Source organism: Methylorubrum rhodesianum (assembly GCF_014199985.1).
Taxonomy (GTDB): domain Bacteria; phylum Pseudomonadota; class Alphaproteobacteria; order Rhizobiales; family Beijerinckiaceae; genus Methylobacterium; species Methylobacterium rhodesianum.
The window spans coordinates 1-57,671 of sequence record NZ_JACHOS010000016.1 but is presented as its reverse complement, the minus strand read 5'-3'; the positions used below and the strand labels follow the sequence as shown (position 1 = coordinate 57,671).

The window sequence follows — 57,671 nt, the reverse complement described above, 5'->3', positions numbered from 1 at the left end:
CTTCATCCGGGCCGGTCTGCACTGTCTGCGGGTTGCCTCCCGCCGCAGCCTCGGCCAGTGGGGACCGTTCCTGGGCGCCGCCACCGGTGTGGCCGCCACCACGGCTGCTCGGCTCGACCGGTGAGCTGTTCGACGCTTCGGCCTGAGCCGGTGCGGCTACTTCCCGAGCAACGCCGCTGGCGTGGCCATTGCCACCGCCGGCCGCTGCGGTCTGCGGGGCGTTCCCGCTCGCTCCCTCAGGCGATGAGGCTCGGTCCGGACCGTCGGTGTTCACGGGGTCGTTGGCGGGGCTCGTTTGCTCGACCCGCATTTCATGAGAGGCCGCAGCCGGCGCACCACGATCCTGACCTCGGTCGCCGGCTTGACCCTGACCGCGGCCAGCCGGCTCGGCGCTCGGGCCGTGTCCGGCGGCCGCCATCGCTGACGAGCCGCGATCCTGACCGGTGCTGTCGACGGATCCTTGACCGTGGCGGGCGGATTCAGATTGCGGCGTGTTCCCGGTCGCGATCTCGGCCGGAGCGCCGCGGCCTTGACCGACACCGCCGGATTGGCTGTGACCGGAGGCGGCCTGCTCCCCTGGCGCATGGGTTTCGGCGGCAGCCTTGGCCGGAGATCCTCGATCCCGGCCCACGCCCTCGCCGCGACCGTTGCCAGGACCCGTCGGATCGACCTCAGCACCGTTCCCCAGTGCAGTCTCCGCAGGTCGGCCGTGCCCCCGATCGTCGGCGTCGCGCGACGCTTCGGGGGGCGGCACCCGGCTCGTCACGGTCTGAGGCATGTCTTTGGCCCAGGCCGGCCGGGCAGGTCCGCTTCCGGCGTCGGACGATGCGGCAGGACGGGAGTAGGAAGCAGGCTCGACAATCGAAGTCGATGCAGAACCGGCACGCTGATCGCTCGCCTCCGGTCCGAGCCCATCCGATGCGGGCGCTGCACTCTCGCTGGGTCCCAGCGTCGACGCCTGTTGACCGCTGGACTTGGCGGCGGACGCCTCGGCCGATGTGCCGGTCAGCGCGATATCGCTGCCGAATCCCGGCGCCAGCGGATGGTTCTGGGAGGCAGGGGACTTCGGTGCGTCGCCCGTGAATTCGGCCCGCGCCGGTGGAGCCGGATCGGCCCGGCTCGCCGCCGAGATCGCGTCGGATGCGGGCTGAGGACGAGCGTCGGGATTCGCGCCGCTTCCCTGCGCCGTCAGAACGGCCGGCTGAACCGAGACGCTCCCGCTCCCAGAACCGAGCGCGACGTTCGACGCCTGGGCCGCGTCACCCTGCGGCGTTGGGCCCGAGGCGTTGCGCACTCCATCCGCGAAGTCGAGATTCAGCTCTGCGCTCACGGCGCGGTGATCGACCGCCATCGCCTCGGCTGCGAAGATCATCGCCGAGAGGATGATGGCTTCCAGCTGATTGCGATCGGTGTTCCGATCGCCGGACCCGCTGCCGACCTTCGATTGCGGCAGGCCCTGCGCCGGCTCGCTCCCCTGGGAGGTAGGTGGCGAGGATACGCCTTCGCCGCCCGGCACGAGCGGCCCCGCATGGGCATCCTCGGACGACAGGCTCAGGGCGACCGCGGCCACCAGAGCCGCGAGCAGCGCGGCCGGATGAACCACGAGGGTCGTCCCGGTCGCCGGGATCGGGAGCAGGTGCGGGTGCAAGCGGGCGATCTGGTCGATCAGCGTACGGAAATCCGTTCCGCGCACGGGTCGGTCCAGAGCCTCCGAGGCGATGAGATAGCTGCCGTCGATCTTGGCGAAGTGGATGAGCGCATCGCCGTCCGGCCGGCAGAAGACGAACCACGGCTCCCCCTCGTCGCTGAGACCGTGCTCGCTCGCGATGCTGAACCCGGCCCGGAGGAGGGCCGCCTCGACGCGGTAGAATTCGGCCAGCTCCTGCTGCGACCAGTTGCCTTGTCGCGCCGATGCCGGACGGAAGAGCGGAATGACCGTGCTCATCGTCATTTCACCGTGTCGGCTCGTTGCGTCCCTTGGCGGACGGTGTCGCCTTCCGTGACGGCGCGACCGGGCGTGGCGCTAGCGTTCATGGAAAGCGCGTCCCATCGCATCGAAGAAGGGGGCGAACAGATATTCCAGGGCCGTGCGCTCCCCGGCCGAGACCACCACCTCGGCCGGCAGGCCCGCGAGAAGACGCTGTCTGACGTCGGCCGGGAGCTGGTGTTCGTCGATCTCTACGGTGCCGGCGAAGTAGGCCTTCTTCGTGCCCTCGTCCACAAGACGGTCCCGCGATACCACCGTGAGCGTTCCGAAGACCGCGGGCGTCCGGCGCGCCTGGAAGGTCGGAAACTTGATCTCCGCCCGCATGCCGGCATGAACGGCGTCGAGGTCGTTGGGCGAGAATTGCACGTTGACCACGAGCCGGTCCGCCGTCGGGACGATCTCCATCAGCGGCTCGCCCGAGCGGACGACCTGCCCGATCGCCACGACCTTGAGCGCCTGAATGACGCCGTCGTGGGAGGCGCGGATCTCGTGGCGCCGGAACACGTCCTGCGCGACGACGAGCTTTTCGCGAAGCTCGCCGATCCTCTGCCGCGTTTCGAGAAGCTGGCCCGTGACCGCCTCCTGAAGCTTCTGCTTCAATTGGGTGATCTGCAGCCCAGCCTCGCTGATGGCGTTCTCGGCCTTCGCCCTCTCGGCCACCGAGCGCCCGATCACGCCCTCCAGCCGCGTGCGCTCGCGCTCCATCACGAGAAGGCGCGACAGGGGGATCAGATTCCGCTCATGCAGGCTGCGCAGGCCCTCCAGCTCCTGCCGGATGAAGCCGACCTGCTGTTCGACCGAGGATTTCTCGACGGCAAGGCCGGAAATCTCCGTCCTCAGCTGGGCGACCTTGGCTTCGATGAGGGCAAGCTGACCCTTGAGCGTCGTCCTCCGTTCCACCAACTGGCCGGTCTGGTCGCCGATCATGCGAGCGAGGGCGGGTTCGTCGCGCCGCGCGGCGATCTCGGCGGGTAAGTGCAGGCCGTCGGACTGTGCCTGCTCCGCCCGCAGTCGCGCCTCCAGGACGAGAGCGGCGTCGAGCTGATTTCGGAACAGGTCCGCGCTCGCCTGGGACTGGACAGGATCGATGCGCAGGAGGACGTCACCCGCGCGGACTGTCTGTCCATCCCGCACCAGCACCGCCTGGACCATACCGCCCTCGAAGTGCTGGACGATCTTGCGGCTGCTCTCCGCGACGATGACGCCGGTGCTGATGACGGCACGATCCAGGCGCACGGTGGCCGCCCAGAGACCGGCGACACCGAAGGTTGCCAGGATGAGGGCGTAGCCGGCGATCGCGTAGTGCTGCCACGCGATCGGAGGGACGGCGCCGTCCTTGCTGCCCGCGCCGCCCCGAGCCCGTGATGGCGAGGGGGCGGCGGGCGACTTGATGGGAATCGGGGCAGAAGGGGTGCTCATGGCTCAGCCCGCGCTGCGTTGGACGTCGGGCACCCTCTCGGTCTCGGGGATTGCCCGGCCGCCGGTCGCGACCAGCGCCGGAACCGGGCGGGGACCGGAGATCTGGGCGAGGATCTGGTCCGCTGGGCCCGAGGCACGAAGCGTTCCGCCGTCGAGCATCAGGATCAGGTCGGCGCCTGCCAGCAGGCTCACCTTGTGCGTGACGATGACGACCGTCGTCCCGCGCTCTCGAAGGTCGGCCACCGCCCGCATCAGTGCGGCCTCGCCGGCCTGGTCGAGGCTGGCATTCGGCTCGTCGAGGACGACCAGGCTCGGATCCCCGTACATCGCGCGCGCCAGGGCGATGCGCTGACGCTGGCCGCCGGAGAGGCCGTGCCCGCCCGGCCCGATCCGGGTGTTGTAGCCGTCGGGTAGAGCCTGGATCAGGTCGTGGCAGCCCGCACGTTGCGCGACCGAGACGACCGCGGCGTCGTCCTGGACGTCGAAGCGCGCGATGTTCTGCGCCACGGTGCCGTCGAACAATTCGACATCCTGCGGCAGGTAGCCGAGATGCCGCCCGAGCGCCTGAGGATCCCAGTGCCGGAGGTCGGCTCCATCGATGCGCACGGCGCCGGAGACGACAGGCCAGACGCCCGTGATCGCACGGACCAGAGTCGATTTTCCGGCCGCACTGGGACCGATGATCCCGGCGACGCTGCCGGGCTCCAGCCGCACGCTGACGTCGTGGAGGATGGTCCGCGACGAGCCCGGAGCCGCCACGACCAAGTTCTCGGTCTCGATCTGACCGCGCGGGCGCGGCAGCATCACGCGCTCCGGCTCGAGCCCGATGCGCGCCACGATATCCTTCAGCCGGGCATGGCTGCTCCGGGCCGCCGTGAAGCTCTTCCAATGTCCCACGACCGCCTCGATGGGCGCCAGCGTTCGGCCCATGATGATCGAGGCCGCGATCATCGAGCCGGCCGAGATCTCGCCGTGGATGGCGAGATAGGCGCCGACACCGAGGACCATCGTCTGCAGAAACATGCGCGTGAACTTCGTCGCCGCGCCGATGAGGCCGGCGCGGTCGCTCGCCCGGGCCTGAAGCAGGATCGCCTCGTCGTGACGCCGACGCCAGCGGGACCGCAGGGCGCCGAGCATGCCCATGGCCCGCAGGACCTCGCCCCCTCGGACGGTCGCGCGGGCCTGCTCGCCCGCCTCTCTCGCGGCTTGGCTCGCCACGTCGAGGGGCCGCCGGGTCGTGAGATCGGCAAGGAGCGTCAGCCCCAGCAACGTGCCGCCCCCGAGCAGCGCCATCCAGCCGAACCACGGATGGAGGATGAAGCAGGCGATCAGGAACAGAGAGGCCCAGGGCAGATCGCAAAACGCCAGAATCGCGCCGCCCGTGAGGAACTCGCGCAGGACATCGACGTCGCGCAGGGCTGCGTCATGCCCCGCCCGCGGCTTGAGGAGCGCAGCCCTGTGCACGATCTCGAAGACCGGTCCGGCGACCTTCTGATCGAAGATCACCCCGCCCCGCACCAGCAGGCGCGAACGCAGCATCTCGAGGGCGGCATAGACGGCGAGCGCGAAGGCCGCGATCGCCGTGATCCCGAACAGGGTCGCTTCGTTCCGGCTCAGAAGGACGCGGTCGTAGACCTGCAGCATGTAGAGCGGGCCGGCGAACAGAAGGAGGTTGGTGAAGAAGGCGAAGACGAACACCGTCACCAGAACGGGGCGGATCGAGCGCAGCCCCTCCTTCAAGACGGACTCGGCCACGGGGGGGCTCATGGCACCTCCCGGTGCGCCGGGATGCCTGACGCGGATTGTGCGTCCAGGCAGGCCGCCTTCGGGCTCCGGTCACATCCCACCCATCCCCGGATCGGCTTCGGGAGAACCGAGACAGCGGCCCGGGACACCCCCTCGGAAAAATGTGACCCGTGCCGCTGCATAGCGTCCGCTTCCCCGACCCGCGTCATCGCGGGCCGACCCATGAATCTTAGCGCGGGCTTACTGTATTCCAAGCCGCGCCGCCGTCGGTGTCGAAATTCAGCGCGTCGCAAACTGGACGTCGGCTTAGGGAGCGACATATAGGAATTACTGTACCATTCGGCGCTGACGCGTTCGAGCGCTGGCGGGAGCCTTTCATTTGTATGTCCACCAGCAACGCGTCGGCTCCGAGGAGGTGCAGGAACTGCGCCGCGAAGGTGGCCGATTCCTGAAGGAGCTTCGAGAGAAGCGCGGTCTCTCGCAGAGGCAGCTGGCCGCGCAGGTCGGCGCGGAATACTATACCTTCATCTCGCAACTGGAGACCGGGCGCGGTCGTGTCCCCCCGGACCGATACCGGGTCTGGGCCGAGGCCCTCGGGATCGATGCGAAGGATTTCGTGAAAAGCCTGATGCGCTTCTACGATCCGCTGACCTTCGAGATCCTGTTTGGAGACTGACGGGCGCGCTTAGGGGCTTGTATTCCGCCATGAGCGGCGCAGGAAGACGGCTCTCGGCTCCTATTCCGCAGGGTGGCTGAGCGCCTCAGCCTCAACAAGGACGGCGCCGCAGGCCGTCATCAAGTCGCGGAGCAGGGCCAGATCGGTTTCCACCTCCGCCGCACTTGCCAAGCCCTCTCGGAAATGCGTGCCGCCCCCGGCCAACGTCACGGCGATGTCGAACCGTCCATCAGGACGTTCGATGATCCGATACGAGGCGCGGCGAGGCATGAGCACGAATAAGGAGCGAGGGCTGAGGGCGGAAAGACCGTCCCTGTCATGCGTCGCCGCTTCATGCAGTTCAAGCTATGAACTTCACTGTATCAAGCCGCCCAATCACGATGCTCGGCCGGCATCGATCTGCAAGAAGCCTGGTCTTGCCTCGGATTACGGACGAACTCATCCGATGCTTGCGGCAGAGCTGCTTCCCTGCCGTGGTTGAAACAACTCATCTCGATTTAAAGGGAGGCTCAAGCCGGCATCTTGGCAGACGGTGTGCCCAGCCGCTCGATCAAGAAGGAGCGGGCACGGCTCACTCGGCTCTTCACCGTGCCGGTCTGACAACCCATCACTTCCGCGGCCGCTTCGTAAGTCAGGCCCCGCGCACCGACGAGAAGCAGCGCGTCCCGCTGGGGGGCAGGCAGTTGCTGGATGTGAGACATGACGAGCTGAAGGTCGGAACCGTGTTCCTGCGCCGCCAAGGCAACCAGACGGCCCGCCATGACGCCGTCCACGTCCTCCACCTCACGCCTGTGCTTGCGTTTCTCGGTGTAGAAGTGATTGCGGAGGATGGTGAACAGCCACGCCTTCAGATTCGTGCCCGGAACGAATCGATCCTGATTGGCCCACGCTTTCAGCACCGTCTCCTGCACGAGGTCGTCGGCTCGTGCCGGACTTCCCGCAAGTGACTGGGCGAAGACGTGCAGGGCGGGGAGCGCCGCCGTGAGTCCCTCGCGAAATGCCGTGTTGTGCTCCTTGGCCAAAACCGCGAGCGTTCTCTCCAGGGCCCGGGTGAGATCGAGCAGGTGCTGCGGTGAGTCCGAGGCGACGATCTCGAAATAGGTCGTCTGCAACTGCGCTCCGAGATGCTTCTGCACGGCGAAGGGCAGTTTGGCAGCGCCTGCCTCCCTGTTCTGGTCCGAGCAAACCGGACCGAGTCCGCCTGCAATCAACATGTCGACCAACCCACGTCCTTTGTCAGCGCGATCGGCAGAGGCGTGCCTGAGCCGGCTCGCCTCGCCGTACAGTGAACATCTAACTCACAGCCTCGGAGGATCGATCCATTTCGCGGCTGCGTTTGGGAGCGTCCTGAACAATTGCGCTGGCGAGGAGATGACGCGTCCGGTGACATACAGAATCGTCGACTGCCCGGATGGTCGGTTTGCGGTTGTCGCCCTGGCAGCGTCCGGTACCGCGTACCGGCGCGGCGGGCTGCTCACGCTCGCGGAGGCGGATGCCTGCGTGGAGGATCTGCGTGCCATGCTGTCGCTCTGCGGCGCGGCCCTCGCCTGCGCCGAGCCTGCGTCTGATCCCCACACGCCGAGTTGGCTGCGTCCGCCGAGGTAACGGCCAAATGTCCCTGCGGAGACGCGTGCCGGTCTCCTGCGAAGCAATCTGACGACTGTCCTCATAGCGCGGGACCATCGGCTCGGCGGTGCCGGCCGGCTTCGACTTCCGGCCGCTGCCCTCGACCATCGTGCCCGACAACGCGCGCCTGACGGGCGACGGCTACTTCTGGTCCGCCGGCGGCCTCTGCATCGTCAGCTCCGCCCCGCGCCGCGTCATCATCGCCGTCGACTGAGGTGATAATGCCGCGGCCCCGTTTTCATCCGAAGGGCGATGCCCGATGGCCATGAAGGCGTGGAGCGCACCTCTGGTGATCGCGACCACGCTTGCGCCGGGCACGGCCGATGCCGGCGAGGTCGACCGGTGAAGGGAGTGCCGCAGGGAGGGGGCGCTCTTTAGGGAGCGCGGCAAGCGCGGGTCTTCATCACTCGGCTGCGGCTATGACGACTTCAACGCTTCAGCTGGTGCCCTCAGCAGCCGCTGGCATCAGACCCGTTGTACCCGAGGCCACGATCGGGCGACGCGCGCAGGTCTTTGGGTTCCGGGACTGGTCCAAGCGCTGGTGGCGCTAAGAGAACGGAGAGCGCCGCTTTGGCTCCGCGGCCATGACCACCAGGACGGCGAGGCTTGCGGCAACCGCGTCCTCGGCAAGTCCCCGTGAGCGGCCGCTTGCCGTGCGGGAATCTCCGCCCCTCGCGCTCCGCCCAACGAGCGTGCCGGCAACTGCTCCCGCAACACCGGCCAGGGCACCGTACTCGGGCACGGCGCGTCGCCCAGCCAGGGCCCAGCCTCCGACAGCGCCGACGACGAGACGGAACGCGAGGGATGGCAGGATGCGGCGGTCCGGCGCGAATGGCATCTTGTCTCCGGCCATCTCGGCCGCCGCGGCCGTTGTGACGAGAGCCCGAGCACCCGCCCCGGCCGGTATGAAATTGTCACGCGTCCGGCCCTGCGAGGCGGCCCAACTCAGCGCGGCGCAGGCGGACATGCTGCGCATCCCTGCGACGAACCCGATGCCAAATGAGGGACCATATTCCCGCATGCTCACCACCCATCGGCCGACAAACCCGAACAGATGGCAAAGCGACCGTGTCGGCCCGTGTTCCCCGCGGGACGACGCCAAGCGTCGAGTTCGACGGATGCAGATCGGCAATGTGCCTGAACCTGCCGAAACCCGCCGATGCCGTGGCCGCCGCGATCAGGTCAGTTTCGCCTTCCGAGCGAACATCCGCATAGGCAGACGAAGGGTCCGCAGCGGCTCATTCGGATCCCTGGGAGGCGACAATCGTACTGGCCCACCGCGACCCATTCGATTGCGGTGCCCAGTTCAGCGGTGGCTCTGTTTCGAAAGGATCCGCGCGTTATCGATTGCGATGCCGAGGTAGTGAGGCCGTTGGGAAGGAGAGTGATCTGCTGCCGATCTTCGCCTGCGATGAAGCGCTTCACCCGGACCTTCCCGGAGCGGTGTTCACGCTATCGAATCAGCTTGTTTTCACACAGCCCGGACCTGTTCCGGACCTCGGAAAACTGCACATCGAATGGGTTCTGAGATTGTCGAGCGGACAACGCCTGGAAACAAGAAAACGAACGTAATGCTGCGGATCGTCAGAAAGATTGCGAAGCGAATTGGCTGTGCTCGAAATTTTCCAATGAAATATATGACCGTTCGATTCATTCGAGGTGCGTGATGTTGCGCCTGAACACGATTCGCTAGATATGTTTGTTGCAATACGTGTATTCGATTCATCACTTATCGGCCGAATAAAATATTAATACTCGCCTCGTAGTGACTAGATGATTTAATGATAAGATTTTAATCATTTAAAAAATATGCAGAAATACTAAGGTTTCGTACATCGGATATTTTCGATTTTAGAGGCGATTCATAAATTAGATAAGCCATGGTCAGAGAAATCTTTCTGGATCTAGTAGTTTTGCGAAACACAAGTAATTTGTCTATCGGAAATGTTCAGAAACCATTTTGTATACACTGATTTTCCTAATATTGCGGTGGGAAAAGACAAGATTTTCCTCTTGGCCGTAGCCCGGTGCGCCGGGCAGAACATACCGCGCGCCTGGCTGGGGATGCTCGAGACGCTGGCGGGGTATGCCGTACACGCAATTTGCTATAATGTCAGTTCGACATATGACCTGCATTATAACGCAGGGGTGTCGAGTGGTGGCATGATCGGGTTCAAAGTGCGTAGCTTCCTCTTCCCGGTTTTCGGTTAGGCATGACCATGGATGCCGACCGACTGGCACATGCTGCCGCGGCCGCCTACGCCGCGGAAACCAAGCCGCCGCTCACGGACGAGTTGGTCGCTCAGGTTCGTGAGGCTCTGCGGGCCGCTCTCGATGTCGGGACGGGGCCTCTCTCGGAGGCCGACCGGGTGGAGCGCATGAACGCCGCGCTCGATGCGTTTGAGGTGGAACTGGGTGCCGTTGCCGGGCCCCGGATCGCGTCGCTCGACGAAACCTCGGCTGCGGTCACGACCCGGCACCGGTCGGAAGCCGGGCAGCCGTTGCGCGCGTTCGGTGGCCAGTAGGCCCTGTCCCCCCGCACCATCACGCCCCTTCGCCCCATCACGCTGAAAACAGGTCACGCCATGAGTGAGGATACGGGGACTGTTCGGCGCTTCGCGCATCCGGGCCGTGGCCGCAACGTCGCCCGCGCGGTGCCGAAGGGCCGTCAGGTCGATCCGCAGGCCAAGGTCGAGATCGAGGAGTTGCTCGGCGCCCGCTCGCGCCAGCGCGACCTGCTGATCGAGCACCTGCACCTGATCCAGGACACCTACGGCCAGATCAGCGCCGACCATCTCGCCGCGCTCGCCGACGAGATGAGCCTCGCCTTCGCCGAGGTGTTTGAGACCGCGACCTTCTACGCGCATTTCGACGTGGTGAAGGAGGGCGAGGCCGATATCCCGCGCCTGACCGTGCGGGTCTGCGACAGCATCACCTGCGCGATGTTCGGCGCCGACGAGTTGGTCGAGACGCTGCAGCGCGAACTCGCCTCCGACGCGGTGCGCGTCGTGCGTGCGCCCTGCGTCGGCCTATGCGACCACGCACCGGCGGTCGAGGTCGGTCACAACTTCCTGCACAAGGCCGATCTGGCCTCCGTTCGCGCTGCGGTCGAGGCCGAGGACACGCACGCCCACATCCCGGATTACGTCGATTACGACGCCTACCGGGCCGGCGGCGGCTACGCCGTGCTGGAGCGGCTGCGCAGCGGTGAACTCGCGGTCGAGGACGTCCTGAAGGTGCTTGACGACGGCGGCCTGCGGGGCCTCGGCGGCGCCGGCTTTCCCACCGGCCGCAAGTGGCGCTCCGTGCGCGGCGAGCCCGGCCCGCGGCTGATGGCGGTTAACGGCGACGAGGGCGAGCCCGGCACCTTCAAGGACCAACTCTACCTCAACACCGATCCGCATCGCTTCCTTGAGGGCATGCTGATCGGCGCCCATGTGGTCGAGGCAACGGACGTCTACATCTACCTGCGCGATGAGTACCCGATCTCACGCGAGATCCTGACCCGAGAGATCGCCAAGCTGCCCGAGGGCGGCACGCGCATCCACCTGCGCCGGGGCGCGGGTGCCTATATCTGCGGCGAGGAATCGTCGCTGATCGAATCGCTGGAGGGCAAGCGCGGCCTGCCGCGGCACAAGCCGCCGTTCCCGTTCCAGGTCGGCCTGTTCAACCGCCCGACCCTGATCAACAACATCGAGACCCTGTTCTGGGTGCGCGACCTGGTCGAGCGCGGCGCCGAGTGGTGGAAGGGTCACGGTCGCAATGGCCGCGTCGGCCTGCGCTCCTACTCGGTCTCGGGCCGGGTGAAGGAGCCCGGCGTCAAGCTCGCGCCCGCCGGCCTGACCATCCAGGAGCTGATCGACGAGTATTGCGGCGGCATGTCCGAGGGCCACACCTTCGCGGCCTACCTGCCGGGCGGCGCCTCGGGCGGCATCCTGCCGGCTTCCATGAACGACATCCCGCTCGATTTCGGCACGCTTGAGAAATACGGCTGCTTCATCGGCTCGGCGGCGGTCGTGGTCCTGTCCGACCAGGACGATGTGCGCGGCGCCGCGTTGAACCTGATGCGGTTCTTCGAGGACGAATCCTGCGGCCAATGCACCCCCTGCCGCTCAGGCACCCAGAAGGCCCGCATGCTGATGGAGAACGGCGTGTGGGACACCGAGCTTCTCGGTGAGTTGGCGCAGTGCATGCGCGACGCCTCGATCTGCGGTCTCGGACAGGCGGCCTCGAACCCCGTCAGCTCCGTGATCAAGTACTTCCCCGACCTGTTCCCGGAGCCGCGGGCCGTGGCGGCCGAGTGATGCCTGACCCGACGCCTATCCCGATACTGACGCCCCCGACGAAGCCAGAGCCTGGAGCGGACGCATGAGCAACGGCCCCGAACCGCGCGGCGACAAGACCGACCGGCCCGAGATCCGCGCCAACGGCCGGCAGGATGCCGGCGGCCCGACGAACGGTGCGCAAGCCGCCTCCGGCGGCGCCTACTCGCAGGGCGCCAAGTCCGGCGGCCAGGCCGCGCCCGAGCCCTCGGGCACCTTCGGCCTCAAGGACGGCCCGGTCGCGCCCGCTACGATCACGTTCGAGCTCGATGGCCGACAGGTCGAGGCTCAGCCCGGCGAGACGATTTGGGCGGTCTCCAAGCGCCTCGGCACGCATATCCCGCATCTCTGCCACAAGCCGGAGCCCGGCTACCGCCCGGACGGGAATTGCCGCGCTTGCATGGTCGAGATCGAGGGCGAGCGCGTGCTCGCCGCCTCGTGCAAGCGCACGCCCGCCATCGGCATGAAGGTGAAGACCGCGACCGAGCGCGCCACCAAAGCCCGTGCCATGGTCCTCGAACTGCTCGTGGCCGATCAGCCCGAACGCGCGACCTCGCACGACCCATCCTCGCATTTCTGGGTCCAGGCCGACTATCTCGACGTGTCCGAGAGCCGCTTCCCGGCGGCGGAGCGCTGGACCCGCGACGTCAGCCACCCGGCCATGAGCGTCAACCTCGACGCCTGCATCCAGTGCAATCTCTGCGTCCGCGCCTGCCGCGAAGTGCAGGTCAACGACGTGATCGGCATGGCCTACCGCGCGGCGGACGCCAAGGTCGTGTTCGATTTCGACGATCCGATGGGGGCCTCGACCTGCGTCGCCTGCGGCGAGTGCGTTCAGGCCTGCCCGACTGGCGCGCTGATGCCTTCGGCCTATCTCGACGAGAACCAGACCCGGACGGTCTATCCCGACCGTGAGGTCAAGTCGCTCTGCCCCTATTGCGGTGTCGGCTGTCAGGTCTCCTACAAGGTCAAGGACGAGAAGATCGTCTACGCCGAGGGCGTCAACGGCCCGGCCAACCACAACCGGCTGTGCGTGAAGGGCCGCTTCGGCTTCGACTACGTCCACCATCCCCATCGGCTGACGGTGCCGCTGATCCGCCTGGAGAACGTCCCTAAGGACGCCAATGATCAGGTCGATCCGGCCAACCCCTGGACCCATTTCCGCGAGGCGACCTGGGAGGAAGCGCTCGACCGCGCCGCGGGCGGCCTCAAGCGGATCCGCGATACGAACGGGCGCAAGGCGCTCGCGGGCTTCGGCTCGGCGAAGGGCTCGAACGAGGAGGCCTACCTCTTCCAGAAGCTCGTGCGCCTCGGCTTCGGCACCAACAACGTCGATCACTGCACCCGGCTGTGCCACGCCTCGTCGGTCGCAGCCCTGATGGAGGGCCTGAACTCCGGCGCCGTCACCGCCCCCTTCTCGGCGGCGCTCGATGCCGAGGTGATCGTCGTGATCGGCGCCAACCCGACCGTGAATCACCCGGTCGCCGCGACCTTCCTCAAGAACGCGGTCAAGCAGCGCGGCGCCAAGCTCATCATCATGGACCCGCGGCGCCAGTCGCTATCGCGCCACGCCTACCGGCACCTCGCGTTCCGCAACGGAACCGACGTGGCGATGCTCAACGCGATGCTGAACGTCATCGTCGAGGAAAAGCTTTACGACGAGCAGTACATCGCCGGTTACACCGAGAACTTCGAGGCGCTGAAGGAAAAGATCGTCGACTTCACCCCGGAGAAGATGGCACCGGTCTGCGGTATCGACGCCGAGACCCTGCGTGAGGTCGCGCGCCTCTACGCTCGGGCCAAGTCCTCGATCATCTTCTGGGGCATGGGCGTCAGCCAGCATGTCCACGGCACCGACAACTCACGCTGTCTGATCGCGCTCGCCCTGATCACCGGCCAGATCGGCCGTCCGGGCACCGGGCTGCACCCCTTGCGCGGCCAGAACAACGTCCAAGGCGCCTCCGACGCCGGGCTGATCCCGATGGTCTATCCAGACTATCAGTCGGTGGAGAAGGACGCGGTGCGCGAGCTGTTCGAGGAGTTCTGGGGCCAGTCCCTCGATCCGCAGAAGGGCCTCACCGTCGTCGAGATCATGCGCGCGATCCACGCGGGCGAGATCAAGGGCATGTTCGTTGAGGGCGAGAACCCGGCGATGTCGGACCCCGATCTCAACCATGCCCGCCATGCGCTCGCGATGCTCGACCATCTCGTGGTGCAAGACCTGTTCCTGACCGAGACCGCTTTCCACGCCGACGTGGTGTTGCCCGCCTCGGCGTTTGCCGAGAAGGCCGGCAGCTTCACCAACACCGACCGGCGCGTGCAGATCGCCCAGCCGGTGGTCGCGCCCCCCGGCGACGCGCGCCAGGATTGGTGGATCATCCAGGAACTGGCCAGGCGGCTGGACCTCGACTGGAACTACGGCGGCCCGGCGGACATCTTCGCCGAGATGGCCCAGGTGATGCCGTCCTTGAACAACATCACCTGGGAGCGCCTGGAGCGCGAGGGGGCGGTGACCTACCCCGTCGATGCCCCGGACCAGCCCGGCAACGAGATCATCTTCTACGCCGGCTTCCCGACCGAGAGCGGCCGCGCCAAGATCGTCCCCGCGGCGATCGTGCCGCCGGACGAGGTTCCGGACGCCGAGTTCCCGATGGTGCTCTCCACCGGCCGCGTGCTGGAGCACTGGCACACCGGCTCGATGACCCGTCGCGCGGGCGTGCTCGACGCGCTGGAGCCCGAGGCGGTGGCCTTCATGGCGCCGAAGGAGCTCTATCGCCTCGGCCTGCGCCCCGGCGGCTCGATGCGGCTGGAGACGCGGCGCGGCGCCGTCGAGTTGAAGGTGCGCTCCGACCGCGACGTGCCGGCGGGCATGATCTTCATGCCGTTCTGCTACGCCGAGGCCGCGGCCAACCTCCTCACCAACCCGGCCCTCGACCCACTCGGTAAGATCCCCGAGTTCAAGTTCTGCGCGGCTCGCGTTGTGCCCGTGGAGGCCGCACCGATGGCGGCCGAGTGATCGAACGCTGAACGGGCGGTGCGTTGGGGCGCACCGCCACGGACGTCACGCGCGACGTGCCTCAACGATCAAAGGTGCCGCAGTGCGTATCGAGAACAGCTGAGCGAAGAGGGGCGGCTGTCGGACGCACGCGCGCAAAGCGCGCGTGCGTCGTCGCTTCTGTTCGATCGAACCGCTCTGAAGCAGATCCCCATCGGTCCATACCGGGCCGTCGGCCGTCCGAATCTGAGTATCTGCCTTAGCGTGGGGCCGGTCGCTCGGCGCTCACAAGCCGGCTGACTGCTTTCGGTCGACAGGGGTCCGTCGATCCTTTAGCACCGGATGTCCGCGACCCGGCATCGAATAGACGTCCGCTCCTGGCGCGATCCTGATGCTCGGCAATCCACCGGCCAGTCGCCGTCTTCCATTTTGATTGAAAGCTCTTCCGTCGATGGGGGCATTCGGATCCGAGTATCGTCGGAGCATGGCCTAGTCGCCGCCTTGGGTCCTCTCGGCCCTGCTACTGGTTCTTCTCTTCTCGCATGGCCGTCCTGAAGCGCGTCTTCCTGCCGTTTCACTTCCTGCGGGGGATACGGTGCCGACCCATGGCCGGCGATTCTTCCTGTCCGTGGTGCGACAGTCCCGGAACGGAAAAGTCGAACTTTGAGTTAAGGGGGCGCCAATCCGGGGGCCATCCTTGAGACCACCTTTCCTCGCACTGCTTGCGCTGCTGCTCGTGGCCTGCCCGCACGCTTCCGTGGCGCAAGGCGTCCAGGAAGTGCCTGGCGAATCCGTCGAGGGAGACGAACCTCGGCAAGGGCCGCCCCCGCCACTACCGGACATTTCGGACCCGAATGGCCGAGCTGGGGAGGCCCTGAACGAACCCGGTGAGCGCTCGGGTATCCCGAAGGCCTTGCGCGCCTCTGGCTCCAAGGCTGGCGGACCGGCCAACGATCTGAACCCGAGCGGCCAAGCCGAGGCGCCGGCACCGCCGAAAGGCGACCTCGGCCGGGTCGTCGCCGGTAAGGAACTGTTTCATGGGAACTACTGCGGCAAGGGTCAGCGCGGCGAGGGGCTGCCGCCAACCGACGACCTCGACGCCGCGTGCATGCGCCACGACGTCTGCTACGATGCGGCCGGTTACAGCTCTTGCGCCTGCGACGCCGCCCTGAAGCGCGAGACATCCGCCCTTTCGGATAGCACGAGCGCGTCCCTCGAAGTTCGACGCAGGGCGCTCAGCGTCTTCGAGGCGGCAACAGCGATGGAGTGCCGCGCGCCGTGACGGCGGTACAGTGGCGAGCGCTGCTGATGCGTATCCCCACAGACACGCCTGCCGCGCCCGCCAAAAGGTTTTCGAAGAGGTTTTCCGGGCCTCAGCAGGGATCTGCAGGCAGGCCGGCAACCCGGCCGACAGCGGCCAGCGATGTCGCCGACGTGGCGAGAGTTGCCGGATACTGGCCTTCCGAACCCTGACCGGGGGGCGAACTGCCCCTCATGGCGCGGACCGCCGAGACATAGACCGTTCCTGCCAGCGCAGCCGAGTCGATGTCCTTCATGGTCTCGAGCTCACCTCCAGGCGCTTCCACACCGGCGGGACCGCGTTCGGCTAGCCGACCCGCTCCGCCGCCGCCTTCGCCCGGTCCCGTGCTCTGGCCTCGGCTTCGTCGGCCGCTTCGCGAGCGTTGTCCAGGCGCTCGGCCTGAGCCCGAGTTTCGCAGCGCCGTCGCAACTCGTCGAGTTCCTCCTCGGTGAGGTTCTCGATGCCGATGTAGCGGTTCTGGGCCGCGCTCGCCCGGATGAGCTCGTCGAGCTTGGCTTGGATGGCCGCCCCGTCCCGGTTCTGCGAGTTCTGGATCAGGAACACCATCAGGAAGGTCACGATGGTGGTGCCCGTGTTGATGACGAGCTGCCAGGTCTCCGAGTAACCGAAGAACGGCCCGCTGACGGCCCAGCCGACGACGGTAGCGCTCCCCAAAGCAAAGGCGAGGGGATGGCCGGCCCACTTGGCCACCTTGCCCGCGAAGGTGGTGAAGGCGCGCGACGCCGACGCCTTGGAATGTGTGGGCTCTCCTGCTGTCGGCGGCGTCATGGTCTCACCCTGAGAATGGGTCTCGACGAAAGTGTAGAGGCGGTCCACCGCGTTCCAGAAGGCCGAGCGCTCCGCAGGACTTCGCCGTTCGAGCGCCCGGTCAAGCTCGGCTCGGCCCGCTGCCGCGGATGCGTGCCGGCCTGCGTCGGTCGCGAGGTCGCCCTGTTCCTGGCGAGGCGCTGTCATGGGGGCAGCAGCGCGGTGGCAGGTGGCGGCGCCTCGGCCTCGCCGGGTCCGGCGGTCCAGCTCCGCACCCACCGGTTCAGCTCATCTCGCAGCAGGAGCGCCTGTTCCTCCGAAGGAAGGCCGCCCGCCACGTCGAACAGCACCTGCGCCCCGTGCACGAAGCCACGGCGGAACGCCGGCGTCCGGCATTCGCCGGGTTCGTGGTCCAGAAGGGACGCCATGGTCCTCCTCCTTTCGCAGCGGCCGCTTGCCGGGCGGCCTGAGGGACAGGCGATGGGAGGAGACTGCAACGGTCGAAGCACGAAAACCGTTCTCGTCGAATGCAATGCATTCGACGCATGGCTTGGAGGCCGGGCCCAATAAGATCCGGGGCCCAAGAAGCTTCCGGGCGCAAGCGCCATCCGGTGCTCGGCGTCAGGCGGGCTTCAGGCTGGCGGCCAGGCGTTCGCGCCGCCGGGTTCGGCGGCCGGGTTCAGAGGTCGCATCGAGCCAGACGACGAGGGCCAGCGCGATCAGGGCAGGTGCCCCGAGCGCCAGGAACGAGCCACTCCAGCCGAGAACGGACTGGGCGAGGCCGCCGTACCAAGCCGAGAGCGCGCCGCCGATGCCCTGTACCGCGTTGACAGTGCCGAGCGCCGTCTGGGTTCGGCCTGAGCCCCAGGTGAGATCGGCCACCACCACCGGCACGGCCACGCCTACGATGCCGGACGCCACTCCGTCGAGGATCTCGGCCGAGATCAGCCACACCGGGTCGTCGATGAAGGCGGACAGGGCTGCGCGCACGGGCAACACCGCCAGGGCGACCAACAGGAGCTTGCGACGACCGCGCTTGTCGGCGAGCGAGCCCGCGAACAGCGCCACCGGGATCATCACCAATTGCGCCACCATGACGTAGCGGGCGGTCCAGGCCGTTGCGTCGGTGCCGGCGGCGACGAGCTTCTGGCCGAGCAGGGTCAGCATCCCGCCGTTGCCGAGGTTGAACAGGGCGAGCGCTACCGCCAGCACCAACAGCTTGCGGTTCGAGAGCACGCTGCGGGTCGTGGCGCGCTCCGGTTTGTCGTCCGGGTCGTCTTCCTTCCAGCCGACGGCGCGGCGCCCGTTGTAGCAGTGGCCCGGCGTCGTCAGTGTGGCAACGATGGCGAGCACGGCCATGGCCCCGAGCACCCAAAAAGCCACGGCAGCACCGAAATAAGCGGTTCCGAAGCTGATCAAGCCGGCCGCGATCAGGATACCAAGGTGGTTGTAGGCTTGGTTACGGCCCTGCTGCTTAGGAAAACGGTCCTTTCCAACAATGCCGAGGGTCAGTTCGGTGATGGCAGGCAACAGCAGCACGCCGCCGGCGGCGGCTACCATCTGGGCGGCGAACACGGCCGCGAAGGATTTGGCTGGCAGGATGAGCAACGTGCCCGCGAGGATGGCAGCACAGGCGGCCGCGATGAGCAAGCGGGGCCGCCCGATCCGGTCGACGACGGCTCCGGCAGGCCCGCTCAGGAACAGGGCGCCGACCCCTACCAGCGTCGTGACGAACCCGACGCGCGCAGGCGACCAGCCTCCGGACTCCGCGAGCCAAGTGCCCAGGAACGGGCCGAGGCCTCCTTGGATGTCGCCGGTGAAGACGTTGATGAGGGCGAGGTGAGTGGTGGCGAGCATGCTCTCGAACCGGTACGCCGCGTGGCGCGAGGACAGGTCACGAGAGACGTTTGTACGACCTAAACCGTTCCTCGGCGTCGCCAGCCTCCTGCAGCCTGACCGATTGCAGAGAACACTGGCCTCGCCGTGGGCGCTGTGTGCGCCTTGGAAGAAAACGATTTCGGCCGAGTGAAAAGACCGACCTGTCGTACCCGAACCTGCCAGGAACGCCCCCGCTTTCGGATAGTCGCCCTGATTCGTGACCTGTCGCTTGTGACAAGGCGTGACAGGCATTTCAAAAACGCTAGATGGAGCTTTCACGGGTCTCGTGAAAATGTAAGTAAAAATAATGGTTTATGATTGGCTCACCGGAAACGATTCGAACGTGTAACCTTTGCCTTTGAGGGCTACGCAGCCTTCCGCTTGAGCGATCAGGGCATCCCACCGCCCCGCACAGCGCCGTTGCGTCGGCCGCGCAGTTGGGCTACTCACGGGCCACGGTCAGCACCCGTAGCTCAGCTGGATAGAGCGTTGCCCTCCGAAGGCGGAGGACCCAGCTCTCCAGTCCACTAAGTGCCTCCTGGAACATCAGAAACTTAGCTCGCTGAGCGCAAGCGATCCAACGGCCGCGAGCGCGGCACGGCACAATTGGGCCACGTCCGCGGCCGCTCGAGAGCAGAATCCAAGAGCCCAATCTCGGCACTCCGGAGGCGTATGCGAACGGGGAGGCGTGCGGTGGTATTCGGACCGAACTGCTTCGCATGTCTGGAGCCGGACAGAACGAGGTCCTAGAATAGCTACTCGCACGGCAAGGGAGTGCCTTCTGCGTCCACGAGCTTCGCAGAGCATCCTTGGCGGAGTGGAGGCAGTAGAGGACGGCTTCAAGGTCTCGCACGCCCTAGCCAGGATCGCGGGCCCACACTGCCTTTCGGCACTTACGCCACCGCGCTCCTGTTCAGCGTGTCGATGACCTCGAACAGCCGGCTCGTCTCCGCGTCATCGAAGACCTGCTCCGACACCTGGGGTTCAACGTCCGTGGAGGGGAGCTTTCGGAGCAAGCCCGGCTCCATCACGCCCTGGGCGGTCAGTTGATCGACAACGAGGCTGTCAAATTCGATCTGCTCGCGCGTCACGGTCCACATGCGTGGTGACCACCGTTGCACGGGAAACACTGTGGTCGCGCTTTCGTGAGAAGGTGGCCTCGTCAACCTCGCGAAGGGTCAGTGAGGTTGGTATCCACGACCACAAGGTGCGCGTGCCAAACGCGCCCATGAGGGGACTAGGATCGTGGCGAAGCCATTCTTCGAGCAGCCGATCCTCAACTCGCCCTATGACGCTCCCTCGCTGCACCATGCGCTGGATGGTGAGGGTCAACCTCTGGATCAGCGGCCGATCCAAGGCCGTCGCCGCTCATCGTTGATCACGCCCGTCCCGAAGTCGAAGAAGCAGAGAGGTAAGGGCACGCAGGCCTCTCTCGGTCTCGGCGACGGTGCGGGGCTGTCCTCCGCAGAGCAGGCCTACAACCCGACCCCGATCATCAACGAGATCCGTGGGCACGTCGCGTCCTGGCGCGCGCTGCCCAACCCGGCAGACTGGGGCGTCACGCCTACGACCCAGCGTCTGCTCCAGCACTGGCGCCGGGACATCGGCTGGCACGGGCCCCGGCCGTTCTTCTGTCAGGTCGAGGCAGTGGAGACCGCGATTTGGCTGACCGAGGTCGCCGGACGGCAGCGCCAGTATGCTCACCTGATCCGGCACATCGAAGGCGCCAACGAGGGGGCCAATCCCGGTCTACCGCGGCTCGCGCTGAAGATGGCGACAGGGGCTGGTAAGACGACGGTGATGGCCATGCTCATCGCGTGGCAGACCATCAACGCCGTGCGCAGCCCGAATGCGAAGCATTTCACCCGCGGCTTCCTGCTCGTGACGCCGGGCATCACGATCCGCGACCGCCTGCGCGTCCTGATGCCGGGCGACCCCGACGCCTACTATAGCAAGCGCGAGCTGGTGCCGACCGACATGCTCCACGATCTGGGGCAGGCCAAGATCGTGCTCACGAACTACCATGCTTTCAAGCGCCGCGAGACGCTGGAGATCTCGAAGGTCGGGCGCTCGCTCCTTCAAGGCCGGCACGCCCCGATCGACACGATCGAATCCGAGGGCGCGATGCTTCAGCGCGTCTGCCGGGAGCTGCTGCCGATCAAGAACCTCGTCGTCATCAACGACGAGGCGCACCACTGCTACCGCGAGAAACCGGGTGGGGCCGACGAGGGCGCGATCGCAGCCGAGGATCGCGAGGAGGCCAAGCGCAACGCCGAGGCCGCGCGCCTCTGGATCTCCGGTATCGAGGCCCTCAAGCGCAAGGTCGGCGTGCGCGCAGTCTACGACCTCTCAGCCACACCGTTCTTTCTGCGCGGCTCGGGCTACCTTGAAGGCACGCTGTTCCCCTGGACGGTGAGCGACTTCTCGCTGATCGATGCCATCGAGTGCGGCATCGTCAAGCTGCCCCGCGTGCCGATCGCCGACAACGCCGCGACCGGCGAGGTGCCGCTCTACCGCGAACTGTGGGAGCATATCGGCAAAGCGATGCCGAAGAAGGGCGCGGGCAAGGCCGGCACGCTCGATCCCCTCTCTCATGTCTTCCCGAGCCAGCTGCAGACGGCGCTGCACGCCCTCTACGGCCATTACGAGAAGACCAGTGAGGCCTGGGAGCGCGCCGGGATCGATGTGCCGCCTGTCTTCATTGTGGTCTGCAACAACACCGCCACGTCCAAGCTCGTCTACGAGTGGATCGCCGGCTTCGAGCGGCCGAACGCCGACGGCGAGCCCGAGACGCGCCATGTCGGTCATCTGCGCCTGTTCCGAAACTACGACGACAACCGCCAGCGGCTGGCCAAACCCAACACGCTGCTCATCGACAGCGAGCAGCTCGAATCTGGCGAGGCCCTCGATCCCGCCTTCCGCGAGATGGCTGCGGCCGAGATCGAGCAGTTCCGCCGCGAGCGCATCGAGCGCGGCGTCGATGCGGTCACGGCCGCCGAGACCACGGACGCCGATCTGCTGCGCGAAGTCATGAACACGGTCGGCCGCAAGGGGCGGCTCGGCGAGCGCATCCGCTGCGTCGTCTCGGTCTCGATGCTGACGGAGGGGTGGGACGCCAACACCGTCACCCACATCCTCGGCGTGCGCGCCTTCGGCACCCAGCTCCTGTGCGAGCAGGTGGTGGGGCGCGGCCTGCGCCGCCAATCCTACGAGCTGAACGACAAGGGCCTGTTCAATGTCGAGTATGCCGACATCCTCGGCATCCCGTTCTCGTTCACGGCCGAGCCCGTGGTCTCGGTCCCGGCCGCGCCGCGCAAGCTGACCCGCGTCCAGGCCCTGCGCGAACGGGCCGGACTGGAGATCGGCTTTCCCCGCGTCGAGGGCTACCGGGTCGATTTGCCGAACGAGCGCTTGACCGCCCACTTCACCGACGACAGCCGCCTGACCCTGACGCCGGAGAACGTCGGTCCGGCCAAGGTGCTGATGTCGGGCATCGTCGGAGAGCAGGAGACCTTGGACGCCGAGGAGTCGTTCAAGGCGATGCGGCCGAGCGAGCTCTCGTTCAAGCTCGCCAAGCGCCTGTTGGAGACGCGGCTGCGCGACCCCGACGGCGGCCTGCCAGTCCACCTGTTCGGGCAGGCCCAGCGCATGGTCCGCCAGTGGCTCGACGGTGATTACCTCGTCGCGCAGGGCGTGCCGCGGGCCGCCGTGCTCTACCCGCAACTCGCCGAACAAGCGGTGGAGTTCATCTATCTCGCCTGCCAGCGCTCGGTGTCGGACGCGAAGCGCATCAAGGCAGTGCTCGACCCCTACAACCCCGCGGGCTCGACCCGCTTCGTCAACTTCACCACCTCGAAGCCGGTCTGGGACACCGATCCCCGCAAGTGCCACGTCAGCCACGTGGTGCTCGATTCCGACTGGGAGGCCGAGCTCGCCCGGGTGCTGGAGGCGCATCCACGGGTGCTGGCCTACGTGAAGAATCAGGGCCTCGGCTTCGAGGTGCCCTACCGCGACGGCGCCGTGCCGCGCCGCTACCGCCCGGACTTCATCATCCGCCTCGACACTGGGGCGCCCGAGCCGCTCAACCTTGTCCTCGAGACCAAGGGCTATCGCGGCACCGACGCGCAGCTCAAGGCCGAGACCATGGCGGCCTCCTGGGTGCCGGGCGTCAACGCGCTCGCGGGCCACGGCCGCTGGGCCTTCTTCGAGTTCCGCGAGGTGTTCGTGATCGAGGAGACGTTCGCCGACCTCGTCCACACGCTGATCGATCGTTCCAAGGCCGCCTGATGAGCACCTTCACCACCAACCCCGTCTCGCTTCACACGCTCCTGCAACGCTGTGAGCAGGGCGACATCAAGCTCCCGGATTTCCAGCGCAACTGGGTCTGGGACGAGTATCGCATCCGGAGCCTGATCGCCTCGATCTCACAGTCGTTCCCGGTGGGCGCCCTGATGACGCTGAAGTCTTCCGGGAAGACCTTCACGCCGCGCCCCATCCAGGGCGCACCGGCTCCGGCTGAGTCGGCAACCGAGAGCGAACTGCTCCTCGACGGTCAGCAGCGGATGACTTCACTCTACCAAGCGCTCGTTCGGCAGGCGCCGATCGATAAGATCGACGTGTTCTACTACTTCAACATCGAGAAGGTGCTCGACGACTCTGTCGATCGGGAGGAGTCGATCGAAGCTATTCCGAAGGACCGCGTTCTGCGAACCAACTTCGGCAAGGATGTCGTGCTCGATCTGTCAACGCCCGAAAGGGAATACGAGCATCTGAGATTTCCGGTCAATCAGATCTTCGATTGGGATAAGTGGCAAGAAGGATTCTGGGATTTTTGGGAAGGCAATAAGGCAAAGCGCGATCAATTCAGGGCCTTCAAGGATCGTGTCTTGGAGATTTTCAAAAAATACCAAGTCCCGGTTATTTCGCTCGACAAATCCACCACGAACGAAGCCGTCTGCCTCGTCTTCGAGAAGGTAAACACCGGTGGCAAGGCGCTCGATGCGTTCGAGTTGATCACGGCCATGTTCGCCGGCAAGGGCTTCAAGCTGCGAGAGGACTGGGCCAAACGCGCCGAAGCCCTCAAGAAGTTTCGCGCTCTGGACAAGATCGCCCCAACGGACTTCCTCCAGGGCATCGCGCTCCTCCACTCGAAGGCGCAGCGCGACGCGGCGAGCGGGGACGACCGGCGACCGCCGGTGAGCGCAACCCGCAACGCGCTGCTGGCCCTGCCCGTTGAGGCCTACCAAGCCCATGCCGACCGATTGCAGCTCGGCTTCGAGCGGGCGGCCAAGTTCCTGCATACGCAGCGGATCTATCGCTCGCTTGATCTGCCCTATCAGAGCCAGATTGTGCCGCTCGCCGCGATCCTCGCCTCCCTGGGCGAGAGCTGGGACCACGAGCAGATCAAGCAGCGCGTGCGCACGTGGTATTGGTGCGGCGTGTTCGGCGAACTCTACGGCTCGGCCGTCGAATCTCGCTTCGCCAAGGACCTCGTGGAGGTGCTGGCCTGGATCGACGGTGGCGCCGAGCCCTCGACCCTCAAGGACACGAGCGTGCGTGCGAGCCGCATCCGCGAACTGCGCTCCCGCCAATCCGCCGCCTATAAGGGCGTCAACGCTCTGTTGATGAAGAGCGGGGCAACCGACTTCCGCTCGGGACAGGATTACGATCACGCCGTCTTCTTCGACGAGAGCGTGGACATCCACCACATCTTCCCGCGCGACTGGTGTCAGCAGCAGAAGTTGCCGGCGACGACCTTCGACTCAATCGTCAACAAGACACCCTTGTCCGCCAAGACGAACCGCATGTTGGGCGGGGTCGCGCCGAGCAAGTATCTGCATCGCCTGGAAACGGCGAACCCACCGGTCGATGCGACCAACCTCGACGGCTATCTATGCAGCCACGCCATCGATCCGGCCCGGCTGCGCGCCGACGACTTCCACGGGTTCTTCGCTGCGCGCCTCGACGGCCTCATCGACCTGATCGACGCCGCGACCCAGCGCCCGGCCCTGCGTGACGTGGCGCCGACGGCGAGTGCCGCGCTCGGGCCCGACCCGACGAGCCCGCCCGATCCGGACGACGAGGCCGACGCGACCTCCGAGAACGCCGCCCTCGCGGACGACGCCGCACTCCTCAGCAAGGTTCAGTGATGGCCCGAGGTTCGAAGACATCTGCGACCAAGTCCGTCGAGACGCTCACGCACGACGACGCGGCGCGCAAGAACATCCCCACCGCCGAGTTGCAGAGCTTCGCCGAGGCCGAGGAGGCGATCACCGGCTTCGAGCCCGGTGTCTACCAGCGCACCCGGCCGCTGCCCGAAGGCGAAATCCGCCCGCGCGACTCCGACCTCGATCCGCAGATCGTCTGGAACGGCGCCCGCATCCGCCTCACCCCCGAGCAGGTGCGCGCGCTGGTCGAGACCGGCGAAACCGCGATCGGCGACGCGCAGCTCGTCTGGCGCGGCAAGGACCAGCAGGATTGGTCCGACCTGATCGTCCAGGCGCCGCCCCTCTATATCCAAGAAAAAATCCACCCGAAGGCGATCATCGACGACCTGCATCGGTCCGGCAGTCGCCCGCCGGAAGACGAGACGCCCGACCTGTTCTCGGACTTCAACGGCCTCGACCCGGAGGCGCGCACCGAGTTCTACCAGCACAACCAGCACTGGTCGAACCGCATGATCCTGGGTGACTCGCTTCAGGTCATGGCCTCGCTGGCGCAGCGTGAGGGGATGAAGGGACAGGTGCAGTGCATCTACTTCGACCCACCCTACGGCATCAAGTTCAACTCGAACTGGCAGGTCTCGACACAGTCGCGCGACGTCAAGGACGGCAAGCAGACTGATATTTCTCGTGATCCAGAGCAGGTGAGGGCGTTTCGCGATACGTGGAAGGATGGGATTCACTCGTATCTTACGTATCTACGTGATCGGCTTACCGTGGCGCGTGAGCTGTTAAATGAGAGTGGATCGATTTTCGTTCAAATTGGCGATGAAAATGTGCACCGTGTGAGAGCCGTTCTCGAAGAGGTATTTGGCGAAGACAATCTTATATCAATGATATGCTTGCGCAAAACTGGCGGGCAAGAAGCCAATTTTTTATCGAATGTGTCCGATTATATTTTGTGGTTTGCAAAAAATATCAAAAACACGAAATATAGACAGCTGTATTTCCGAAAAGAAGTTGGAGTCGGAGAAGGTAGTGGAGCGCGCTATGACCGAATTCGTATTTCTGAATACGTCTCCCGTCCTCTAAATAAAGAAGAAAAAAGCGGAAATATAACGCTGCCGCTGATGGCACGGCCCTATCAGCTGACGAGTTTGATATCTAGCGGTGTTAGGGCAAATACGACGGTATCTTGGAATTTTCAGGGTAAGCCATATCATTCAGGAGATAGCTCAAATTGGAAAACATCACTAGAGGGCTTGCGCCGACTTTCGCTCGCGGACCGAATAGAAAAACGCAAAAACACGATCGCGTATGTAAGATTCATCGATGATTTCGCGGCATATCCGATTTCCAATGTGTGGACCGACGTTGCTGGTGCGGCGGGCATAATTTATGTTGTGCAAACTAGCACAACTATTGCGCAGCGCTGCATCCTCATGGCCACCGATCCCGGTGACCTCGTCCTCGACCCCACCTGCGGTTCGGGCACGACCGCCACGGTCGCCGAGCAATGGGGCCGGCGCTGGATTACCATTGACACCAGCCGGGTCGCCCTGGCGCTCGCCCGCACGCGCCTGATGAGCGCGCGCTATCCCTACTATCTGCTCGCCGACAGCCCCGAGGGACGGGCGAAGGAGCAGGCGGTCTCGGGCCGTCCGCAGCCGCAGAGCGCCGCCTACGGCGACCTCCGCCAGGGATTCGTCTACGAGCGCGCGCCGCACGTCACCCTCAAGTCGATTGCCAATAACGCCGAGATCGACGTGATCTGGGAGAAGTTTCAGGACAAGCTGGAGCCCCTGCGCGGCGAACTCAACGCGGCCCTTGGGCAGTCTTGGGAGGAGTGGCAGATTCCGCGGGAGGCCGAGGCCGGCTGGCCGGAGCCGGCGCATGCGGCGCATGCCGCATGGTGGGAGGCGCGGATCGCCCGGCAGCGGGAGATCGACGCCTCGATCGCCCGGGCCGCCGATGTGGAAATGCTCTACGACCGGCCCTACGCCGATGTGTCGAAGGTCCGGGTCGCGGGCCCATTCACGGTCGAGAGCCTCTCACCCCACCGCATCATCCCCTCGGACAGTCTCGATCTCGACGAGGAGTTCGACGCGCTCGGCGGACGCCGGGAGCGGACCAAGGCCGGCACGCCGACCCAGGACTTTTCCGCGATGGTGCTGGAGAACCTCTCGGCCGCCGGCGTGCAGGGCCGCGACCGGGCCGACCGGGTGCGCTTCACGATGCTCCAGCCCTGGCCCGGCCGCTTCATCGGCGCCGAGGGGCGCTTCGTCGAGGGCGGCAGCGCCGACGAGCCCGGCCTTGAGCGCCGCGCCGCCATCCTGATCGGCCCCGAATTCGGCACGCTGTCGCGCCCCGACCTCGTCGCCGCCGCCCGCGAGGCGGCCGACGCCCGCTTCGATGTGTTGGTGGCCTGCGCCTTCGCCTACGACGCGCACGCCAGCGAGTTGACCCGGCTCGGGCCGCTGCCGATCCTGCAGGCCAAGATGAACCCCGACCTGCACATGGCCGACGACCTCAAGACGACGGGCAAGGGCAACCTGTTCGTGGTCTTCGGCGAGCCCGACATCGACATCCGCCGCCTCGACGGCGACCGGATGGAGGTGGAGGTGAGGGGCATCGACGTGTTCGATCCCAACACCGGCGAGGTGCGCTCGGACGACACCTCCGGCATCGCCGCGTGGTTCATCGACACCGACTACGACGAGGAAAGCTTCTTCGTCCGCCACGCCTACTTCCTCGGCGCCAACGACCCCTACAAGTCGCTGAAGACGGCCCTGAAGGCCGAGATCGACGAGGCCGCCTGGGCAACCCTCTACCGGGCGACCAGCCGGCCGTTCGCGCGGCCCGCGACGGGGCGGATTGCCGTGAAGGTGATCAATCACTTCGGGGACGAGGTGATGAAGGTCTATGAAGTTTGAAGTAATGCGTGCTTGATCGCTGATGGCTGGGTTCAATCATCATCCAGGCTGCACCTGCGGCTGGTGCGAGTCCCGTGGTTTTGGCTCCTGGAGCGATACCGTTCGCATCCAGGAAATGACAACAATAAGAGATGCTGGAGCCATTCAGTTTTTACGGCGCAAAGCTCCTGTTCAGTCGATCACAACATGCTACCTAAATCCAAACGCACGCTGCCCTAAATGCAGAGAGCTTGTATTTTTCTATGCAAATGAACGCGGAAGCCGGGTTTACTTTGACGAAGTGGGTCCTCTATGGACTAAGCATCCTTGCACGACGCTTTCACCTCAGACCAAGCAACGGATCAAGCCCTCGCCTCGGCAGTTTGCTTTAGGTAGATTGATTGCCACAGAGATAGCCGCTGGCTGGCAGAAAATTGACGACACCGAAGCGTGCAATTTTAATCAATGGAAGCCGTTTCTTGTTTTGAGTGAGTCTCAAAGTGGAAACGTCTATTCGTTAAAAGCACGGCCGCTGGCCGAAGCTTCTGGGCATATAATCGAGTTTAGATATGTAAATAAGAGAAGCATAATAGAGGCGGGAGATATTATTAGCATCAACGGTAATAGGATTTCGGCGTTAGATCAAGTTGACCTCTGTCCGATTGAATTAGAAAACAATCAAACTTTAAGATCAATACAGCCAAGGACTGATGAATGTCAAAACCTTAAAAACCAGCGAAATGCACATAGTCCTAATGAGCCAAAAACAACAAGGTGGGCTTCAGCGAAGCAGCTTGGAGGTCTGACTGCAACGGAGGCTCAGGCACGTCAGCTGGCATTCCAGCGCGCGACAGCGAAAGGGTCAAAGGTCATGCATTTCCATATCGCTGACACCTTCACAGCCGCGCTTGCTCGTCTGCCAGCGCAAGAGCAGAAAGCCGTAAAAACCTCGGCCTTCGACATGCAGCTCGACCCCTCGGGGCCGGGGCTGCAGTTCCACCGTATCGAGGCCTCGAAGGACCCGAACTTCTGGTCGGTGCGGGTCAACCGCGACATCCGCATCATCGTCCACCGGACCGCCGCGAGCCTGCTGCTCGCCTATGTCGATCACCACGACAAGGCCTATGCCTGGGCCGAGCGACGGCGGATCGAGGCACACCCACGCACCGGCGCCGTGCAGATTGTCGAATCCCGCGTCCGCGTCGAGGAGAGCACACCGACCCTGTTCCGGCCGCCGGCGCCCGAGCGGCCGGCCCCTGAGCCGGCCCTGTTCGCGGGTCTCTCGGATGAGGAGCTGCTGTCGATCGGGCTGCCCGAGGACTGGATCGAGCCGGTGCGGGCGGCGACCGAATCCCGCTTCTTCGACCTCGCGCCGCACCTGCCGGCCGAAGCTGCCGAAGGGCTCCTCGAATATGGCGCGACGGGACGCTTGCCGAAGCCGACGCCTAACGAGAGCGCTGACCCCTTCGCGCATCCTGACGCGCAGCGCCGTTTCCGAGTCATCGAAAACCTCGACGCGCTGCGAGCCGCCCTCGATGCACCCTGGGAGCGCTGGTCGGTATTCCTGCATCCCTCGCAAGCCGGGGTGATCGAGCGGACCTATAGCGGGCCGGCCCGCGTTGCAGGCTCCGCCGGGACCGGCAAGACCGTGGTGGCGCTTCACCGCGCCGTGCGTCTCGCCCGCTCCGATCCCCAAGCGCAGGTGCTGCTCACCACCTTCTCGAAGCCGCTGGCGGACGCTCTCCAGCGCAAGATCGATCTTCTCATCGCGGCCGAGCCGGGCGCGCGCGGGCGCATCACTGTCGCGCCATGGGACGGTCTGGCCGAGGAGCTGCACCAACTCGTCCACGCGCGCCGACCCCGCATCGCGACGCTGACGCAGATCCAAGCCACCCTAGTCCAGGCCGCGGGCGGGACGGACATCTGGTCCGAACGTTTCCTGACGAGCGAGTTCCGCCACGTGGTGGATGCGTGGCAGGTCGCCGACGAGGCAGCCTACGCCGACACGCCGCGCCCGGGCCGCCGCAGTCGGCTGGGCGCCAAGCAGCGCGCCGCCCTCTGGCCGATCTTCACCGCGGCCCGCTCCCGCCTCGCGAGCCAGGGGCTCGCCACCTGGGCGCAGGTCTTCGGCAAGCTCGCCGGGCATTACGACACACGAACGGCCAAGCCGTTCAGTCACGTCGTCGTGGACGAGGCCCAGGATCTCGGTGTGCCGGAACTGCGCTTCCTGCGCAGCCTCGTGCCCGATGGTGAGGACCGCCTGTTCTTCGCGGGCGATCTCGGCCAGCGCATCTTCCAGCCGCCTTTCTCCTGGAAGGCACTGGGCATCGACGTGCGCGGCCGTTCGAACACACTGAAGGTGAACTACCGCACCTCTCACCAGATCCGCGAGGCGGCCGACCGCCTCCTGCCCGGAGCCGTCCACGACATGGACGGGCGCGAGGAGGCGCGGAAGGGCACCGTCTCGGTTTTCGACGGACCGCAGCCGCAGGTGCTGAAGCTGGACGACGAGACGAGCGAGCGCGAGGCGATCCTGCGCTTCCTTCAGGCGGCGCGGGCGGACGGCGTCCTGCCCGAGGAGATCGGCTTATTCGTGCGCAGTCGTGCCCAGCTAGATCGCGCCCGGGCCGTTGCCCACGCGGCTGGCCTCGTGCCCGTAGAGCCTGGCGATGCACCGAGCGCGGCCGGGGAGACCGTGATTGTAGGCACGATGCATTTAGCCAAGGGCCTGGAGTTCAAGGTCGTGGTCGTGCTTGCCTGTGACAGCGAGGTTCTGCCTCTGCAGGAGCGCATCGATACGGTGACGGAGGAAGCCGAGCTCGACGAAGTGTTCGAGACGGAGCGCCACCTACTCTACGTGGCCTGCACGCGCGCCCGCGACCGCCTCCTGATCACCGGAGTGCGGCCGACCTCTGAATTTCTCGATGATCTCGGTTGAGCCTTGAGGAGCAAGCGATGATCGGCGGCGCAAACGCGATTTCCTCCCGCAATCACGCGCACATCTTGGCTGCAGCGCTCTCCGCATGGCCGCCATCTCGGACAGAGCATTCGGAAGTCCGAAGAGGCAACGTCTGGCGCGCTCGCCCGGTCTCCTCGGCTACTTCGCCGTGGGCCGACCGTGTGCTCGCCTATCACTGGGATGGCGATGGGTATCAGGAGCTGACACAGCGCCTGGGGCCCATCCTGTCTGACAGCCTCCATCTCGCACAGGCTCTGAACGAGTGCTCATCTTGGACGCTCGATGAGCAGCGTTTGGCCGTCGACCTGACGCATCGTGTGTTCGCCTGGGGGGCGCGTTCGAAGTCGAAGCCCGATCGAAGCTTCCCAAGTCCGATCCGTTTTTGCGGTGGCGCTCCAGGCTGCTGGCGCTCCGTGTGCACGAGCTGTTGCTGAAGCTCCGTGGAGCAGCGGATGGACGAAGGTCGCGGCATTCGCGACGGCGCACCTCGATCATAACGCTCATACCGCAGGCCATCCGCAGGTAATCTGGGACAGCCGTGTCGCCAACGCTGTCCGCAAGCTCGTCGATGCCGCCGAATCGCAGCTTTCAACATCGATGACGGCGCAGCTCAAAGCCGACCTGAGGCAGATCCACGGGCGGGGTGGTGAGCGGCACGGACTGAAACTCTCCGGCGGATGGGCCTTTGCCCACACCCTCACGCAGAAGTGGACGGCGCAGCGCGCCGGATCTCGTCTCGTAGGCGAACTGCGCGACGCGTTGAACGCAGCGCCCGAGCGCTTCGGCCGAATGCCGGGGTCGACCCACCCCGATGGCCGCTGGACTAGCTGGGGTGTCGGGCTGGCGCTCTTCGTAGAAGGCTACTGACGGCGCACGCGCGGCACATGCGCCTCAACCGCGCCGCACGCCGTCCGCACCCGCGGACACATTGCCGGCGCTTGAGCAGCCCCTCCGCCGCTCGTCGCGCACCCGACACGATTCGAACGTGTGACCGTCGCCTGAGGAGGGCCACGCGTTCATCCCATTGAGCGACCAGGGCGTTCCACCGCCCCGCAAAGCGCCGTTGCGTCGACGGTTCAGTTGGGCTACTCACGGGCCACGGTCAGCACCCGTAGCTCAGCTGGATAGAGCGTTGCCCTCCGAAGGCAAAGGTCACACGTTCGAATCGTGTCGGGTGCGCCATTTCCGTACAGAATTGCGAACGCCAGACACGGCGTCGCTGCCCGAACCGATCAGGGCATTCTCCGGGCTCTCCTTGCCGCCGATGATGCGGATCACGTCCGCTCCGACTTCGATGCGGTCGGCGATCGACTGAAGCCGCGCCTTCCGGAACGACATCTCCCTCAAGGTCACCTTCTCGCGCAGCGGACGCCCGAAGGGTTCGATTGGTTCGGGCTCGATCTCGGCTGGATTCGGACTGACCTCGCGGATCCGGTCGAGCGCAGCCTTCGCCAGATCACGCTCGGCTCGCGACGCCGAGATGCGCGCCTTCTGTGAGGCGTCTGGCTCGTCGTCGCCGGTTTTCACCAATCGGGGAGGGCGTTTCAGTGTCTTCTGCGCGGTCGCGCGTTTTGCGCAGCGCAGCCACCGACCTGCATTGCTCGGTCGGCGCGCGGCGCCCACGGCGAGGCCAGCTTCGCGCGCAGTCGATCAGACTGGCCGGTCGGCCAAGAGAGGCTCGGTGACAAAAGGGCTCTGGACGGTCTCCGGGGAGGGCCGGCTGGGATTGGATTGATCATCGTCAAGGTACCGGCTCGCCGGTGTCGACTATACTCTCGGGCATGCCGAGATGTGCAATGTTCCCATTCGATCCATGAGCCGGCTTCCGCATCAACGGCCACATCGCCGGCGTCGGTCGGGTTGCCCGCATTCTTTGCGGAGCGATCGTCAGCCGGTTTCGCCGGACCAAGGTGATGATGGCCGATTTCGACGGCGCCAGGAGGGCCTGACCGGCATCTCGCGCCCGATCGTCCCGCACACCCTGGCTGCTGCAATGCGCCGCCCGGCGAGAAGGCCCGGTTCAAATGCCGCCCCGGCCAACGTCCATCCGTCGACATTCACGCCATAAGGCTCCGAACCTACCTCACCCCCTCGCGCCTCCGCACGTCCCACGCATGTGGCTTACCCGAGGGAGAGGCGGGTGGAGCGTTCGTCGAGGCTTGGTTGACGATCTCTCGAAGGCGGACGTGACGATGTCCGGCCTGTTCAAGCTCCGGGTCTGGGTGGCCGCTGCGGCGCTCTCCGCCTCTTGCCTGCCCGCGATCTCTGCTGCGCATGCACAGGCTGAGCCGGTTGAGCCGCCCGTCGTCGGCGTCGTCGCGGCTCGCAAGAAGCCGATCACGCAGACGGAGCAGTTCATCGGCCGCATCGAGGCGCAGCAGCGCGTCGACGTCGTCGCGCGGGTGACGGCGTTCATCGAGAAGCGGTTCTTCGTCGAGGGCGCTGATGTCGCGGAAGGCCATCTCCTCTACCTGCTCGAGAAGGGCCCGTTCGAGGCGGCCGTGGCCGCTCAGCAGGCGCAGATCGCGCAGGTCGAAGCGCAGTTGGGAAACGCACGTCTCACGACGCAGCGTGCCAGAATCCTGCTCGGCGGGCCGGCCGGGCAGCAATCGACCTACGACGCGGCACTCGCAAACGAGCGCGCGCTGGAGGCGCAGCTCCAGGCCGCGCAGGCCCAGCTCGACACCGCGCAGATCAACCTCCGCTACACGGAAATCCGGGCGCCGATTGCGGGCCAGATCGGGCGGACCACCCTTACAATCGGCAACGTCGTCGGGCCGGGCTCCGGCGTGCTGACAACGATCGTCAGCCAGGATCCGATGTACGTGACGTTTCCGGTGCCGGTCCAAGAGGCCATCAATCTGCGGGCGCGCTACACGCCGATCGGCGGGTTCGGTGCCGTCGTGATCCGGGCACAGCTGCCGGACGGCCGTTTCTACGGCCACACCGGGAAGCTCAATTTCGTCAACAACACCATCGCGACGAACACGGATACGATCCTGCTTCGCGGCGTGCTGCCCAATCCTCCGATTTTCGAACAGGCCCAGAGCCCCGTCACCGTTCGCGAACTCCTGGACGGCGAGTTCGTGACCGTGTTTCTCGAGGGGGCCGAGCCGGTGGACGTGGTCGCGATCCCCCGGGCCGCCGTCCTGGCCGATCAGCAGGGCAGCTACGTTTACGTGATCGGGCCGGGGAACAGGGCCGAGCAGCGTCGGATCCAACTCGGCCAGTCGAGCACCACGCTCGCGGCGGTGACGAGCGGCCTCAAGGTCGGGGAGCAGGTGATCGCCGAGGGCCTTCAGCGGGTCCGCGCGGGCGAGGCGATCTCACCAGAGCCCGCCGACACCACTCTTGAGATGATCATGCAAAGCTCGGCGAGGCAGGGCATGGCCGGGGCTGCAGACCCTGCAGGCCCGGCGTCCCCCGGCGGTGCGGGTGCCGGGGCGCCCGCGAGGGCTCCGGCCGTGTCCGCTTCGCCACCTGCGGAACCGACCGGCGCCGCCGGCCCGAATGCCGGCGGCAGCCCGGGCAGCCGGCGCTAGAGCATCAAACGCCGCCTGTTCCAGGCAGCCAAGCCAGAGGCGTGGCATGATCTCGTCGATCTTCGTGGACCGCCCCCGGCTCGCGCTCGTCATCGCGCTGATCATCACGATCGCCGGAGGGTTGGCGCTGCTCCGGATCCCGGTCGCGCAGTTTCCGGACATCGTGCCGCCGCAGGTCAGCGTGTCGGCGACGTATCCGGGAGCCTCCGCTGAGGTCGTCGAGGCAAGCGTCGCCCAGCCGCTTGAGGCACAGGTCATCGGTGTCGACCGCATGATCTATATGAAGTCCACGAGCGCCAATGACGGCAGCTACAGCCTGGCGGTGAGTTTCGAACTCGGCTCCGACCCGGACATCAATACAGTCAGCGTCAACAACCGCGTCCAGGCGGCCCTGTCCCAGCTCCCGTCCGAGGTGCAGCTGCAGGGGCTCAAGGTGCAGAAGAAGTCGTCCGCGATCCTGCTGTTCGCCGTCCTCTACAGCGAGACGGGCGCGCAGGACCCGCTCTTCATCACGAACTACGCCATCATCAACGTGCTCGACGAGATCCTGCGCACGGCCGGAGTGGGCCAGGCCAACCTGTTCGCGCGGATGAACTACTCGATGCGGGTCTGGTTCGACACGCAGCGCCTGACGAGCCTGAGTCTCGCGCCGTCGGACGTGGTGGATGCGATACGGGCGCAGAGCGTGCAGGCGCCGGTCGGCCGCATCGGCGCACCGCCGATCACGAACGAGCAACAGATACAGATGAACGTGCAGACGCAGGGTCGATTGTCGACGCCTGCACAGTTCGGCGCGATCGTCCTGCGGACGAATCCCGACGGCTCCGTGGTCCGGATCCGCGATGTCGCCAGGGTCGAGCTCAGCGCGCAGAGCTTCGACAGCGAATCCCGGCTCGATGGTCGCCCCGGCGTCCCCATCGCCATCTATCTCGTGCCCGGCGCCAACGCGGTGCGGACCGCGACCGCCGTGAAGGCAACCCTGGACAAGCTTTCGGCGCGCTTCCCAGCCGGTCTGCGCTACGCGGTCGTGCATGATTCCACGACCTTCGTGAAGGATACCATCTCCGAGGTGCTGCGGACGCTGGCCGAGGCTTTCGTTCTCGTCGTCCTCGTCGTGTTTCTGTTCCTCGGCAATCTGCGAGCGACGTTGATTCCCGCGATCGCCGTCCCGGTGAGCCTCATCGGTACCTTCGTGGTGCTGCTCGTGCTCGGCTACTCGGCGAACACCGTGTCGCTCCTGGCGATGGTGCTCGCCATCGGCATCGTGGTCGACGACGCCATCGTCGTCGTCGAGAATGTCGAGCGGGTGATGGAGGAGCATCCGGAGCTGTCGCCGGCCGAGGCGACGAAGCTCGCCATGACGCAGATCACGGCTCCCATCATCGCCATCACGCTCGTCCTCCTGTCCGTCTTCGTTCCGATCGCCTTCATCCCGGGCGTGTCGGGAACGCTGTTTCGGCAGTTCGCCGTCACGATCAGCGCCGCGATGGTGATCTCGGCGATCAACGCGCTGACCCTTTCGCCCGCGCTCTGCGGGCTATTTCTGCGCCCCACGCGCGGGCGGCGCGGCATCCTGGGCCGGGTGCTCGACGGGATCGACTGGGTACGGGACCGCTATGCAGCGGGCGTCCGCCGCCTCGTCCGCGTCTCCGCGCTCTCGCTCGCTCTGGTCGTGCTGTTTGCGGGCGGCATCTTCGGCATCTCGCGGATCACACCGGTCGGCTTCCTTCCGGAAGAGGATCAAGGCGCCTTTTTCGTCTCGGTCCAGCTGCCGGACGGTGCCTCGGTGGCCCGCACGAGCGCCGTCGCGTCAGAGGTCGAGAGCCTCCTGAAGGCGACGCCCGGCGTCAACCAAGTGCTCTCGGTCGTCGGCTTCTCGCTTCTGGACGGGGCGGCCGAGCCGAACGCCGCGTTCCTGGTGGCGCAGCTCAAACCCTTCGCCGATCGCCGAAGCGCGGCGGAGTCCGCCCAGGCCCTGATCGGGCGCACGGACGCGGCGGCAGCGAAGATCGGGCAGGCCATCGTGCGGCCCTTCAACCTTCCGCCCATCATCGGCCTCTCGACGAGCGGCGGCTTCGAATACGTGCTCGAGGCGCGGGAGGGCCAGGACTCGGCGACGATCGACGCGGTCGTGCGCGGACTCGTTGCGGCGGCGAACCGCGACCCGCAGCTCACCCGCGTCTTCTCGACCTTCACGGCATCGAATCCCTCGATCTTCCTCGACATCGACCGCACGAAGGCCCAGGTGCTCGGGCTGGCGATGAGCGACGTCTTCAGCGCGCTCCAGGCGACGCTCGGCGGCATCTACGTCAACAATTTCAACCTCTACGGTCGCACATGGCAGGTGAATGTGGAGGGCGAGGCGGCCAACCGGGGTGACATCCGCGACATCTGGGGCATCTATGTCCGCGGCGCCTCCGGGCAGATGGTGCCGCTGCGTTCGGTCGCGCGCGAGCGCATCGTGCTGGGACCGCAGGTGCTCACCCGCTACAACAACTTCCGGGCCGTGAGCGTGAACGGCAGCCCGGCCCCCGGCATCTCCTCGGGCGCAGCGATGGCCGCGATGGGGCAGATCTCCGACCGGACCCTGCCGACGGGCTACGGCTACGAGTGGACCGGGACCGCCTATCAGGAGCAGCAGGCGTCCGGGCAGACCTGGATCGTCCTCGGCCTCGCGTTCCTGTTCGCCTACCTGTTTCTGGTGGCCCTCTACGAGAGCTGGACGATCCCGATTCCGGTCCTCCTGTCCGTCGTGGTCGGCGCCTTCGGCTCCTACCTGGCCGTCAAGCTCGCCGGCCTGTCCCTCGACCTCTACAGCGAGATCGGGCTCGTGGTGCTGATCGCCCTCGCAGCCAAGAACGGCATCCTGATCGTCGAGTTCGCGAAGGATCAGCGCGAGGCGGGCGTGCCGATCAGGGAGGCCGCGATCCGCGGCGCCGAGCAGCGGTTCCGCGCCGTGATGATGACCTCCATCGCCTTCATCCTCGGCCTCGTCCCCCTGGTGATCGCCACCGGCGCGGCCCAGATCAGCCGTCGCGACGTCGGCACCGCGGTCTTCGGCGGGATGATTGCCGCGAGTTCGATCGGCATCTTCCTCGTGCCGATGCTCTACGTCACGGTGCAGACCCTGCGGGAGCGCGTGAAGTCGGGGAGGGCGCGGCAGCGCGTGAGCGCCTGACGGGTGGTCCGGCCGACGCCCGTGACACCGCTTCACCGGATTCCGGCGCGCTCCGCCGAGACAGCCGATCCCGCGACGGACGGTATGCCGTCCGGGGGCCGGCGAGCAGCGAGAGGAACGGGCGCGGATGACTGAAACAGATCAACCCGCCCCGCCCCTGCAACAGGCACGCTTCGTTGCCCTCGCCCTGATCACCGGTGCCCTGACGGGCCTGTTCGGCGGCCTCTTCCACCTCGCCATCGACACGATCGTCGATTGGCCGGCATGGCTGGCCGGCCATATGACGGGATGGCGGCTGGTCGCGGCGAGTGCCACCCTTACCATGGCGGCCACTCTCTTCGCCGTGTTCATCACCGGGCGCTTCGCCCCGGAGGCGGGTGGGAGCGGCGTTCCGGAGATCGAGGGGGCCATCGCCGGCATCAGGCATGTGCGTTGGGAACGCGTGCTGCCGGTGAAGTTCATCGCCGGCATCGCGGCCATCGGCTCGGGCCTGGTTCTCGGCCGGGAGGGACCGACCATTCACATGGGCGGCTCGGCGGCGCTGGCCGCCTCCGAGATGTTCCGGGTGAGGGCCGCCGACCGGCAGGCCTTGCTGGCGGCTGGCGCGGGAGCGGGTCTCGCCTGTGCCTTCAACGCGCCGATGTCGGCCGTGCTTTTCGTCATCGAGGAGACGCGCAAGCAGTTTCCGTACACGTTCCGGAACTACATGGGGGTGTTCGCTGCGGCGATCACCGGAACAGCGGTGACCGAGATCATCTCGGGCCCAAGGCCGGATCTGCCGCTGTCCGCCGGGGCAGCGGCGCTGGCTTCGTTGCCTGCCTTCGCGATCCTGGGGATGATCCTGGGGGCCGTGGGCGTGCTCTTCAACCGATGCATCATGACGATGCTGGACGTCGCCGACGGATGGCAGAAGCGCGCCCCATATGTGTGGCCCGCTCTGGTCGGCCTGCTCGTGGGCGCCCTGCTGATCGTCGCTCCGCGCACCGTCACGGGCGGGGAGCGAATCATTTCCCAGATCGCTGTCCTGACGCCGAGTGCGGGCGTGCTCCTGATGCTGGCGGTCGCCCGCCTCTTCACCTCGGTCGCCAGCTATTCCGTTGGGACGCCGGGCGGCATCTTCGCGCCAATTCTGTCCCTGGCGACCTGTATCGGCTTGGCCTTCGGCCTACTCGCGCAAACGGCGTTTCCCGACGCCTTGACCGGCCTCGGGGTGACGCCGCTCTCCTTTGGAATCGTGGCGATGGCCGCGCTGTTCAGCGCGACCGTCCACGCTCCGGCCGTGGGCGTGGTGCTGGTGCTCGAACTCACGAGCGCCTATGCGCTCGTCCTGCCGATGCTGACGGCCTGCCTCATGGCCAGCCTCGTGGCCCAATGGCTCGGCGGCCGTCCGATTTACGGACAGATGCTGGACCGCGCCCTTGCCCGTGCCGGCAAGGGGGCGGTCAAGGCTTCGGATATCGGTCTGGCCACCACCCCGGATCGCGCAACGAACTGAACTGCGCCTGGGGGAGCTTCGACCCCATCCGCCGACGCCGTGGGCCGCCCCGGCGTCTTGGAGCGACCTCCCCATGAGGTGACGGCAACGCGCCCCGTCCTTCCGTCATGGATGATATGCGGTGAATTCGGCCCGACCCTGCGCACCCGTTCCGACTCCACCGAGCGACGGCGGGCCATCCGTCGCTCGGCCCGGTCGATCCGCCCCGACTCACCCCGCGATATGTCCGTGAGCCTCACCGCTCCCTGCGGGTCAGCCAGGGAAGCGGGACCGAGCCGCAACCGGTTGGAAGCGAGTTGAAGTCCGCGAACCGCCCTCGCAGGGGCAAGAGTCACCAGACACTGCGTTCGGATCGCGGCGTCTCGAGACGGGGCGGGGCGACAAACCCCTCCGTCGGCGGCATCTCCGAAGGCGTGTTGTAGGGGATCGGTTCGAGCGGGCTTTCGATGCGCACGGTCTGCGCAAATCCGACCACAGCCGCAGCAATCAAGTTGAGAGACAAGAACCCGAGGCTGACAGACTTCGGAACATGCCACCCGTGCAGCACGGCGGCGCCGGCAGCTCCGACCGCGACGAATCCAACGACCTGGTACACCTCCTCTTCACCTTTACTTGCGCGCGCTCCAATGGCCCGCAAGTAATATATAGTGCGCGAGGCATCATCTTGTCGTGATCCGCCGCACTGACATCTTGTCTCGTCAGGCGCTACGCTAGGAGGGGCTCAAGCAAACGGGTCGATTATTCATGCCTGATCTGTACCTGCGGCTCGCGAGCCGCGAACGAGCAGTCCTCCCAGAGCAGGTGCATGTCTAAGGAGGGAGCCGGTTATGCCCGCGAGGGTGACCTGATCGGCTGACTTTGGGCCGGGCTGATGGACAGGGTCCGCCAGGACCTGGAGGAGGCGGCCGTGCGCGAGGCCGGAGGCTGTACGCTTCGCTTGCGGCGAGCCGCCCGCCGTTGTCGATCTCGATCCGCCGCTTCGCGTTGAGCCCTCGCACCAACCGTCCTTCGACGGATTGCCACGGCTCGAGGCCGATCGGTTCAGGACAGCCCGTCGGCCTGCCTCAGGGCGCGAGCGGGGCTGGCCGCCTGAGACCGGCCTTGCGCGCGAGCCGCTTACGGAGATCACCGAGCGGACCCCAGAACAGAAGCAGCAGGCCGATGACCATCAGGCTTGAGACGAGACCGTTCGAGAAGAAGACGGAGAGATCGCCGCCCGACCCGAGCAGCGCCTGCCGGAAGGCGTCTTCGGCGCGGTCGCCGAGGACGAGGGCGAGCACCAGGGGCGCCAGTGGATAGTCGAGCTTCTTGAAGACGTAGCCGACGACCCCGAAGACCAGCATCAGCCAGATGTCGAAGCGCGAGGCCTCAACGGTGTAGGCCCCGATGGCGCAGACGACGAGGATGATCGGCGCGACCAGTGCGAAGGGGATGCGCATGATCGCGGCGAAGACCGGCACGGTCGCGAGCACGATGAGGAGCCCGGCGAGGTTTCCGAGATACATCGAGGCGATCAGACCCCAGACGAACTCCTTCTTCTCGACGAAGAGCAGCGGGCCGGGCTGCAGGCCCCAGATCATCAGGCCGCCGAGCAGCACCGCCGCGGTGGCCGAGCCGGGGATGCCGAGCGCCAGCATCGGCAGCAGCGCCGAGGTGCCGGCGGCGTGCGCCGCGGTTTCGGGCGCGAGCACGCCCTCGATGTCGCCGCGCCCGAACTCCTCCGGCCGGCGGGAGAAGCGCTTGGCGAGGCCGTAGCCCATGAACGAGGCCGCGATCGCGCCGCCCGGGGTAACGCCCATCCACATGCCGACGACCGAGGAGCGGATCAACGTCGCCCAGTAGCGCGGCAGCGAGGCCCAGGTGCGCAGGACCACGCCGAGATCCATCGCCGCCCGCTTGCCCTTGAAGTGCAGGCCCTCCTCGATGGTGAGCAGGATCTCGGAGACGCCGAACAGGCCGATGACCACGACAAGGAAGTCGAAGCCCTTCATCAGCTCGGGCGTGCCGAAGGTGAGGCGCAGGTCGCCCGAGATGGTGTCCATGCCGACGGCCGCGAGGAGGAAGCCCAGCGCCAGGGAGACGACGATCTTGGCCTTGTTCTCCCGGCCCATGCCGATGAACGAGCAGAAGGTGAGGAAGAAGACGGCGAAGAACTCGGCCGGACCGAAGCGCAGGGCGAACTTGGCCACCAGCGGCGCCACGAAGGTGATGAGAACGACGCCCGAGAGCGCGCCGATGAAGGAGGCGGTGAAGGCCGCCGTCAGCGCCTCGCCGGCGCGCCCCTTCTGCGCCAGCGGATAGCCGTCGAAGGTGGTCGCCACCGACCACGCCTCGCCGGGAATGTTGAACAGGATCGAGGTGATCGCGCCGCCGAACAGGGCGCCCCAGTAGATCGACGACAGCAGGATGATCGCCGAGGTCGGGTCCATGCCGAAGGTCAGCGGGAGGAGGATCGCCACGCCGTTGGGGCCGCCGAGCCCCGGCAGCACGCCGACCACGATGCCGAGCAGCACGCCCACCACCATGAACAGCACGTTGTGCCACGTGAGCGCGACCTGGAAGCCGAGCAGGAGCTGGTTGAGGTCGTCCATGAAATCTCTCCGCCGCGGGTCGATCGCGCTGGGGCATTTTCGGGGCGCGGCGTTCGGCGGCTCGCGTCGGGAAAATGCGTCAGATCAGAAGCTTGGGGCGTTCCCCCGATCCGCGGACCGGGGCGAGCGCGCTAGTAGCCGAGGAGGGCCTCGACCGGCCCCTTCGGCAGGGGCACCCGGAACTGCAGCTCGAACACCCAGAAGGTGACGAGCGGCACGAGCACGACCGCGAGCGCGGTCTGCCACCAGCGGAAGGAGCCGAGGGTGATCATGAACAGGGCCATGAACAGGGCCGAGGCCAGGTAGATGCCGAGGAAGGCGATCCCCAGCACGTAGAGGAACAGCGGCACGAAGACCTGCGCGACGAGCCGAAGCTGGCCATAGGTGACGAAGACGCTGTCCTCCCGCCGCAGGGCGCTGACGAGGGCCGCCACCGCCGCGATGGCCAGGATCGCGGCGACGCGGGCGGGAAAGAAACCGTTCTCCGGGCCGCTGTCCCAGCCCGCGCCACGCCCGTAGGAATCCCACAGGGCCAGGGCGGCGAGGCCGAGAAGGAGCAGCGCGACGACGATCTCGACGAGACGGCGCGACACGCCGCGCTCGGCCATCGGGAGAGAAGCTTCAGTCATGACGGGCACTTCCAGAACGGGTCTTCGCCTCGGCCGAAGCCGCACTCGAGCGCGTCGCCCGGAGGATCGGATCCGAACCGACGCGCGCGGGTCACCGGTGTTGCGTCCTCTCCTGTGAGAGCCGTCACCGGCCCTCGAAACCAGGCTCTAGTTCGTCGCGAGGAAGCCGGCCTTGGTCATCAGCTCCTTGTGCTTGCGCTCGTCTTCCGTGAGGAAGTCGACGAAGCTCTGGCCGGAGCGGAAGTCGGGGACCAGCGCGTTGCGCTCCAGATACGCCTTCCAATCCGGGGTCTCGGCGACCTTCTTGAACAGGTCGACGTAGAAGGCCTGCTGCTCCGGCGTGACCTTTCCGGGCATGAACATGCCGCGCAGCATCTGATAGGTGACGCTGATGCCCTGAGACTGGCAGGTCGGGATGTCGGACCACGCCATGTCGGCGGTGATCTTCTGGGTGTACTCCATCGGCTTGTCGGAGAAGGCGCAGAGCGGCTTCACCGCGCCGGAGCGCCAGTTCGCGATCTCCTCGGCGGGGTTGTTCATGTTCGCATCGATGTGCCCGCCCGCGAGCTGCACCGAGGCCGGGCCGCCGCCCTGATAGGGCACGTAGGTGATCTTGGTGCCCGTCGCCTGCTCCATGGTCACGGAGATCAGGTGGTCCTCGCGCTTGGAGCCGTTGCCGCCGGTCTTGAGCGGCGGAGCCGCCGTCTTGGCTGCCGCGACGAAGTCGCCCGCATTCTTGTACGGCTTGGCGCTGTTGACCCAGAGCACGAAGGCATCCTGCGCCATCATCGCGATCGGCGTGAAATCCTTCCAGTTCACCGGAAGCTTGGTGGAGAGGGGCGTCATGTAGATGCCGCTCGAGGTGGTGATGAGCTTGTGCGGATCGCCGGCCGACTTCTGAATGTCGAGCATCGCCTCACCACCCGCGGCTGCGGGTTTGTTGACGATGATGATCGGCTGCTTGACGAGATTGTTCTTCTGAATCGCCCCCTGGATCGTGCGGGCCATCTGGTCCGAGGCTCCGCCGGGCGGGAAGGGAACAATGATTTCGATCGGCTTGGTGGGTTCCCATGCCTGCGCCGACGTCGCAGACAACAACAGGGCCGCGATGGCAGCCTGCACGGCAACTCTCATGGCGTTTCCTCTCGCGGCGCTCTTAACGGCGCCCGGTCCGCTCATCTTCGCCCGAGGACCGGCCTGCTGCAGACGCAGTCCCTCGATTGGGCTGCGCGGGCGGTTGATCGCCTGCGGCCCCGATCGGAGCGGCAACAGTCACTGCCAGACCTCGAGAGGCGCAGCCTGGACCTGGGCTGACGGCAATTGAACTTTGAATTATAGCGCATGATCATGCAAGCGCCCTTGGCATTTTATGCGCAGGCGGCGGGCCAATCTCGGTCGCTCGAAGGCACGGCCTCGCCGATCTGTTCTCGATCGGCGTGTGTGCGGATACGGCCGCTCCGGCCAAACAATGGGACCGACCAGGAGAAAAACGACTTCTGCGCGAGACTTGAACAGGTTCTCCCGTGCTGGACGTCCCGCCGCCGATCGTGTCTGATCACCGGAACACATGGAGGAGCGTGAGCCATGTCCGGCGACTCGGAGGATCAGGGCCGGCTCACGCGGGCAGCGAGCTTCATCTTCCTCCATACCGAGCATGCAATCTACGCGGCGCTCGGTGCTCTGCTCGCTCTGACCGCACTCGTCGCGCTGATCGATGCCGCCGGGCTGACATGGGAAGCCTTCCGCACTCTGGGGGGCGCCGATCAGATCCTCGAAGTGGTGGACCGGCTGCTGTTCCTGCTGATGCTCATCGAAATTCTGCACACGGTGCGGGTGTCGATGCGGTCGGGCAGGCTGACCTGCGAGCCGTTCCTGATCGTCGGCCTCATCGCCTCGATCCGGCGGGTCCTCGTGATCACCCTGCAATCCTCGGAGATCACCCACGCCAAGGACTGGTCCCCGGAGAAACAAGCCCTCTTCCAGGCGTCGATGATCGAACTTGCGGTCCTGGCCGGTCTGATCCTGACCATGGTGTTCGCGATCTTCGTGCTCCACCGCGCTCGGGATGACGGCAGACCGGCGGGCGAGGAGGCGCAGGAGCAGGCCGGCCCCTGACCAAGGCGGCGGCCGTGCGTGCCGGTCATCGCCGCCGGTCGGCTCGGCGGGGTGACGCGCCGGTCCCGTTCTCGTCAGCGACCCTCCGGCCGATCGGCCGGCGCCCGAGGGATGCGTCCGGCGGAGGCGTCCGCTCCGAGGCCGCCGCGATCTGTGGAGAGCTGGCGGCGGGAGACCCTCCAGGCCGCCCCGTCCGCCGACTGCACGAAGGCGGACGCTCTCTGCCCGTTGCTTCCGGAGCTGGAGGCGCTGGTCGTCCGCGGCTGGCCGGTCGCCGCATATGGGCTCGATTCACGGATCGAATGCCGGCACGTGCCGTCATTGGGCCAAAACGCGATTCAGGCGTTGGGCTGATCAGAAGACTTCCTGTGGCGGTCCCCTGCGAATGTCGAGCACCCGTCTCCCATGAACGCCAACCCTGAAATGCCTCCCTCGTCGGATCCCGCGGCCGAACGCAGTCCGATTCTCGATGCACGCACGCGGCTGCGGCTCGGGCGGCAGTTGGAGGCGTTGTACGAGCCGGTGCTCGACGAAGTGCTCGATCCGCGCCTGGCGGAGTTGCTGCAGCAACTGGAGCGCGATCAGCAGCAGGTGCAAGGCGGATAGCGGCTCAGCCGGCATCCGCCAATTCAGGCGCCATCGAGATGGGCGCCGATGAAGGCGCCGGCCGCCGCCAGCGAGCGCCGACCGTCCGCGACCTCCTGGTAGAAGAGATGTCAGGCATGGATCATGTGCGGCCAGATCTCGAGATGCACGGAAACGTCCGCCGCCCCCGCGCCCGCGGCCAGTCGAACCGAATCGTCGAGGAGGGTTTCGGCCGAGCCGACTTGGATCAGCATCGGCGGCAGTCCGGTCAGGTCGGCGTAGATCGGCGAGACGAGCGCCCCGCGCGCATCGGCGCCGTTCAGGTAGAGGCTCGCCAGTTCGGAAAGGTAGGCCCGGCTGAGCAGCGGGTCGACGACGGCCTTGGTCTCCAGACTGGCACCGGTCAGGGCGAGATCGGTCCAGGGTGAACTGAGCCACAGGCAGCCCGGCAGCGGCAGTCCCGCCTCCCGCAGCGACAGGGCGGCCGCGAGCGCGAGCCCGCCGCCCGCGCTCTCCCCCGCGAGCGCAATCCGCGCCGGTGCGATGCCGGCATCGAGCAGGAACCGGTATCCGGCCAGGGCATCCTCGAGCGCGGCCGGAAACCGGTGCTCGGGGGCGAGGCGGTAGTCGAGCGCCAGGGTGCGCGCGCCGGCTTCACGCCCGGCCTGAGCGACCATGTGGCGATGGCTGGTCAGGGAGCCGGAGACGTAGCCGCCTCCGTGCAGGAACAGCACCACACGGCCGCCTCGGGCCGCGGGCGTATGCGTCCACTCCGCCGGCACGCCGTGCGCGTCGACCGATTCGACGACCACATCCGGCGGCAGCAGGTAGCCGGCCCCGAGACCATCGATCCGCGCGCGCCGGGCGGCGAGGTCGGCCGGTCTCGGATGCGCGGCGAGGCGGGCCCGGATCACATCGATGTCGGATGACGGCATCGCGCTCCGATCCGATTGCAGGAGAGGCCATTCCTGCCGAGGACAGGGCAGGCCCTTCGCATGTTCGATCGAGAAGTTTTGCACGCGGGCGCGATTTTGGAAATCACTCCGGCGGGGCCCTTCAAACCAACAGGAGGCCGTCGATGGCACCGGCTGCACGTCAGGCGGCGGAGGAGCTGGAGATCAAGGGAAGAGACGTCTGCCAAGAACGGCGCCGCCGAGGATCAGGCCGATCATTCAGGCGGCCCACGACGCGGCCACCGGGCGCGCGGCTCCGAAGCCGTGCCCGGTGCCCGGCGCGGGGGCGTTCGGCTATGAATGAGACCATCGCGGACCCGGCCTCCTCGCAGCGCCGCGCCCGCGGGTCGATCGGGTTGGCGCCGAGGACAGGTCGTTGCGCCTTGTTCCGCGGCGACGCTGGGGCGCTTCCCTGCTACGAGGCTGGCTTGACCTTCCCTTCCTGAGACGAGCGGGTGAGACGAATGAAGGATGCAAGCGCCCTCGCACCGTACGCGCATCACGTGCTGGACGAGGCGGAGATCGCGGGTCTGCCCGACCGCTACCGGGGCAAGGTTCGCGACAATTACGACCTGCCCGACGGCCGTCGGATCCTCATCACCACCGACCGGATCAGCGCCTTCGATCGCCCGCTCGCCGCCATTCCCTTCAAGGGGCAGGTCCTGACGCAGACCGCGCGCTACTGGTTCGAGCGGACCGCCGACATCTGTCCCAACCACGTGCTGGCCTATCCGGACCCGAACGTCGTCGTCGGGCGCCGTCTCGACATCCTGCCGGTCGAGATCGTGGTGCGGGGCTATCTGGCGGGGACGACCTCCACCTCGATCCTGACCCGCTATCAGCGCGGGGAGCGCGCGATGTACGGCCATCGCTTCCCCGACGGGATGCGCGCGAACGAGCGTCTGGCGGAGGCGGTCATCACGCCGACGACGAAGGCGGCGGCAGGCGGACACGATGAGCCGCTCAGCGAAGCGGCGATCCTCGAACAGGGCTTGCTGACCGCGCAGCAATGGCGGACCGTCTCCGAGGCGGCGCTGGCGCTGTTCGCCCGCGGACAAGCGCTCGCCGCCGAGCGCGGCCTCATTCTCGCCGACACGAAGTACGAGTTCGGGACCGATGCGGAGGGACGGATCGTCCTCGCCGACGAGATCCATACCCCGGACAGCAGCCGCTACTGGTTCGCGGAAAGCTACCCCGAACGGCTCGCGGCCGGGACGGCGCCCGAGAGCTTCGACAAGGACTACGTCCGCAACTGGGTCGTGGCGCGCTGCGACCCCTATAGCGATCCGATCCCGGACATTCCGCCGGAGGTCGTGCTCGGGGCTGCTTCCGTCTACATCCGCGCCTACGAGACCATCACGCAGCAGACCTTCGTCCTGCCCGATCCGGCCGAGGTGCCGCTCGAGCGGATCCGGCGCAATCTCGCGGCCTACCTGCAGGGCGATGCTGCCGATGGGATAGCCTGAGCCTCGAAGCCTTGCGATGCGAGGGCGGTGAGGCGGCGCTAGAGGCGGAATCGGGCCAGGGTTCGGCGGCCGATCAATCGCACATCTTGGGTGCGATGGCGGCCGCCCGGGTGAGCGCAGGAGAGGCCGCGTCGCCCCGGTAGACGAGGATTTCGGCCGTGCCGATGTTCACCTCCTCGATGTGCCTGGGATCGATGCGGTCGAGGCGCATCAGCAGCGATCGCAGCGAGTTCCCGTGGGCGACGACGAGCACGCACGCGCCGTCGCGAACACGAGGGGCGATGGTCCGCTCGAAGAACGGCCAGAGGCGAGCCCCTGTCATCGCGAGGCTCTCGCCGCCGGGCGGTACCGCATCGTGGGACTTCCGCCAGGTGCGGACCTGCTCGACCCCGAACCGGGCGCGCGCTTCCGTCTTGTTGAGACCGGCGAGCGCTCCGTAATCCCGCTCGTTCAGGGCGGCATCCGCCTGCACGGGGAGGTCGGACTGGCCGAGCGCCGCGAGGATCAGTGCGAGGGTGTGCTGGGCCCGCTGGAGCCGGCTCGTGAAGGCCGCGTCGAACCGATATCCGAGCGTCCTGAGCGTGGCGCCGGCGGTGCCGGCTTCCTCGACGCCGCGGGGCGTCAGCGCGGGATCTCGCAGGCCGGAAAAGAGCTCCCGCTCGTTGTCCTCGCTCTGGCCGTGCCGCACGAGCACGAGAGTGTGTTTGTGGTGTTCCATGTCCATCCGCTCGCCGGGGCGAGCTATCGCGTCGCGGGCAGGCTCGCAAGACGATCCCGATCGGTGTCGGCACCCTGCCAGCGGCATGGGCGCCGGCGCATCGCGCCTCGATCCGCGTGACGGGAGGAGGGCCGCGGCCTTTCGTTGCCGCCGCGAGCCGAAGCCGCCGAAGCGCGTTATCCGTCGGGCCCCGCGCGGGGCCGCGAGGCTCGACAACGGATGGTGTGCCGCAGCGATGCCGACGGTCTTTCTCGACTGCGATGGGGTCCTGGCCGACTTCGATCGTGGAGCCACGCGCGTGCTCGGGATGCCGCCGGAGGTCTTCCAGGGCCGGTTCGGCTTGAAGCCGTTCTGGAATCGGCTGGCGGCGGAACCCGACTTCTTCGCGGAACTCGACCTCCTGCCGGATGCGCAGAACCTCTACGAAGCCGTCAGGGCCTGTCGGCCGGTCATCCTCACCGGCCTGCCGCGGGGGAACTGGGCCGAACCGCAGAAGCGGCGCTGGGCGGCGCGCCACTTTCCCGGCGTTCCGATGATCGCGACGACCGCCGCGCTGAAGCGCGAGCATTGCCGTCCCGGCGACGCCCTGGTCGACGACTGGGACACGCACCGGCCCCGCTGGGAGGAGGCCGGTGGCGTCTTCATCCACCATCGGGACGCGGCGTCGTCGATCCGGGCCCTGCGCGCGCAGGGTTTCATCTGAGGGCGACCCTCGACCGGGACGGTCCGAGTGCTTTTATCGCGGCCGCTGTCGGCCGGGTTCGCCTGGCCGGGACCGCCTCCGCCCCGATGCGGTCCGGTCGGATGCAGCCCCAGGTCGTCATTAGATCTCGTTATTCGGTCTCGTTGCGTTCAACCGCACATGCGGCGGTAGCGCCGACAATTCCCCTGACCTTCCTCGCCGTAGATGTCCCTGTTCTCGCAGCGATCGCGAAGCTCCCGGCACATGCGGCGGTAGCGGCGCTCGTCTCGCTCTTCGCGATAGCCGCGGCCATCATCGATCTCCACGCCACCGGGACCAATCCGGAACCCTTGCGCGAGGCTCGGAGCGTCGAGAATGATCAATGTGCCGAGGGCGGCCGTCGCAACAAGAATTTTGCGCATGGACAGTTCCCCTTCGCCTAAACTGTTAAACCGGATCAGCAAACGCGCAATCACTGAAAAGGGTTCAGATCTCTGGTCCGCCGTCCTTCCGGGTCGACGGGCAGAGTCCGCGGGCGGCACGACGGTGGGAGGCTCCGGACGGCCGTCATCGCGCTCGTCTGCGGGGCGGTTGCCGCCGGCCGGCTCCGCTCGGCGCCTGCCTCGATGCAGTCGAGAGGGGCCGATGGAGCGATCGCCGATTCTGCTGTCGGCAACAGAACGTCTGGAAGGGAAGTCTTTCGCGGGCGCGAGGTCTTGCCGAAGATTGGCTTGCCAGCATAGGCTGCGGACAAATTTCCTCGAGGGAGGATCCGGTCGTTCCCGATGTGCCGTGCACACCGGAGGCACCGGTGCGGGCATGCCCGTTGAGAGGGGACGATGAGCGAGCGGTCGGGTGACGATGGGTCGGGCCGTGCGCTCACGCCCCTGTCGCAGAACGTGGCGGCCGGTCTCGGCCTCGTCCTGCTCGGGCTGTTCGGCGTCTGGGCTTCGGCCGATCTGCCGCGCGGGACCCTCGGTGCGATGGGGCCCGGCATGCTGCCGCACTGGGTCGCGATCGGTGTCGCCGCCTGCGGGGCCGTGCTGGCCGCGACTGGTCTCGTCCGGGGCGGGGCCGGACTCCAGGCGGTCGGGCTGCGCGGTCCGGTCGTCGTCGTCCTGGCCATCCTCGCCTTCGCGGCGACGATCCGGCCCACCGCCCTCGGTCCTGTCACCACGCCCGGGCTCGGCCTGATGGTCGCCGGGCCCCTCACGGTCATCCTCGCGGGCTATGCCAGCCCCGAGGCGCGCTTCCGTGAGCTTCTGATCCTGGCGCTGCTCCTCACGGCCGGGTGCATGCTGCTGTTCGGCGATCTGCTCAACCTGCCGATCCCGCTCTTTCCCACTGCGCTCGTCGAGGCGGCGAGTGGACGGATTCCCTCGCGCGTACTCCTGCGGCTCGCGGCGGGGGCGCTCGCCCTGACAGGATTGGGGCTGCTGCTCCTGCAGCGCCGGTCCGCCCGGCGGGGCGGGACCGACGTCGCCCGGCACTCGATGACCGCCTGATCGGGAGCCCCGCCCGTGCCGGATCTTCTCTCCCATCTCGGTCTCGGCTTCGCCGTCGCGCTGAGCCTGCAGAACCTGCTGCTCTGCTTCCTCGGCTGCCTCGTCGGCACGCTGATCGGCGTGCTGCCCGGCGTCGGACCGATCGCCACCATCGCCATGCTCCTGCCGATCACCTTCGGCCTCGATCCCGTGGGCGCGCTGATCATGCTCGCGGGCATCTATTACGGGGCGCAGTACGGCGGCTCGACCACCGCGATCCTCGTCAACATTCCGGGGGAGGCGACCTCGGTCGTCACCACCCTCGACGGGCACCAGATGGCGCGCCAGGGCCGGGCCGGCATCGCCCTCGGCACGGCCGCGATCGCCTCGTTCTTCGCCGGCACCGTCGCCACGCTGCTGATCGCGGCTCTGGGCGCGCCGCTCACCCGCCTCGCGCTGATCTTCGGGCCGGCGGAATACTTCGCCCTGATGGTCATGGGGCTGGCCTTCGCCGTCGTCCTCGCCCACGGCTCGGTGCTCAAGGCCGTGGCGATGATCCTCGTCGGCATCCTGTTCGCCTGCATCGGCACCGACCTCGAGACCGGCGAGGAGCGCATGACCTTCGGTCTCACCTTCCTGACCGACGGCATCGATTTCTCCGTGCTGGCGATGGGCCTGTTCGGAGTGGCCGAGATCCTGCGCAACCTGGATCAGACCGAGACGCGGGACATCGCGCGGGCGCGCATCGGCCGCCTGCTGCCGAGCCTTGCCGATCTGCGGCAGGCGATGCCGGCGACCCTGCGCGGCACCGCGATCGGGGCCTCGCTCGGGATTCTGCCGGGCAACGGCGCCGTCCTCGGGCCGTTTGCCGCCTACACCGTCGAGAAGCGCATCGCCCGCGATCCGGGCCGCTTCGGCCGCGGCGCCATCGAGGGGGTCGCCGGTCCGGAAAGCGCCAACAATGCGGGCGCGCAGACGGCCTTCATCCCGCTCCTCACCCTCGGCATCCCGCCCAACGCGGTGATGGCGCTGATGGTCGGCGCGATGACGATCCACGGCATCGTCCCGGGGCCCGGGGTGATGACCAAGAACCCCAACCTGTTCTGGGGCATGATCGCCTCGATGTGGATCGGCAACCTGATGTTGCTCGTCATCAACCTGCCGCTGGTCGGCATCTGGGTGCGCCTGCTGAAGGTACCCTATCGGCTGATGTTCCCCGCGATCCTGATGTTCTGCTCGATCGGCATCTACTCGATCAGTTCCCTGCCCACCGACGTGATGCTCATCGCGGCCTTCGGGGTGTTCGGCTACGCGCTGATCAAGTTCGGCTTCGAGCCCGCGCCCCTCCTGCTCGGATTCGTGCTGGGCAAGCTGATGGAGGAATACCTGCGCCGCGCGCTCACCCTCTCGCGCGGCGACGCGATGGTGTTCCTCGAGCGTCCGGTCAGCGCGGTGCTGTTCCTCGTCGCCTTCACCATCCTCGCGCTGGCGCTGCTGCCGTCGCTGCGACGAAGCCGCGACGAGGTCTTCACCGAAGCCTGAGCGGCGGCAGGCCGACGGGATCGAGGATCTCCAACGAGACAACATCAGGAAGGGATGAGGAAACCATGAGAACGGCTCTCGCGATCGGCCTCCTGTCGGCGCTCGCCGCCTTCGGCGCGGCGGCGGACACCTACCCGCAGCGCCCGATCACCATGGTGGTGCCCTTCGCGGCCGGCGGCCCGACCGATGTCGTCGCGCGCATCGTCGCCGAGCCGATGTCGCGCGCGCTGGGCCAGCAGGTCGTCATCGAGAACGTCACCGGCGCCGGCGGCACGACCGGGATCACCCGGGCCTCGCAGGCGGCGCCCGACGGCTACACCGTCATGATGGGCCATATGGGCACGCACGGCGCGGCGCCGGCCCTGTTCAAGGGCCTGAAATACGATCCCGCCAAGAGCTTCGACCCGATCGGGCTCGCCGCCGGCACGCCGATCGTCATCGTCGCCAAGAAATCCCTGCCGGCCGAGAACCTCAAGAGCTTCATCGAGGCGCTGAAGTCCGGCGGCGCCTCGATCAACCAGGCGCATGCGGGCGTCGGCTCCGTCTCGCACTCGACGGGGATCCTGTTCGACTCGCTCGTCGGCGCCAAGCCGACGCTCGTCGTCTATCGCGGCACCGGGCCGGCGCTGAACGACCTCGTGGCGGGGCAGGTCGACTTCATGACCGACCAGATCGTCAACGTCGCTCCGCAGATCAGCGGCGGCACGATCAAGGCCTACGCGATCGCCACGCCCGAGCGCTCCCCGAGCCTGCCCGACGTGCCGACCACCAAGGAGGCGGGCCTGCCCGAATACGAGGTCAGCGCCTGGAACGCCGTCTTCGCCCCGAAGGGCTTGCCGGCCGACGTCCGGGCCAAGCTCGTCGCCGCGCTCGACACCGCGCTGAAGGATCCGAGCGCGAGGAAGCGCATCCTCGAACTCGGCGGCACGGTGCCGAAGGAGGCCGAGGCGGGACCCGACGCGCTGCAGAAGCTTGTCGAGAGCGAGGTCGCCCGCTGGACGCCCGTCCTCCGATCCGCCGCCGAGGCCACCCCCTGACGCGCGCCCGAGGGCGCGTCTCGGCGCTGCGGATGCCGCACCGCCGAGGACAGGCGCGCCGAACCAAAGGTCCGAGCCGTGCCCGGGCGGATTGCCGCCCGGGCCGGCCCTCCGTTCATACCAGTGCCTGGCCGGCGGCGGTCCGGCGTCCCTCCGCCGGAGAAATCCCTGGCCCGGCGCTCCCGCCGGGCGAGGGTGCCGGCCTCACCGACCATCCTCATCGCCTCTCAAGGATGTCCGCGCGAACGCCTGACGTTCGTGCCGTCGCCGTGACGGGCTGGGGCAGCGAAAGCGTGCGATCGTGGATGCCTATCTGAGTTCCTCCTTCCTGCTGTCCCTCCTCCAGATCGTCTGGATCGACATCATCCTGTCGGGGGACAACGCCGTGGTCATCGCCCTGGCCTGCCGCGGACTGCCCGAGCGGCAGCGGCGGATCGGGGTGTATGCAGGGGCCCTGGTCGCGGCGCTCCTGCGGATCGTCTTCGCTCTCATCATCTCGCAGCTTCTCGCGGTGCCGCTGCTGAAGGTGGTCGGCGGCCTCATCCTGCTGCACATCGCCGTGAAGCTGGTGCGCGGCGAGGAGGAGGACGAGAGCAGCGTCAAGGAACAGTCCAGCCTTCCCAAGGCGATCTGGACGATCGCCGTGGCCGACGCGGTGATGAGCTTCGACAACGTCGTCGCCGTGGCGGGGGCCGCGAGGGGGCACGATGAACTCTTCATCATCGGGCTCGCTCTCTCCGTCCCGCTTCTCGTGGTCGGTGCGACCCTGATCACCCGTCTGATCGACCGCTTCCCGATCCTGATCTGGTTCGGCGGCGGCCTTCTCGGCTGGGTGGCGGGCGAGATGATCGCCAGCGATCGGCTGATGCAGCAGCACGTGATCGAGGCCCTGCCCGCCGCTCTGCAGCCGACGCTGCATTCCGTGGCGGGCGCCGTCGGCGCGATCCTCGTCGTCGGCATCGGCGCGCTTCTCAAGCGCAAGTCCGATCGGGAGGTCGCGGGCGAGCAGGCCGAGGCCGTGGGGACGGTCGAAGCCGACGTCCTCAATCGCTGAGCTTCTGCGCTGAAGTTCAGGCGGGGCGCCTCGCCTCGAGCGGCCGGTGCCGATCCGGGCCCATGCCGGCTCAAATCAGCGGCACACGCGACGCTGGGACGGCGCGCCGGAGACGCGTGGCGCCGGCACCTCGGCCGTGTCGTGTTGTCGCTCCGCGCCCGGTCATCCCCAGCGAAGTGCGCAGAGAGCCGGCAATCGCATGACCGGACAGGAACCGGCGACCTGCCGTGCGGGGTTCTCGCAGGCCGACCCCGGACGTCGCCCGCACGGAACAGAGATGGCAAAGCCCAGGACCGCGAAGCTCCGAGACGATCAGGATGCGAGCCAGGAGACGCATCGGGATACGAACCACGACGCAGGGGCCGCTCCGCTGATCCCGACGGGGGCCCTGGCGGTCGCGCTGCTCGGCTTCGCGCAGGCGGCACGGCCGTTGATCCACGTGGCCCGCGACGGGCGCCGCCTCGATGAGATCGCCGCGGTCCTTCGAGCCCTGGCACCGGAGCGGACGGTAGCGGTCTATCCCGAATGGGATTGCCTGCCCTTCGATCGCGCTTCGCCCTCCCGCGGGGTCATGGGCGCGCGGGCGGGCGTGCTGCGCTGGCTGACCGACGCCCAGGCGCAGCCCGACATCATGCTCACCACCGCCCCCGCGCTCCTGCAGCGCGTGCCGCCGCCGGAGACCTGGGCGAACGCCCATGTCGAGCTGCGCGTCGGCGACACGCTCGATCCCGAGGGGTTGACGGCGCAGCTGGCACGGCTCGGCTACATCCTCGACGACCGCGTCGACGAGCCCGGCGAGGTGGCGGTTCGAGGGCGGACCATCGACGTGTTCCCGGCGGCGGCGCCGCTCCCCTGCCGGGTGGAGCACGACGGCACCCGCATCACCGCGATCCGATCCTACGATCCGGTGTCGCAGCGCTCGCGGGTCGAGACCGAGCGGCTGGTGATCGACCCCGCTACCGAGATCATCCTGGCCCCGGATTCGGGCGTCTCCCTGGAGCCCTTCACCGGCCAGGAGCACCGGATGGCGCGCTTCTACCCGGCGCTGGTGACGGTCCTCGACTACGCGCCCGAAGCCCGTCTCGTCGTCGAGGCCGGGGTGGAGGAGCGCGCCGCCGCCTTCTTCGAGCAGATCGCGGAGGGGCGCGAGGCGGAGAGCTTGGCCCTCTCCGCCGGAAACCGGCAGGGGTCGCAGTCCGACCGGGGGCCGGATCTCTACCTCGCGCCCGACGCCTGGGCGGCGCTGATCGAGGGCCGCCGCCTCGCCGCCGCGACCGGAGACGCGGCGGAGCGGGTCGCCGGCCCGGTCTTCGCCCGCGAGCGCCGTCCCGAGGCGGCCTTCGCCAAGCACGTGCGCGCGGCCCTCAAGGACGGTGAGAGCGTCGTGCTCGCCGGTCCCAAGGCGCCGCTCCGCCGCCTCGTGCGGGCGGCCGCCGCCGTCGATGAGCGGACCGTGCGTCTGATCGACGGTTGGACCGAGGTCGAGGCGGCCGAGCCCGGCGCGGTGCTGGCGATCGAGGCGCCGGTGGAGGCGGGTTTTCGCGTGCCAGAGGCGGCCGCGACGGTGATCGCCGCCGCCGACCTGTTCGGACCTCTCGCCGCCGGCGTGCAGCGGGCGCCCGCCGTGCTGCCGATCGGCGAGGTCGAATTGCGGGTCGGCGATGTCGCGATCGACAGCGATCATGGCCTGTGCGTGTTCGAGGGGCTGGAGGCGATCCGCGCCGGCGAGGCGGACGAGGAGGATGCCCTGCGCCTGCGCTTTGCCGACGAGGCCATCCTCATGGTTCCGGTGAGCCAGGCCGACCGGATCTGGCGCTACGGCTCGGAGGCCGAGGCGGTGACCCTCGACCGGCTCGACGGCGGCACCTGGGGCCGGCGCCGCCTAGAGGCGGAGGCGACGCTCGCCAAGGCGGCGCGGGCGATGCTGAAGGCGGCGCAGGAGCGCCGGAAGGCGCACGCCCCGAAGATCGTGCCGCCGGAGCGCGAGATGGAGCGGTTCGCCGCCGGCTTCGGCTTCCCGCTCACCGGGGATCAGGCCCGGGCGGTCGAGGAAACCCTGGCCGATCTCGCCGGCGAGGCGCCGATGGACCGTCTGGTCTGCGGCGATGTCGGGTTCGGCAAGACCGAGGTGGCGCTGCGCGCCGCCGCGGCCGCGGTGTTCGCCGGCCGGCAAGTGGCCGTGATGGCGCCGACCACGGTGCTGGTGCGCCAGCATGTCGAGACATTCCGGCGCCGCTTTGCCCGTTTCGGCATCACGGTGGCGCATCTGTCGCGCCTCGTATCCCCTGCCGAGGCCAAACGGGTGAAGCAGGGCCTCGCCGACGGCAGCGTGCGCCTCGTCATCGGCACCCAGGCGCTCGCCGGGCGCGGCGTCGCGTTCCACGATCTGGGGCTCGCCATCATCGACGAGGAGCAGCGCTTCGGGGCGAAGATCAAGGCGAGCCTGCGCAAGGCGGCGGGCGACGCCCATATCCTGACGCTGAGCGCGACGCCGATCCCGCGCACGCTTCAGGCGGCGATGGTCGGCCTGCAGAGCCTCAGCGTGATCGCCACGCCCCCGGCGGTGCGCCAGCCGATCCGCACGGTGATCGCTCCTTTCGAGGAGGCGATCCTCACGGCGGCTCTGCGGCGCGAGCATCGCCGCGGCGGGCAGAGCTTCGTCGTCTGCCCACGCATCGAGGACATCGCGCCGATGGCGAAACGCCTGCGCGCGCTCGTGCCGGGGCTCACGGTCGTGACCGCGCATGGCGAGATGAAGCCGGCCGAGATGGACGACGCCATGGTCCGCTTCGCCGATGGCGAGGGCGACGTGCTGCTCGCCACCAGCATCATCGAGAGCGGGCTCGATGTGCCGCGCGCCAACACGATGCTGGTCTGGGATGCGGAGCGCTTCGGCCTCGCGCAGCTGCACCAGTTGCGCGGCCGGGTCGGGCGCGGGCAGCGGCGCGGCGTGGTGTACCTCTTCGCGCGTCCGGACAAGCCGCTCAGCCCCGCCACCGAGAAGCGGCTGCGCACCCTGGAGGCGCTCGACCGGCTGGGGGCGGGCTTCGCCATCTCCGCTCGGGACCTCGACCTGCGCGGTGCGGGCGATCTCGTCGGCGACGACCAGTCGGGCCACGTCAAGCTCGTCGGCCTCGGCCTCTATCAGCACCTGCTGCAACTCGCCCTGCGCGCCGCCAAGGGAGAGGCGGTGGAGGATTGGAGCCCGGAGGTGCGGATCGGCCTGAGCGGCCGCGTCCCCGCCGACTACATCCCCGAACCCGAGATCCGTCTGAGCCTCTACACCCGGCTGCTGCGCCTGCGCCACGAGGCCGAGATCGACGCCCTGCGCGACGAGATCGAGGATCGCTTCGGGCCCCTGCCGGAGCCGGTGGAGGCGCTGTTCACCCTGGCGCGCCTGCGCACGGCCTGCCTCACCCTCGGCGTCGTCCGGCTCAGCGGTGGCCCGCAGGGCATCGCGGCGGATTTCCATCCGGAGAGGACCGGGCCGGTCATCCCGGTCTCCGACGACGTCACGGTGCGCGATGGGCGGATCGTCCTGCGCCGAGGCAGCGAGGATGCGGTCGAGCGCGGATGGCAGGCTGCCGCCTTCCTGCGCCGCCTCGAAGAGACCTGCGACCGGCGTGTTTGAAGGGCCCCGGGGCGGATCGTGACGGAGGCCCGGGCGGGGCGTTCAGATCGATCCTGAGAGGCGTCGAAACGCGGAAGACCCTCCCGGTCGGGGGACCGGGAGGGTCGGACGAGGAACAGCCTGTCAGCCTGGGGCGAGGCCGAGGAGTGTTCCGAGGGGAACGACGAGGGTGAAGCCGCCGTAGAAGCCGTCCTTGGCGCGGCGCGCGGTGTAGGGGTTC

At 67.2% G+C, this 57,671-nt stretch carries 39 protein-coding genes, 1 tRNA gene and 1 pseudogene (1 of these 41 running past the window's edge); 24 read left to right on the top strand and 17 right to left on the bottom strand.

All coding sequences use genetic code 11. The annotated features are described in order from the left end of the window. From HNR01_RS21070 to HNR01_RS21060, 3 genes are all read right to left on the bottom strand, one after another. Positions 1 to 1,945 carry the 5' portion of a hypothetical protein gene (locus HNR01_RS21070; RefSeq protein WP_183669648.1) on the bottom strand. It extends 1,622 nt beyond the left edge of the window, so the window shows 1,945 of its 3,567 coding nt (coding positions 1–1,945); it begins with the start codon at positions 1,943 to 1,945; its stop codon lies off the left edge, out of view. A gap of 78 nt (positions 1,946 to 2,023) precedes the next feature. Next, positions 2,024 to 3,406 carry an HlyD family type I secretion periplasmic adaptor subunit gene (locus tag HNR01_RS21065; protein WP_183669583.1) on the bottom strand — a complete coding sequence of 461 codons (1,383 nt, stop codon included), beginning with the start codon at positions 3,404 to 3,406 and terminating at the stop codon, positions 2,024 to 2,026. Between the two features lie 3 nt (positions 3,407 to 3,409). Next, a complete protein-coding gene (locus tag HNR01_RS21060; protein WP_183669581.1) occupies positions 3,410 to 5,173 on the bottom strand; it encodes a type I secretion system permease/ATPase in 1,764 nt (587 codons plus the stop codon). A gap of 358 nt (positions 5,174 to 5,531) precedes the next feature. On the opposite strand from HNR01_RS21060, the gene HNR01_RS21055 reads away from it, so the two are divergent. Further along, positions 5,532 to 5,828 carry a helix-turn-helix domain-containing protein gene (locus HNR01_RS21055; RefSeq protein WP_017487014.1) on the top strand — a complete coding sequence of 99 codons (297 nt, stop codon included), beginning with the start codon at positions 5,532 to 5,534 and terminating at the stop codon, positions 5,826 to 5,828. Between the two features lie 509 nt (positions 5,829 to 6,337). Here HNR01_RS21055 and HNR01_RS21050 read toward each other — a convergent pair. Then, complete coding sequence (locus HNR01_RS21050) at positions 6,338 to 7,042, bottom strand: sigma-70 family RNA polymerase sigma factor (RefSeq protein WP_026105906.1); 705 nt, start codon at positions 7,040 to 7,042, stop codon at positions 6,338 to 6,340. A gap of 479 nt (positions 7,043 to 7,521) precedes the next feature. On the opposite strand from HNR01_RS21050, the gene HNR01_RS21045 reads away from it, so the two are divergent. Then, positions 7,522 to 7,668, top strand: a complete 147-nt coding sequence (locus HNR01_RS21045) for a hypothetical protein (protein WP_183669579.1) — start codon at positions 7,522 to 7,524, stop codon at positions 7,666 to 7,668. A gap of 333 nt (positions 7,669 to 8,001) precedes the next feature. Here the strand turns inward: HNR01_RS21045 and HNR01_RS27670 are convergent, their stop codons facing one another. Continuing rightward, positions 8,002 to 8,475, bottom strand: coding sequence for a hypothetical protein (locus tag HNR01_RS27670; RefSeq protein ID WP_017487009.1), 474 nt, complete (start codon positions 8,473 to 8,475; stop codon positions 8,002 to 8,004). Between the two features lie 1,192 nt (positions 8,476 to 9,667). Here HNR01_RS27670 and HNR01_RS21040 point away from each other — a divergent pair. The 4 genes from HNR01_RS21040 (at position 9,668) to HNR01_RS21025 (ending at position 16,053) form a co-directional block, all read left to right on the top strand. Continuing rightward, entirely contained in the window at positions 9,668 to 9,979 is a 312-nt protein-coding gene (locus tag HNR01_RS21040) for a hypothetical protein (protein ID WP_017487008.1), read from the top strand. 60 nt (positions 9,980 to 10,039) lie between these two features. Next, a complete protein-coding gene (locus tag HNR01_RS21035; RefSeq protein ID WP_183669577.1) occupies positions 10,040 to 11,758 on the top strand; it encodes an NAD(P)H-dependent oxidoreductase subunit E in 1,719 nt (572 codons plus the stop codon). A gap of 64 nt (positions 11,759 to 11,822) precedes the next feature. Further along, positions 11,823 to 14,792: a formate dehydrogenase subunit alpha gene (gene fdhF / locus HNR01_RS21030; protein ID WP_183669575.1), complete on the top strand. Its 2,970-nt coding sequence runs from the start codon at positions 11,823 to 11,825 to the stop codon at positions 14,790 to 14,792. Between the two features lie 676 nt (positions 14,793 to 15,468). Next, positions 15,469 to 16,053, top strand: coding sequence for a phospholipase A2 family protein (locus HNR01_RS21025; RefSeq protein ID WP_183669573.1), 585 nt, complete (start codon positions 15,469 to 15,471; stop codon positions 16,051 to 16,053). 324 nt (positions 16,054 to 16,377) lie between these two features. On the opposite strand, the gene HNR01_RS21020 is transcribed toward HNR01_RS21025, so the two are convergent. The 4 genes from HNR01_RS21020 to HNR01_RS21005 all read right to left on the bottom strand — a co-directional run bounded on the left by HNR01_RS21020 (position 16,378) and on the right by HNR01_RS21005 (position 19,808). Continuing rightward, positions 16,378 to 16,860 (bottom strand): low affinity iron permease family protein, encoded by a 483-nt coding sequence (locus tag HNR01_RS21020; RefSeq protein ID WP_183669646.1) that lies wholly within the window; start codon positions 16,858 to 16,860, stop codon positions 16,378 to 16,380. 182 nt (positions 16,861 to 17,042) lie between these two features. Continuing rightward, positions 17,043 to 17,267 carry a hypothetical protein gene (locus tag HNR01_RS21015; protein WP_183669571.1) on the bottom strand — a complete coding sequence of 75 codons (225 nt, stop codon included), beginning with the start codon at positions 17,265 to 17,267 and terminating at the stop codon, positions 17,043 to 17,045. Positions 17,268 to 17,460: 193 nt separating this feature from the next. Continuing rightward, a complete protein-coding gene (locus tag HNR01_RS21010; RefSeq protein WP_183669644.1) occupies positions 17,461 to 18,696 on the bottom strand; it encodes an MFS transporter in 1,236 nt (411 codons plus the stop codon). 914 nt (positions 18,697 to 19,610) lie between these two features. Next, positions 19,611 to 19,808, bottom strand: coding sequence for a hypothetical protein (locus HNR01_RS21005; RefSeq protein WP_183669569.1), 198 nt, complete (start codon positions 19,806 to 19,808; stop codon positions 19,611 to 19,613). Between the two features lie 154 nt (positions 19,809 to 19,962). Between HNR01_RS21005 and HNR01_RS21000 the strand changes: the two genes are divergently transcribed. From HNR01_RS21000 to HNR01_RS20975, 6 genes are all read left to right on the top strand, one after another. Then, on the top strand, positions 19,963 to 23,004 hold the full coding sequence (locus tag HNR01_RS21000; protein WP_183669567.1) for a BPTD_3080 family restriction endonuclease: 3,042 nt from the start codon (positions 19,963 to 19,965) through the stop codon (positions 23,002 to 23,004). Continuing rightward, positions 23,004 to 24,866 (top strand): GmrSD restriction endonuclease domain-containing protein, encoded by a 1,863-nt coding sequence (locus HNR01_RS20995; RefSeq protein ID WP_183669565.1) that lies wholly within the window; start codon positions 23,004 to 23,006, stop codon positions 24,864 to 24,866. The genes HNR01_RS21000 and HNR01_RS20995 overlap by 1 nt, the downstream gene beginning before the upstream one ends. Then, the gene (locus tag HNR01_RS20990; protein WP_183669564.1) at positions 24,866 to 27,811 is read left to right on the top strand and encodes a site-specific DNA-methyltransferase; all 2,946 of its coding nucleotides are present in this window, start codon (positions 24,866 to 24,868) and stop codon (positions 27,809 to 27,811) included. The genes HNR01_RS20995 and HNR01_RS20990 overlap by 1 nt, the downstream gene beginning before the upstream one ends. A gap of 850 nt (positions 27,812 to 28,661) precedes the next feature. Beyond that, positions 28,662 to 30,728, top strand: coding sequence for a 3'-5' exonuclease (locus tag HNR01_RS20985; RefSeq protein ID WP_183669562.1), 2,067 nt, complete (start codon positions 28,662 to 28,664; stop codon positions 30,726 to 30,728). Positions 30,729 to 31,136: 408 nt separating this feature from the next. Further along, positions 31,137 to 31,616, top strand: coding sequence for a hypothetical protein (locus HNR01_RS20980; RefSeq protein ID WP_183669560.1), 480 nt, complete (start codon positions 31,137 to 31,139; stop codon positions 31,614 to 31,616). Positions 31,617 to 31,854: 238 nt separating this feature from the next. Further along, positions 31,855 to 31,931: transfer RNA gene (locus HNR01_RS20975), tRNA-Arg, on the top strand. On the opposite strand, the gene HNR01_RS20970 is transcribed toward HNR01_RS20975, so the two are convergent. Next, positions 31,902 to 32,372 (bottom strand): hypothetical protein, encoded by a 471-nt coding sequence (locus tag HNR01_RS20970; protein ID WP_183669558.1) that lies wholly within the window; start codon positions 32,370 to 32,372, stop codon positions 31,902 to 31,904. The genes HNR01_RS20975 and HNR01_RS20970 overlap by 30 nt on opposite strands. A gap of 563 nt (positions 32,373 to 32,935) precedes the next feature. Between HNR01_RS20970 and HNR01_RS20965 the strand changes: the two genes are divergently transcribed. The 3 genes from HNR01_RS20965 (at position 32,936) to clcA (ending at position 38,964) form a co-directional block, all read left to right on the top strand. Next, positions 32,936 to 34,291: an efflux RND transporter periplasmic adaptor subunit gene (locus HNR01_RS20965; protein WP_183669642.1), complete on the top strand. Its 1,356-nt coding sequence runs from the start codon at positions 32,936 to 32,938 to the stop codon at positions 34,289 to 34,291. A 46-nt stretch (positions 34,292 to 34,337) separates the two neighbouring features. Continuing rightward, complete coding sequence (locus tag HNR01_RS20960; RefSeq protein WP_183669556.1) at positions 34,338 to 37,469, top strand: efflux RND transporter permease subunit; 3,132 nt, start codon at positions 34,338 to 34,340, stop codon at positions 37,467 to 37,469. Positions 37,470 to 37,596: 127 nt separating this feature from the next. Then, on the top strand, positions 37,597 to 38,964 hold the full coding sequence (clcA, locus tag HNR01_RS20955; RefSeq protein ID WP_183669554.1) for a H(+)/Cl(-) exchange transporter ClcA: 1,368 nt from the start codon (positions 37,597 to 37,599) through the stop codon (positions 38,962 to 38,964). Between the two features lie 331 nt (positions 38,965 to 39,295). Here clcA and HNR01_RS20950 read toward each other — a convergent pair whose 3' ends face one another. From HNR01_RS20950 to HNR01_RS20935, 4 genes are all read right to left on the bottom strand, one after another. After that, the gene (locus HNR01_RS20950) at positions 39,296 to 39,559 is read right to left on the bottom strand and encodes a hypothetical protein (protein WP_183669552.1); all 264 of its coding nucleotides are present in this window, start codon (positions 39,557 to 39,559) and stop codon (positions 39,296 to 39,298) included. A 469-nt stretch (positions 39,560 to 40,028) separates the two neighbouring features. Then, positions 40,029 to 41,555 carry a tripartite tricarboxylate transporter permease gene (locus tag HNR01_RS20945; protein WP_017486982.1) on the bottom strand — a complete coding sequence of 509 codons (1,527 nt, stop codon included), beginning with the start codon at positions 41,553 to 41,555 and terminating at the stop codon, positions 40,029 to 40,031. A 131-nt stretch (positions 41,556 to 41,686) separates the two neighbouring features. Further along, positions 41,687 to 42,184 carry a tripartite tricarboxylate transporter TctB family protein gene (locus tag HNR01_RS20940; protein WP_026105900.1) on the bottom strand — a complete coding sequence of 166 codons (498 nt, stop codon included), beginning with the start codon at positions 42,182 to 42,184 and terminating at the stop codon, positions 41,687 to 41,689. 147 nt (positions 42,185 to 42,331) lie between these two features. Further along, positions 42,332 to 43,318 (bottom strand): Bug family tripartite tricarboxylate transporter substrate binding protein, encoded by a 987-nt coding sequence (locus HNR01_RS20935; protein WP_183669550.1) that lies wholly within the window; start codon positions 43,316 to 43,318, stop codon positions 42,332 to 42,334. Between the two features lie 450 nt (positions 43,319 to 43,768). Between HNR01_RS20935 and HNR01_RS20930 the strand changes: the two genes are divergently transcribed. Then, positions 43,769 to 44,299 carry a phosphate-starvation-inducible PsiE family protein gene (locus HNR01_RS20930; protein WP_017486979.1) on the top strand — a complete coding sequence of 177 codons (531 nt, stop codon included), beginning with the start codon at positions 43,769 to 43,771 and terminating at the stop codon, positions 44,297 to 44,299. Positions 44,300 to 44,704: 405 nt separating this feature from the next. Beyond that, positions 44,705 to 44,905, top strand: a complete 201-nt coding sequence (locus tag HNR01_RS20925; RefSeq protein ID WP_083920715.1) for a hypothetical protein — start codon at positions 44,705 to 44,707, stop codon at positions 44,903 to 44,905. A 23-nt stretch (positions 44,906 to 44,928) separates the two neighbouring features. On the opposite strand, the pseudogene HNR01_RS20920 reads toward HNR01_RS20925, so the two are convergent. Then, positions 44,929 to 45,819 (bottom strand): annotated as a pseudogene (locus tag HNR01_RS20920) (alpha/beta hydrolase). Between the two features lie 482 nt (positions 45,820 to 46,301). On the opposite strand from HNR01_RS20920, the gene HNR01_RS20915 reads away from it, so the two are divergent. Continuing rightward, positions 46,302 to 47,303 (top strand): phosphoribosylaminoimidazolesuccinocarboxamide synthase, encoded by a 1,002-nt coding sequence (locus HNR01_RS20915; protein ID WP_183669548.1) that lies wholly within the window; start codon positions 46,302 to 46,304, stop codon positions 47,301 to 47,303. Between the two features lie 73 nt (positions 47,304 to 47,376). Here the strand turns inward: HNR01_RS20915 and HNR01_RS20910 are convergent, their stop codons facing one another. Further along, complete coding sequence (locus tag HNR01_RS20910) at positions 47,377 to 48,021, bottom strand: 2,3-bisphosphoglycerate-dependent phosphoglycerate mutase (RefSeq protein ID WP_026105899.1); 645 nt, start codon at positions 48,019 to 48,021, stop codon at positions 47,377 to 47,379. A 235-nt stretch (positions 48,022 to 48,256) separates the two neighbouring features. Here HNR01_RS20910 and HNR01_RS20905 point away from each other — a divergent pair, with 235 nt between their 5' ends. Next, positions 48,257 to 48,724 (top strand): 5' nucleotidase, NT5C type, encoded by a 468-nt coding sequence (locus HNR01_RS20905; RefSeq protein ID WP_183669546.1) that lies wholly within the window; start codon positions 48,257 to 48,259, stop codon positions 48,722 to 48,724. A gap of 149 nt (positions 48,725 to 48,873) precedes the next feature. Here the strand turns inward: HNR01_RS20905 and HNR01_RS20900 are convergent, their stop codons facing one another. Beyond that, positions 48,874 to 49,125 (bottom strand): hypothetical protein, encoded by a 252-nt coding sequence (locus HNR01_RS20900; RefSeq protein ID WP_083920714.1) that lies wholly within the window; start codon positions 49,123 to 49,125, stop codon positions 48,874 to 48,876. Positions 49,126 to 49,542: 417 nt separating this feature from the next. Between HNR01_RS20900 and HNR01_RS20895 the strand changes: the two genes are divergently transcribed. The 5 genes from HNR01_RS20895 to HNR01_RS20875 all read left to right on the top strand — a co-directional run bounded on the left by HNR01_RS20895 (position 49,543) and on the right by HNR01_RS20875 (position 57,451). Continuing rightward, positions 49,543 to 50,208 (top strand): tripartite tricarboxylate transporter TctB family protein, encoded by a 666-nt coding sequence (locus tag HNR01_RS20895; protein WP_017486972.1) that lies wholly within the window; start codon positions 49,543 to 49,545, stop codon positions 50,206 to 50,208. A 15-nt stretch (positions 50,209 to 50,223) separates the two neighbouring features. Continuing rightward, on the top strand, positions 50,224 to 51,729 hold the full coding sequence (locus HNR01_RS20890; RefSeq protein WP_017486971.1) for a tripartite tricarboxylate transporter permease: 1,506 nt from the start codon (positions 50,224 to 50,226) through the stop codon (positions 51,727 to 51,729). A gap of 65 nt (positions 51,730 to 51,794) precedes the next feature. Next, positions 51,795 to 52,766, top strand: a complete 972-nt coding sequence (locus HNR01_RS20885) for a tripartite tricarboxylate transporter substrate-binding protein (RefSeq protein ID WP_017486970.1) — start codon at positions 51,795 to 51,797, stop codon at positions 52,764 to 52,766. 301 nt (positions 52,767 to 53,067) lie between these two features. Continuing rightward, positions 53,068 to 53,820: a TerC family protein gene (locus HNR01_RS20880; RefSeq protein WP_017486969.1), complete on the top strand. Its 753-nt coding sequence runs from the start codon at positions 53,068 to 53,070 to the stop codon at positions 53,818 to 53,820. A 277-nt stretch (positions 53,821 to 54,097) separates the two neighbouring features. Continuing rightward, positions 54,098 to 57,451 (top strand): helicase-related protein, encoded by a 3,354-nt coding sequence (locus HNR01_RS20875; RefSeq protein WP_183669544.1) that lies wholly within the window; start codon positions 54,098 to 54,100, stop codon positions 57,449 to 57,451. The last annotated feature ends 220 nt before the right edge of the window (positions 57,452 to 57,671 follow it).

Coding starts and splice junctions, on each gene's coding strand:
- HNR01_RS21065 (WP_183669583.1), bottom strand. CDS start 3,406: ATGAGCACCCCTTCTGCCCCGATTCCCATCAAGTCGCCCGCCGCCCCC.
- HNR01_RS21060 (WP_183669581.1), bottom strand. CDS start 5,173: ATGAGCCCCCCCGTGGCCGAGTCCGTCTTGAAGGAGGGGCTGCGCTCG.
- HNR01_RS21050 (WP_026105906.1), bottom strand. CDS start 7,042: ATGTTGATTGCAGGCGGACTCGGTCCGGTTTGCTCGGACCAGAACAGG.
- HNR01_RS27670 (WP_017487009.1), bottom strand. CDS start 8,475: ATGCGGGAATATGGTCCCTCATTTGGCATCGGGTTCGTCGCAGGGATG.
- HNR01_RS21040 (WP_017487008.1), top strand. CDS start 9,668: ATGACCATGGATGCCGACCGACTGGCACATGCTGCCGCGGCCGCCTAC.
- HNR01_RS21035 (WP_183669577.1), top strand. CDS start 10,040: ATGAGTGAGGATACGGGGACTGTTCGGCGCTTCGCGCATCCGGGCCGT.
- fdhF (WP_183669575.1), top strand. CDS start 11,823: ATGAGCAACGGCCCCGAACCGCGCGGCGACAAGACCGACCGGCCCGAG.
- HNR01_RS21020 (WP_183669646.1), bottom strand. CDS start 16,860: ATGACGCCGCCGACAGCAGGAGAGCCCACACATTCCAAGGCGTCGGCG.
- HNR01_RS21015 (WP_183669571.1), bottom strand. CDS start 17,267: ATGGCGTCCCTTCTGGACCACGAACCCGGCGAATGCCGGACGCCGGCG.
- HNR01_RS21010 (WP_183669644.1), bottom strand. CDS start 18,696: ATGCTCGCCACCACTCACCTCGCCCTCATCAACGTCTTCACCGGCGAC.
- HNR01_RS20995 (WP_183669565.1), top strand. CDS start 23,004: ATGAGCACCTTCACCACCAACCCCGTCTCGCTTCACACGCTCCTGCAA.
- HNR01_RS20990 (WP_183669564.1), top strand. CDS start 24,866: ATGGCCCGAGGTTCGAAGACATCTGCGACCAAGTCCGTCGAGACGCTC.
- HNR01_RS20985 (WP_183669562.1), top strand. CDS start 28,662: ATGCATTTCCATATCGCTGACACCTTCACAGCCGCGCTTGCTCGTCTG.
- HNR01_RS20960 (WP_183669556.1), top strand. CDS start 34,338: ATGATCTCGTCGATCTTCGTGGACCGCCCCCGGCTCGCGCTCGTCATC.
- clcA (WP_183669554.1), top strand. CDS start 37,597: ATGACTGAAACAGATCAACCCGCCCCGCCCCTGCAACAGGCACGCTTC.
- HNR01_RS20945 (WP_017486982.1), bottom strand. CDS start 41,555: ATGGACGACCTCAACCAGCTCCTGCTCGGCTTCCAGGTCGCGCTCACG.
- HNR01_RS20940 (WP_026105900.1), bottom strand. CDS start 42,184: ATGACTGAAGCTTCTCTCCCGATGGCCGAGCGCGGCGTGTCGCGCCGT.
- HNR01_RS20935 (WP_183669550.1), bottom strand. CDS start 43,318: ATGAGAGTTGCCGTGCAGGCTGCCATCGCGGCCCTGTTGTTGTCTGCG.
- HNR01_RS20930 (WP_017486979.1), top strand. CDS start 43,769: ATGTCCGGCGACTCGGAGGATCAGGGCCGGCTCACGCGGGCAGCGAGC.
- HNR01_RS20925 (WP_083920715.1), top strand. CDS start 44,705: ATGAACGCCAACCCTGAAATGCCTCCCTCGTCGGATCCCGCGGCCGAA.
- HNR01_RS20915 (WP_183669548.1), top strand. CDS start 46,302: ATGAAGGATGCAAGCGCCCTCGCACCGTACGCGCATCACGTGCTGGAC.
- HNR01_RS20910 (WP_026105899.1), bottom strand. CDS start 48,021: ATGGAACACCACAAACACACTCTCGTGCTCGTGCGGCACGGCCAGAGC.
- HNR01_RS20905 (WP_183669546.1), top strand. CDS start 48,257: ATGCCGACGGTCTTTCTCGACTGCGATGGGGTCCTGGCCGACTTCGAT.
- HNR01_RS20900 (WP_083920714.1), bottom strand. CDS start 49,125: ATGCGCAAAATTCTTGTTGCGACGGCCGCCCTCGGCACATTGATCATT.
- HNR01_RS20895 (WP_017486972.1), top strand. CDS start 49,543: ATGAGCGAGCGGTCGGGTGACGATGGGTCGGGCCGTGCGCTCACGCCC.
- HNR01_RS20885 (WP_017486970.1), top strand. CDS start 51,795: ATGAGAACGGCTCTCGCGATCGGCCTCCTGTCGGCGCTCGCCGCCTTC.
- HNR01_RS20875 (WP_183669544.1), top strand. CDS start 54,098: ATGGCAAAGCCCAGGACCGCGAAGCTCCGAGACGATCAGGATGCGAGC.